Source organism: Mycobacteriales bacterium, from assembly GCA_035533475.1.
GTDB lineage: Bacteria > Actinomycetota > Actinomycetes > DATLTS01 > DATLTS01 > DATLTS01.
The window spans coordinates 1-57,671 of record DATLTS010000031.1 but is presented as its reverse complement, the minus strand read 5'-3'; the positions used below and the strand labels follow the sequence as shown (position 1 = coordinate 57,671).

At 70.9% G+C, this 57,671-nt stretch carries 54 protein-coding genes, 1 tRNA gene, 1 other RNA gene and 1 pseudogene (1 of these 57 running past the window's edge); 28 read left to right on the top strand and 29 right to left on the bottom strand.

Going from position 1 to position 57,671, the window contains the following annotated elements; translation table 11 throughout:
- The 3 genes in view from VNG13_06550 to glnA are tightly spaced (at most 5 nt apart) and all read right to left on the bottom strand, a layout consistent with a single transcriptional unit that may run on beyond the window.
- Positions 1 to 189 carry the 5' portion of a bifunctional [glutamine synthetase] adenylyltransferase/[glutamine synthetase]-adenylyl-L-tyrosine phosphorylase gene (locus tag VNG13_06550; protein HVA60179.1) on the bottom strand. It extends 2,808 nt beyond the left edge of the window, so only the first 189 of its 2,997 coding nucleotides appear in the window; the start codon lies at positions 187 to 189; the stop codon falls past the left edge of the window.
- A complete protein-coding gene (locus tag VNG13_06545; GenBank protein HVA60178.1) occupies positions 186 to 932 on the bottom strand; it encodes a type 1 glutamine amidotransferase in 747 nt (248 codons plus the stop codon). The genes VNG13_06550 and VNG13_06545 overlap by 4 nt, the downstream gene beginning before the upstream one ends.
- 5 nt (positions 933 to 937) lie before the next feature.
- Complete coding sequence (gene glnA / locus VNG13_06540; GenBank protein HVA60177.1) at positions 938 to 2,278, bottom strand: type I glutamate--ammonia ligase; 1,341 nt, start codon at positions 2,276 to 2,278, stop codon at positions 938 to 940.
- A gap of 77 nt (positions 2,279 to 2,355) precedes the next feature.
- Between glnA and VNG13_06535 the strand changes: the two genes are divergently transcribed.
- Entirely contained in the window at positions 2,356 to 4,137 is a 1,782-nt protein-coding gene (locus VNG13_06535) for an NAD+ synthase (GenBank protein ID HVA60176.1), read from the top strand.
- A gap of 79 nt (positions 4,138 to 4,216) precedes the next feature.
- Entirely contained in the window at positions 4,217 to 5,062 is an 846-nt protein-coding gene (gene panB, locus VNG13_06530; protein HVA60175.1) for a 3-methyl-2-oxobutanoate hydroxymethyltransferase, read from the top strand.
- On the opposite strand, the gene VNG13_06525 is transcribed toward panB, so the two are convergent.
- Entirely contained in the window at positions 5,053 to 5,838 is a 786-nt protein-coding gene (locus tag VNG13_06525) for a helical backbone metal receptor (GenBank protein ID HVA60174.1), read from the bottom strand. The two genes, panB and VNG13_06525, sit on opposite strands and share 10 nt — an antisense overlap.
- Entirely contained in the window at positions 5,835 to 6,515 is a 681-nt protein-coding gene (gene npdG, locus VNG13_06520; protein HVA60173.1) for an NADPH-dependent F420 reductase, read from the bottom strand. The genes VNG13_06525 and npdG overlap by 4 nt, the downstream gene beginning before the upstream one ends.
- A gap of 195 nt (positions 6,516 to 6,710) precedes the next feature.
- On the opposite strand from npdG, the gene VNG13_06515 reads away from it, so the two are divergent.
- The 4 genes from VNG13_06515 (at position 6,711) to VNG13_06500 (ending at position 9,232) form a co-directional block, all read left to right on the top strand.
- Complete coding sequence (locus VNG13_06515; GenBank protein ID HVA60172.1) at positions 6,711 to 7,694, top strand: hypothetical protein; 984 nt, start codon at positions 6,711 to 6,713, stop codon at positions 7,692 to 7,694.
- A gap of 273 nt (positions 7,695 to 7,967) precedes the next feature.
- A complete protein-coding gene (locus VNG13_06510; GenBank protein ID HVA60171.1) occupies positions 7,968 to 8,399 on the top strand; it encodes a histone H1-like repetitive region-containing protein in 432 nt (143 codons plus the stop codon).
- Between the two features lie 28 nt (positions 8,400 to 8,427).
- The gene (locus tag VNG13_06505) at positions 8,428 to 8,610 is read left to right on the top strand and encodes a hypothetical protein (protein HVA60170.1); all 183 of its coding nucleotides are present in this window, start codon (positions 8,428 to 8,430) and stop codon (positions 8,608 to 8,610) included.
- A 196-nt stretch (positions 8,611 to 8,806) separates the two neighbouring features.
- Positions 8,807 to 9,232, top strand: coding sequence for a CoA-binding protein (locus tag VNG13_06500; GenBank protein ID HVA60169.1), 426 nt, complete (start codon positions 8,807 to 8,809; stop codon positions 9,230 to 9,232).
- A 140-nt stretch (positions 9,233 to 9,372) separates the two neighbouring features.
- Here VNG13_06500 and VNG13_06495 read toward each other — a convergent pair whose 3' ends face one another.
- Complete coding sequence (locus VNG13_06495; GenBank protein ID HVA60168.1) at positions 9,373 to 10,110, bottom strand: SDR family oxidoreductase; 738 nt, start codon at positions 10,108 to 10,110, stop codon at positions 9,373 to 9,375.
- Positions 10,111 to 10,282: 172 nt separating this feature from the next.
- Here VNG13_06495 and VNG13_06490 point away from each other — a divergent pair, with 172 nt between their 5' ends.
- The gene (locus tag VNG13_06490) at positions 10,283 to 11,512 is read left to right on the top strand and encodes a hypothetical protein (protein ID HVA60167.1); all 1,230 of its coding nucleotides are present in this window, start codon (positions 10,283 to 10,285) and stop codon (positions 11,510 to 11,512) included.
- Between the two features lie 19 nt (positions 11,513 to 11,531).
- On the opposite strand, the gene VNG13_06485 is transcribed toward VNG13_06490, so the two are convergent.
- Positions 11,532 to 12,245: a hypothetical protein gene (locus VNG13_06485; protein ID HVA60166.1), complete on the bottom strand. Its 714-nt coding sequence runs from the start codon at positions 12,243 to 12,245 to the stop codon at positions 11,532 to 11,534.
- A gap of 26 nt (positions 12,246 to 12,271) precedes the next feature.
- Entirely contained in the window at positions 12,272 to 12,823 is a 552-nt protein-coding gene (locus tag VNG13_06480) for an RNA polymerase sigma factor (GenBank protein HVA60165.1), read from the bottom strand.
- 155 nt (positions 12,824 to 12,978) lie between these two features.
- On the opposite strand from VNG13_06480, the gene VNG13_06475 reads away from it, so the two are divergent.
- Together VNG13_06475 and mscL are read left to right on the top strand one after the other, a co-directional pair.
- Complete coding sequence (locus VNG13_06475) at positions 12,979 to 14,298, top strand: hypothetical protein (protein HVA60164.1); 1,320 nt, start codon at positions 12,979 to 12,981, stop codon at positions 14,296 to 14,298.
- A gap of 184 nt (positions 14,299 to 14,482) precedes the next feature.
- Positions 14,483 to 14,887 carry a large conductance mechanosensitive channel protein MscL gene (mscL, locus tag VNG13_06470; protein ID HVA60163.1) on the top strand — a complete coding sequence of 135 codons (405 nt, stop codon included), beginning with the start codon at positions 14,483 to 14,485 and terminating at the stop codon, positions 14,885 to 14,887.
- Positions 14,888 to 15,019: 132 nt separating this feature from the next.
- On the opposite strand, the gene VNG13_06465 is transcribed toward mscL, so the two are convergent.
- The 6 genes from VNG13_06465 to VNG13_06440 all read right to left on the bottom strand — a co-directional run bounded on the left by VNG13_06465 (position 15,020) and on the right by VNG13_06440 (position 22,358).
- Complete coding sequence (locus tag VNG13_06465; GenBank protein ID HVA60162.1) at positions 15,020 to 16,936, bottom strand: cytochrome b N-terminal domain-containing protein; 1,917 nt, start codon at positions 16,934 to 16,936, stop codon at positions 15,020 to 15,022.
- 1,691 nt (positions 16,937 to 18,627) lie between these two features.
- The gene (locus VNG13_06460) at positions 18,628 to 19,521 is read right to left on the bottom strand and encodes a carboxymuconolactone decarboxylase family protein (protein HVA60161.1); all 894 of its coding nucleotides are present in this window, start codon (positions 19,519 to 19,521) and stop codon (positions 18,628 to 18,630) included.
- Complete coding sequence (locus tag VNG13_06455; GenBank protein ID HVA60160.1) at positions 19,425 to 20,279, bottom strand: sulfite exporter TauE/SafE family protein; 855 nt, start codon at positions 20,277 to 20,279, stop codon at positions 19,425 to 19,427. The genes VNG13_06460 and VNG13_06455 overlap by 97 nt, the downstream gene beginning before the upstream one ends.
- The gene (locus tag VNG13_06450; protein HVA60159.1) at positions 20,276 to 20,638 is read right to left on the bottom strand and encodes a rhodanese-like domain-containing protein; all 363 of its coding nucleotides are present in this window, start codon (positions 20,636 to 20,638) and stop codon (positions 20,276 to 20,278) included. Before VNG13_06450 ends, VNG13_06455 begins: the two co-directional genes overlap by 4 nt.
- Positions 20,638 to 22,020, bottom strand: coding sequence for an MBL fold metallo-hydrolase (locus VNG13_06445; GenBank protein HVA60158.1), 1,383 nt, complete (start codon positions 22,018 to 22,020; stop codon positions 20,638 to 20,640). The genes VNG13_06450 and VNG13_06445 overlap by 1 nt, the downstream gene beginning before the upstream one ends.
- Entirely contained in the window at positions 22,017 to 22,358 is a 342-nt protein-coding gene (locus VNG13_06440; protein HVA60157.1) for a rhodanese-like domain-containing protein, read from the bottom strand. The genes VNG13_06445 and VNG13_06440 overlap by 4 nt, the downstream gene beginning before the upstream one ends.
- 183 nt (positions 22,359 to 22,541) lie before the next feature.
- On the opposite strand from VNG13_06440, the gene VNG13_06435 reads away from it, so the two are divergent.
- Positions 22,542 to 22,808 carry a metal-sensitive transcriptional regulator gene (locus VNG13_06435; GenBank protein HVA60156.1) on the top strand — a complete coding sequence of 89 codons (267 nt, stop codon included), beginning with the start codon at positions 22,542 to 22,544 and terminating at the stop codon, positions 22,806 to 22,808.
- A gap of 209 nt (positions 22,809 to 23,017) precedes the next feature.
- Here VNG13_06435 and rnpB read toward each other — a convergent pair.
- From rnpB to VNG13_06390, 9 genes are all read right to left on the bottom strand, one after another.
- Positions 23,018 to 23,419, bottom strand: an RNA gene (gene rnpB / locus VNG13_06430) — RNase P RNA component class A.
- 56 nt (positions 23,420 to 23,475) lie between these two features.
- Entirely contained in the window at positions 23,476 to 24,735 is a 1,260-nt protein-coding gene (locus VNG13_06425; protein HVA60155.1) for an SLC13 family permease, read from the bottom strand.
- Positions 24,729 to 25,850, bottom strand: coding sequence for a bifunctional RNase H/acid phosphatase (locus VNG13_06420; GenBank protein ID HVA60154.1), 1,122 nt, complete (start codon positions 25,848 to 25,850; stop codon positions 24,729 to 24,731). The genes VNG13_06425 and VNG13_06420 overlap by 7 nt, the downstream gene beginning before the upstream one ends.
- Before the next feature lie 18 nt (positions 25,851 to 25,868).
- Positions 25,869 to 26,612 carry a C4-type zinc ribbon domain-containing protein gene (locus VNG13_06415; protein ID HVA60153.1) on the bottom strand — a complete coding sequence of 248 codons (744 nt, stop codon included), beginning with the start codon at positions 26,610 to 26,612 and terminating at the stop codon, positions 25,869 to 25,871.
- Positions 26,609 to 27,799 (bottom strand): Nif3-like dinuclear metal center hexameric protein, encoded by a 1,191-nt coding sequence (locus tag VNG13_06410; GenBank protein ID HVA60152.1) that lies wholly within the window; start codon positions 27,797 to 27,799, stop codon positions 26,609 to 26,611. Before VNG13_06410 ends, VNG13_06415 begins: the two co-directional genes overlap by 4 nt.
- A gap of 59 nt (positions 27,800 to 27,858) precedes the next feature.
- A tRNA-Val gene (locus VNG13_06405) sits at positions 27,859 to 27,930 on the bottom strand.
- 37 nt (positions 27,931 to 27,967) lie between these two features.
- Positions 27,968 to 28,294 carry a hypothetical protein gene (locus VNG13_06400; GenBank protein HVA60151.1) on the bottom strand — a complete coding sequence of 109 codons (327 nt, stop codon included), beginning with the start codon at positions 28,292 to 28,294 and terminating at the stop codon, positions 27,968 to 27,970.
- Between the two features lie 22 nt (positions 28,295 to 28,316).
- A complete protein-coding gene (locus tag VNG13_06395) occupies positions 28,317 to 28,775 on the bottom strand; it encodes a peroxiredoxin (protein HVA60150.1) in 459 nt (152 codons plus the stop codon).
- A gap of 12 nt (positions 28,776 to 28,787) precedes the next feature.
- On the bottom strand, positions 28,788 to 29,186 hold the full coding sequence (locus VNG13_06390; protein HVA60149.1) for a DUF3052 domain-containing protein: 399 nt from the start codon (positions 29,184 to 29,186) through the stop codon (positions 28,788 to 28,790).
- A 441-nt stretch (positions 29,187 to 29,627) separates the two neighbouring features.
- Between VNG13_06390 and aceE the strand changes: the two genes are divergently transcribed.
- Positions 29,628 to 32,333 carry a pyruvate dehydrogenase (acetyl-transferring), homodimeric type gene (aceE, locus tag VNG13_06385; protein ID HVA60148.1) on the top strand — a complete coding sequence of 902 codons (2,706 nt, stop codon included), beginning with the start codon at positions 29,628 to 29,630 and terminating at the stop codon, positions 32,331 to 32,333.
- A 161-nt stretch (positions 32,334 to 32,494) separates the two neighbouring features.
- Positions 32,495 to 33,340 carry a hypothetical protein gene (locus VNG13_06380; protein HVA60147.1) on the top strand — a complete coding sequence of 282 codons (846 nt, stop codon included), beginning with the start codon at positions 32,495 to 32,497 and terminating at the stop codon, positions 33,338 to 33,340.
- On the opposite strand, the gene VNG13_06375 is transcribed toward VNG13_06380, so the two are convergent.
- The gene (locus tag VNG13_06375; GenBank protein ID HVA60146.1) at positions 33,320 to 34,366 is read right to left on the bottom strand and encodes a PHP domain-containing protein; all 1,047 of its coding nucleotides are present in this window, start codon (positions 34,364 to 34,366) and stop codon (positions 33,320 to 33,322) included. The two genes, VNG13_06380 and VNG13_06375, sit on opposite strands and share 21 nt — an antisense overlap.
- 49 nt (positions 34,367 to 34,415) lie before the next feature.
- Here VNG13_06375 and VNG13_06370 point away from each other — a divergent pair, with 49 nt between their 5' ends.
- The 6 genes and pseudogenes from VNG13_06370 to VNG13_06345 all read left to right on the top strand — a co-directional run bounded on the left by VNG13_06370 (position 34,416) and on the right by VNG13_06345 (position 40,695).
- Entirely contained in the window at positions 34,416 to 35,570 is a 1,155-nt protein-coding gene (locus VNG13_06370) for a helix-turn-helix domain-containing protein (GenBank protein ID HVA60145.1), read from the top strand.
- Positions 35,571 to 35,648: 78 nt separating this feature from the next.
- A pseudogene (locus tag VNG13_06365) lies at positions 35,649 to 36,539 on the top strand (ACP S-malonyltransferase).
- Between the two features lie 281 nt (positions 36,540 to 36,820).
- On the top strand, positions 36,821 to 37,777 hold the full coding sequence (locus VNG13_06360; protein ID HVA60144.1) for a beta-ketoacyl-ACP synthase III: 957 nt from the start codon (positions 36,821 to 36,823) through the stop codon (positions 37,775 to 37,777).
- Between the two features lie 22 nt (positions 37,778 to 37,799).
- Entirely contained in the window at positions 37,800 to 38,054 is a 255-nt protein-coding gene (locus VNG13_06355) for an acyl carrier protein (protein HVA60143.1), read from the top strand.
- Positions 38,051 to 39,283: a beta-ketoacyl-ACP synthase II gene (gene fabF / locus VNG13_06350; GenBank protein ID HVA60142.1), complete on the top strand. Its 1,233-nt coding sequence runs from the start codon at positions 38,051 to 38,053 to the stop codon at positions 39,281 to 39,283. The genes VNG13_06355 and fabF overlap by 4 nt, the downstream gene beginning before the upstream one ends.
- Before the next feature lie 8 nt (positions 39,284 to 39,291).
- Positions 39,292 to 40,695: a carboxyl transferase domain-containing protein gene (locus tag VNG13_06345; protein HVA60141.1), complete on the top strand. Its 1,404-nt coding sequence runs from the start codon at positions 39,292 to 39,294 to the stop codon at positions 40,693 to 40,695.
- A 28-nt stretch (positions 40,696 to 40,723) separates the two neighbouring features.
- On the opposite strand, the gene VNG13_06340 is transcribed toward VNG13_06345, so the two are convergent.
- Together VNG13_06340 and VNG13_06335 are read right to left on the bottom strand one after the other, a co-directional pair.
- The gene (locus VNG13_06340) at positions 40,724 to 41,215 is read right to left on the bottom strand and encodes a DUF3145 domain-containing protein (GenBank protein ID HVA60140.1); all 492 of its coding nucleotides are present in this window, start codon (positions 41,213 to 41,215) and stop codon (positions 40,724 to 40,726) included.
- An 848-nt stretch (positions 41,216 to 42,063) separates the two neighbouring features.
- Positions 42,064 to 42,810, bottom strand: coding sequence for a lysophospholipid acyltransferase family protein (locus tag VNG13_06335; protein HVA60139.1), 747 nt, complete (start codon positions 42,808 to 42,810; stop codon positions 42,064 to 42,066).
- A 92-nt stretch (positions 42,811 to 42,902) separates the two neighbouring features.
- Between VNG13_06335 and VNG13_06330 the strand changes: the two genes are divergently transcribed.
- Positions 42,903 to 43,316, top strand: coding sequence for an organic hydroperoxide resistance protein (locus VNG13_06330; protein HVA60138.1), 414 nt, complete (start codon positions 42,903 to 42,905; stop codon positions 43,314 to 43,316).
- Between the two features lie 52 nt (positions 43,317 to 43,368).
- Here the strand turns inward: VNG13_06330 and VNG13_06325 are convergent, their stop codons facing one another.
- Both VNG13_06325 and VNG13_06320 read right to left on the bottom strand, forming a co-directional pair.
- Positions 43,369 to 44,109, bottom strand: a complete 741-nt coding sequence (locus VNG13_06325) for a peptidase E (protein ID HVA60137.1) — start codon at positions 44,107 to 44,109, stop codon at positions 43,369 to 43,371.
- A gap of 258 nt (positions 44,110 to 44,367) precedes the next feature.
- Positions 44,368 to 45,702 (bottom strand): MFS transporter, encoded by a 1,335-nt coding sequence (locus tag VNG13_06320; protein HVA60136.1) that lies wholly within the window; start codon positions 45,700 to 45,702, stop codon positions 44,368 to 44,370.
- Positions 45,703 to 45,954: 252 nt separating this feature from the next.
- Between VNG13_06320 and VNG13_06315 the strand changes: the two genes are divergently transcribed.
- Positions 45,955 to 46,422 (top strand): hypothetical protein, encoded by a 468-nt coding sequence (locus tag VNG13_06315; protein HVA60135.1) that lies wholly within the window; start codon positions 45,955 to 45,957, stop codon positions 46,420 to 46,422.
- A gap of 33 nt (positions 46,423 to 46,455) precedes the next feature.
- Here VNG13_06315 and VNG13_06310 read toward each other — a convergent pair whose 3' ends face one another.
- Positions 46,456 to 46,911 (bottom strand): prepilin-type N-terminal cleavage/methylation domain-containing protein, encoded by a 456-nt coding sequence (locus VNG13_06310; GenBank protein ID HVA60134.1) that lies wholly within the window; start codon positions 46,909 to 46,911, stop codon positions 46,456 to 46,458.
- A gap of 229 nt (positions 46,912 to 47,140) precedes the next feature.
- Here VNG13_06310 and VNG13_06305 point away from each other — a divergent pair, with 229 nt between their 5' ends.
- The 8 genes from VNG13_06305 (at position 47,141) to VNG13_06270 (ending at position 57,525) form a co-directional block, all read left to right on the top strand.
- Positions 47,141 to 47,947, top strand: a complete 807-nt coding sequence (locus VNG13_06305) for a hypothetical protein (GenBank protein ID HVA60133.1) — start codon at positions 47,141 to 47,143, stop codon at positions 47,945 to 47,947.
- Between the two features lie 118 nt (positions 47,948 to 48,065).
- Positions 48,066 to 49,865 carry an ABC transporter permease gene (locus VNG13_06300; protein HVA60132.1) on the top strand — a complete coding sequence of 600 codons (1,800 nt, stop codon included), beginning with the start codon at positions 48,066 to 48,068 and terminating at the stop codon, positions 49,863 to 49,865.
- A 32-nt stretch (positions 49,866 to 49,897) separates the two neighbouring features.
- Positions 49,898 to 50,659 (top strand): ABC transporter ATP-binding protein, encoded by a 762-nt coding sequence (locus tag VNG13_06295; GenBank protein ID HVA60131.1) that lies wholly within the window; start codon positions 49,898 to 49,900, stop codon positions 50,657 to 50,659.
- A 78-nt stretch (positions 50,660 to 50,737) separates the two neighbouring features.
- The gene (locus tag VNG13_06290; protein ID HVA60130.1) at positions 50,738 to 52,624 is read left to right on the top strand and encodes an EAL domain-containing protein; all 1,887 of its coding nucleotides are present in this window, start codon (positions 50,738 to 50,740) and stop codon (positions 52,622 to 52,624) included.
- 317 nt (positions 52,625 to 52,941) lie between these two features.
- Complete coding sequence (locus VNG13_06285) at positions 52,942 to 54,867, top strand: EAL domain-containing protein (protein HVA60129.1); 1,926 nt, start codon at positions 52,942 to 52,944, stop codon at positions 54,865 to 54,867.
- Complete coding sequence (locus tag VNG13_06280) at positions 54,867 to 55,652, top strand: hypothetical protein (GenBank protein HVA60128.1); 786 nt, start codon at positions 54,867 to 54,869, stop codon at positions 55,650 to 55,652. Before VNG13_06285 ends, VNG13_06280 begins: the two co-directional genes overlap by 1 nt.
- 368 nt (positions 55,653 to 56,020) lie before the next feature.
- The gene (locus VNG13_06275; GenBank protein HVA60127.1) at positions 56,021 to 56,728 is read left to right on the top strand and encodes a GAF and ANTAR domain-containing protein; all 708 of its coding nucleotides are present in this window, start codon (positions 56,021 to 56,023) and stop codon (positions 56,726 to 56,728) included.
- Positions 56,729 to 56,733: 5 nt separating this feature from the next.
- Positions 56,734 to 57,525, top strand: a complete 792-nt coding sequence (locus VNG13_06270; GenBank protein HVA60126.1) for a GAF and ANTAR domain-containing protein — start codon at positions 56,734 to 56,736, stop codon at positions 57,523 to 57,525.
- Positions 57,526 to 57,671 lie beyond the last annotated feature (146 nt).

Here is a 57,671-nt window from a genome sequence, read left to right as displayed (position 1 = left end):
CCGGCCGAGCCCCGCCACCGCGCGATCCGGGTCGGCGCCGTCGGCCAGGGCGTCCAGGACCGCGGGCTCATCGAGCAGGCCGAGGCGGGTCAGGGTGGCGCCGACCCGGGTGGTGTCGGTGAAGCCGAGCCGGGACAGCCGGCCCTCCAGGCTGCTCGCCCGGTCGGCCGGGGGGCGGCCGGCGGTCACGGCGGCGACGGGCGGTCCGCCGCACGGTCCCGGACCAGGCCGGCGAACCGCTCGGCGACCGGCTGCCAGACCTCGCGGAGCCGCTGCTCGCCGGCCGCCACCCCGGCCGCGAGCGCCGCCGGATCGAACCCGGCGGCCCGGACCCCGTCGGCGTCGATCCGCGCCCAGTCCGCCACCGTCCGGGCGCTGGACTCGAGATGGAACTGAAGGCCCCAGGCCAGCCGCCCGACCCGGAACGCCTGGTTTGGGTACCTCGCCGACCCGGCGAGCAGCACCGAGCCCGGCGGCAGCTCGGCAACCTCGTCCCAGTGCCACTGCACCACCGGGACCGGGACCGGGCCGGTCGAGGACAGCAACCGGTCCTCGGCCGCCGCCGGGCTGGGCGCCACGGCGTCCAGCCCGAGCTCCGGACCCGCCGAGCCGCGCCGCACCGCCCCCCCGGCGGCGACCGCGAGCAGCTGGGCGCCGAGGCAGATGGCGAGGGTCGGCAGCCCGGTGGCCACCGCTTCGGTGAGGATCCGGCGGGTGTCCGGCAACCAGGGCGCGTCGGCGTCGTCGGTGGCTCCCATCGGGCCGCCCATGACGAGCAGGCCGGCGACGCTCCCGGCCGGCAGGCGAACCTGGTCTCCGGCGTAGGCGTGGCGGATGTCCAGTTCGACGCCGGCGGCCGGCAGCCACTCGGCCAGCCGGTCCGGACCCTCCTGCTCGGCGTGCTGGACGACGAGCGCCCGGGCCGTCGGCATCGGGCTCAGAGGACGGGGAGGTAGCGCTCGAGCTCGAACGGGGTGATGGTGCGCCGGTAGTCCTCCCACTCGGCGCGCTTGTTGCGCAGGAAGAAGTCGAAGACGTGCTCGCCGAGGGTTTCGGCGACCAGCTCGGAGCGCTCCATGACCGTGATCGCGTCGGCCAGCGAGCCGGGCAGCGCCGCGATCCCCAGCGCCCGCCGCTCGGCGTCGGTCAGCGACCAGACGTCGTCCTCCGCACCGTCCGGCAACTCGTAGCCCTGCTCGATTCCCTTGAGGCCGGCGGCCAGCAGGACGGCGAAGGTGAGGTAGGGGTTGCAGGCACTGTCCGGGGAGCGGACCTCGATCCGGGTGGCCTGGCCCTTCTGCGGCTTGTACATCGGCACCCGGACCAGCGCCGACCGGTTGTTGTGTCCCCAGGAGACGTAGGCCGGCGCCTCACCGCCGCCCCACAGCCGCTTGTAGGAGTTCACCCACTGGTTGGTCACCGCGGTGATCTCCGCGGCGTGCACGAGCAGCCCGGCGACGAACGCCCGACCGACCTTGGACAGGTGCAGCGGGTCGCTCGCGTCGTGGAAGGCGTTGCGGTCGCCCTCGAACAGCGACAGGTGGGTGTGCATCGCCGAACCGGGCTGGTCGGCGAACGGCTTGGGCATGAAGGAGGCGAACACCCCCTGGTCGAGGGCGACCTCCTTGACCACCAGCCGGAAGGTCATCAGGTTGTCCGCGGTGGTCAGCGCGTCGGCGTAGCGCAGGTCGATCTCCTGCTGCCCCGGTGCGCACTCGTGGTGCGAGTACTCGACGGAGATGCCCATCCGCTCGAGCATCGTGATCGCGGCCCGCCGGAAGTCGTGCCCGACGTCATGGGGCGTGTGGTCGAAATACCCACCATGGTCGACCGGCTGCGGGACGTAGCCCGCACCGTCGGGGCGTTCGCGGAACAGGAAGAACTCGACCTCGGGGTGGGTGTAGAAGGTGAAACCGAGCTCCGCGGCGCGGCCGAGCGCACGGCGCAGCACGTGCCGCGGATCGGCGTAGGACGGGGCCCCATCGGGCAGCAGGATGTCGCAGAACATCCGGGCGGTGGCCGGTGACTCCCCCCGCCACGGCAGGACCTGGAAGGTCGCCGGATCGGGCCGGACCAGCATGTCCGACTCGTGCACCCGCGCGAAGCCCTCGATGGCGGAACCGTCGAAACCGATCCCCTCACCGAACGCGCCCTCCAACTCGGCCGGGGCCACCGCGACCGACTTCAGGAAACCCAGCACGTCGGTGAACCAGAGCCGGATGAAGCGGATGTCCCGCTCCTCGAGGGTCCGTAGAACGAATTCCTGCTGCTTGTCCATCTGCCTATTCCGTCAGGTCGCGGGTGGGTTGTCCACCGCCGGACCACGGTACGGGCTGGGCGGGTGACAATGGCCGGATGGCGCAGCTACGGGTCGCCCTCGCGCAGATCGACCTGACGGTCGGCGATCTCACGGGTAACACGGACCTCGTCGTCCGCTGGACCCGGCACGCGGCCGGGCGTGGCGCGCATCTCGTGCTGTTTCCGGAGATGGCCCTGACCGGCTATCCGCCCGAGGACCTGGTGCTGCGCAGGTCCTTCGTGGAAGCCTCCCGCGCCGGCCTCGAGCGGCTCGCCGGCCGGCTGGTCGACGAGGGGGTCGGCGACGTCGCGGTCGTCGTCGGCTACCTCGACCGCAACCCCGACCCCACGCCGATGCTCGGCCGCCCGGCCGGGGAACCGCAGAACGCGTCTGCCTTCGTGCACGGCGGCCGGGTCGTCGCCAGCTACGCGAAGCATCACCTGCCGAACTACGGCGTGTTCGACGAGTTCCGTTACTTCGTGCCGGGCGACACCCTCCCGGTGATCCGGCTGCACGGCGTCGACATCGCGATGACCATCTGCGAGGACCTCTGGCAGGAGGGCGGGCCGATCGTCGCCGCCCGCGCGGCCGGAGCCGGTCTCGTCGTCTGCATCAACGGCTCGCCCTACGAGCGGGCCAAAGAGGATTTCCGGGTCGCGCTGGCCCGGCGCCGGGCCGCCCAGGCCGGAGCCACCCTTGCGTACGTCAACCTGGTCGGCGGTCAGGACGAGCTGGTCTTCGACGGCGGTTCGCTGGTCGTCGACGCCCGGGGCAGCGTGCTCGGTCGCGCACCGCAGTTCACCGAAGGCTGCCTTCTGGTCGATCTCGACCTGCCGCTGGCGGACCGGCGCGACGACGCGATCGCGGTGGACGTCGGTGACGGTACGACCATGACGGTGTCACGCCTGCTGGTCTCGGAATCCGCGCTTCCCCCGTATCCGCCCGAGGCCGCCGGGGTGGCCGCCCGGCTACCCGAGGACGCCGAGGTCTACACCGCCCTGGTCACCGGCACCCGGGACTACGCCCGCAAGAACGGCTTCACCACGGTCGTCGTCGGGCTTTCCGGAGGTATCGACTCGGCGCTCACGGCGACGATCGCGGCCGACGCGCTCGGCCCGGGCGCGGTCCACGTCGTCGGCCTGCCGAGCCGCTACTCCTCCGAGCACTCGCTGCTCGACGCGGAGGACCTGGCCAGACGCCAGGGTCTGCACTGGCAGCAGATGCCGATCGCCGGGATCGTCGACGGCTACGAGAAGGCGTTCGCGGACGCGGGTGGGCTGCACGGGCTAGCCGAGGAAAACCTCCAGGCGCGGATCCGCGGCACCATCCTCATGGCGCTGTCGAACGAGGCCGGCCACCTCGTCCTCACGACCGGCAACAAGAGCGAGCTGGCGACCGGCTTCTCCACCCTCTACGGCGACTCGGCCGGCGGGTTCGCCCCGCTCAAGGACGTGCCGAAGACGCTGGTCTGGCAGCTGGCCCGCTGGCGCAACGCGCACGCCGCGGAACAGGGGCTCCCCGCACCGATCCCGGAGAGCAGCATCACCAAGGCGCCCTCCGCCGAACTCGCGCCGGATCAGCTCGACGCCGACCGCCTACCCGACTACGCGGTGCTCGACGAGGTGCTCGAGCTCTACGTCTCCTACGACCGGGGACGCGGCGACCTGCTCGCCGCCGGGCACGACCCCGGCATCGTGGACCGCGTCATCCGGCTGGTCGACACCGCGGAGTACAAACGCCGCCAGTACCCCCCCGGGCCGAAGATCTCGCTCAAGGCGTTCGGCCGCGACCGGCGGCTGCCGATCACGAACAGCTGGCGGGAACCGGCCGGCCCCTGAACGCGCGGAAATCGGGCGGGCGTGGGACGATGAAACGGTCCGGGGACGCCGCGCGGCGCCTCGAGATGGGAGCGCTGCGATGAGCGGTTCACCGAATCCTGTCGAACCCCCCCTCTACGGCGGCCCGCCGGATCGCCGGGTCACGGTCCGCGACCTACTCGCCGCAAAGCGCCGCGGCGAGCGATGGCCGATGCTCACCGCGTACGACGCCCTCACCGCCGGTGTCTTCGACGAGGCCGGCATCCCCGTCCTGCTCGTCGGCGACAGCGCGGCCAACGTCGTCTACGGGCACACGACCACCCTTCCGGTCCGGGTCGAGGAGCTCGTCCCGCTGGTCGCCGCCGTCGCGCGCGGAACCCGCCGGGCGATGGTCGTCGCCGACCTGCCGTTCGGGTCCTACCAGGGCTCCCCCGAGCAGGCGCTCGAGACCGCCGCCCGGTTCCTCAAGGAGGGCGGCGCGCAGGCGGTCAAGCTCGAGGGCGGCGCCCGGGTGCTCCCGCAGGTCGAGGCCCTGGTCGGGGCCGGCGTGCCGGTCATGGCGCACCTGGGCCTCACGCCGCAGAGCGTCAACGTCTTCGGCGGCTACCGGGTCCAGGGCCGCGGCGAGGACGGCGAGCGGCTGATGGCCGACGCCAAATCCCTCCAGGCGGCCGGCGCGTTCGCCGTCGTCCTCGAGGTCGTGCCCGCCGAGCTCGCCACCCGGGTCACCGAATCGCTCGCCATCCCGACCATCGGGATCGGCGCCGGTCCGGACTGCGACGCGCAGGTCCTCGTCTGGCAGGACATGGCCGGGCTGACCGCCGGGGCGCCGAAGTTCGTCCGGCGTTACGCCGACGTGCGCGGGATCCTGGACGCCGCCGCGCGGGCCTATGCACAGGACGTGCGCTCCGGGCAGTATCCAGGCCCGGAGCACGGCTACACCTGAACCGGCGCCGGCGCCGCCCGCGCCAGCTGGCCGGCGAGCACCTCCCGGGCCTCCACCAGTGAGGGCCCGTACCAGGTGAGATGCCGGCCGGATACGAACGCGATCCGCACCGGCCAGCCGACGAACGCGTCGAGATCCGCGGCCGTGAACCGGTAGGGCTCGTCGGGCAACACGACGAGGTCGAGCGGCCGGCCCCGCAGCTCCCCCAGGCTCACCCGGGGGTAGCGGAGCGGATTGTCGTTATGAATATTGAGAACGCCCAATCGCCCCAACAGGTCTCCCGCGAACGTGCCGTGGCCGAGGGACATCCAGGGCCGGCGCCAGATCGGAACGAACGCGCGGCGGTTCGGGACCGGCGGCGGTCCCTGCCAGACGGTTACGGCGCTCCGCAGCCAAGCCGGCTCCGCCAGGCCGCAGGCGGACAGCATCCGGCGCAGCGACGCCAGCGCCTCCGGCACGGTCCGCGGCGCGGTCACCCAGACCGGCAGGCCGGCCGACCGGAGCTGTGCCAGGTCGGTCTCGCGGTTCTCCTCCTCGTTCGCGAGGACCAGGTCGGGCCGCAGGGCGACGACCGCCGCCACGTCCGGGTTCTTCGTCCCGCCAATCCGCCGGGCCGCCAAGCCGGCCGGGTGCGTGCAGTAGTCGGTGGCGCCGACGAGCAGGTGCGCCGCGGTGGCGGCCACGGATTCGGTGAGCGACGGGACGAGGGAGACGATCCGCTCGACCTGCGCGGGCAGCTGCACCGCCCGGCCGAGGTCGTCGACGGATCGGGTCACAGACCCGTGACCCGGATCCCGGCATGCGTCTTGTAGCGACGGTTGACCTCGATCAGGTTCGCGGTGAGGGTCTCCACCTGGCCGGCGTTGCGCAGCCGGCCGCCATAGACCCCGCGGATGCCCGGGATCTGCGCGGCGAGGGCCTGCACCGCGTCGGTGGCGTCGCGGTCGTCGCCGAGGACGAGCACGTCCGTGTCCACGTCGGCCAGCGCCGGGTCCAGGAGCAGCACGGCGGACACGTGGTGAAAGGCGGCGACCACCCGGCTGCCCGGCAGCAGGGCGGCCGCCTGTTCGGCCGCGCTGCCCTCGGCCACCTCGAGCCGGTGCGCGCCCCGCTCGTCGAAGCCGAGCGGGTTGACGCAGTCGACCACGATCTTGCCGGCCAGCTCGGAACCGAGCCCGGTCAGAAGCTCCGCATGACCCGCCCAAGGCACGGCGACGATGACGAGCTCGGAGTGCTCGGCCGCGCCGGCGTTCCCGAGACCGGTCACGTCGAGTCCGGGACGGACCGCGGCGAGCTCGGCGGCGCAGGACGCGGCCCGTTCGCCATCCCGCGAACCGATGGCGATCCGATGACCGGCGACGGCCAAGCGCAACGCCAGCCCCCGGCCCTGCGGTCCGGTGCCGCCGAGGACACCGATCCGCATGGCGCCGCTCGACCCGGGCTCGGTCGACATGGTCCCTCCCGCTGGTCGCTGCGCCGCCGGCCCGCATCGTCGCAGATCACCCACCGTGCCCCCGTCGATCGGGCGGCCCGGACCCGGCCGGATGACAGGCAGGAAGTCGCCGGTCCACGGCGAAGATGGACGGTGAGCCGGATGGGAGCTGGGTCGGACCTGCAGTGCGCCCGGCGAGCGAGGTAGGAGGTGACCATGTGGCATCGCCGCACGGTCTCCCCTGCCCGCTCAGACTCGGTGTATCCGGGGGACCGACCATCGGCGGCCGACCTCGACGAGTTCGTCCGCGACGTCCGGCAGCTGCGGCTCGCGCTGTGCTCCGATCTCACCGTCGCGGCAGCCGCCGTCGACGACGACCACCCCGACATCGCGGCGGACATCGTCGCCGCGGATCGTGCCGAGGTCGCCGACTTCAGCCGGCGCGCGCTCGGCCACCTCGGCGCCGCCGGCCCGTTCCCGTCGCTGTCCCCGTCGCTGGCCGCCGAGCCCGTCCGGCCGGTTGCGACATCGGGGCGCCCGCGTCGCCTACTCACGATGGCCCCCTTGACCACGGCCGCTGCCGCCGCCGCCGCCATCGCGATCGGCCTGATCCCGCTGCCGGCGACCAACCACCAGTCGGCGCCGGTGACCAACCAGCAACTAGTCGCCTCGTTCGACGCGTTCGCCCAGGCGATCGCTGACCGCGAGGGCGCGGCCGCAATTATCGCGGCCGCCAACCAGGTCAGCGTCTCTCTTCAGCCACTGCTCGCGGCCGCACCCCACGACCCCGCGGCAGCCGCGCAAGCGCTCGAGGTGCTCCAGGCGGAGCAGAGCGTTCTCGTCGCCGACCAGCCGCAGGGCGCGGCCGAGCTCCTGAGTCAGGTACAGGCGCTGGTGGCAGCGCTGCAGAACAGCGTCCGGGCCGACAGCCACGCGATCATCCTCGACCGGACAACGCATCTCGACCTGCTCGCTCCGACACCAACGCCGTCGCCGAACAGCCAGTCGAGTCCGTCGCCGTCGACCCGACCCAAGACGTCGCCGTCGCCGTCCCCGTCGGGCAAGCCCTCCCCCTCCCCCTCGACGAAACCATCGACGAAACCATCGACGACACCGTCCGGTTCGTCGTCTCCGTCGCCGAGTCCGTCCGGGATCCCGTTGCTGTTCGGCGCTGCCAGCAAACAGCTCGGCGGTCATTAGTCACTCGCAATCGGCGAAGTTTTCTGTTCCGCAATCCACGCGAATGAAGTCTGTTGCGACAGCTCGAGCATGGGCTATAACGCTTACTCCACAAGGGAAATCCGACGGCCGTCACGCGATGTGGAATGTGCATTCGCCGGACACGCCGCAACGGTGGTCAGAAAATTTCCCGCCGACACGGCCTTCGGTACTAGCGGTAGGGCGCTGATGATGCGACAGTCCGCGCAAAAGGTCCGGCGCGGCGTCGGACTCCAAGGCGGCCAAGGAGGCAGCGTGCCGGCAAAAGCTGTAGCTAAGAAGGCGACGAAGACCACTGCAAAGCGGCCGGCGGCGAAGAAGACCACCGCTGCCCGCAAGACCACAGCGAAGCGGCCCGCGGCGAAGAAGACCACCGCTGCCCGCAAGACCACAGCGAAGCGGCCCGCGGCCAAGAAGACCGCAGCCAAGAAGACCACCGCTGCCCGCAAGACCACAGCGAAGAAGACCGCTGCCCGCAAGACCACAGCGAAGCGGCCGGCGGCGAAGAAGACCGCAGCCAAGAAGACCACCGCTGCCCGCAAGACCACAGCGAAGCGGCCCGCGGCGAAGCGGCCGGCAGCGAGGAAGACCGCGGCCAAGAAGACCACGGCCGCCCGCACCACGACCGTACGCAAGACGACAGCTCGCAGGGCCCCGGCGCGGAAGCCCGCCGCCAAGAAGGGCTGATCCACTCGGTGCATGTCCACAGCCGCCGGTGAGCCGCCAGGCTCGCCGGCGGCTGTTTTCCATCCTGTTGTTCTTCGCCTCGATCGGGTGCATCGTCGTGGGTCTGCTCTTCGCCGGTCAGGGTTTCGCCGGGCCCGGCGCCATCGCGCTGGCGGCGGCCGGCGGCTGCCTCACCTTCGGCTACACGTTGTGGCGGCCACCGCCCGGTTAGCGCGTCCTCATCCCGCGAAGGCCGTGCCACAGCTCGAGCATCGTTCGGGAACGTCGCCCTCCGCGAACCGTCCACACGATGGGCAGACGCGGTTCGCCCAGCACGCTGGGTCGCCACCGAGCGGCTCGGGCTCGGCCGTTGCGTCGTGCTCGGCGCCGGTCATGGTGCTGATCAGGGTACGTGGCACCATCGTCGGGTGAACGACCTCGAGACCGAGCGGCGCATCCTCACCGATTACGACACGATTGCCGTCGTCGGTCTGTCCACGAACCCGAGCAAGGCCGCGCATGCGATCCCAGCCGCCCTGCAGGCGGTCGGTTATCGCGTGATCCCGGTGCATCCGACCGCGGAACGGATCCTCGGTGAGCCGGCCTACCGATCGCTGGCAGACATCCCCGTTCCAGTGCAGGTCGTCGAGGTGTTCCGCCCCGCCGACGAAGCGCCGGCAATCGTCCGGGACGCGGTCGCCATCGGCGCCAAAGCCGTCTGGCTGCAACTGCATCTGCGCTCTGCCGAAGCCGGCCGGATCGCTGCGGACGCCGGGCTGCTCTACGTCCAGGATCGCTGCATGGCCGTGCAGCGGGCCCTGCTGCGGATCACCAAGGCGGGGTCCGCGCCCTGACTCCGTCCGCGGATTGGACAGGGCGCGCCGGGCATGGACGCCGAACGGGGGGATTGGCGCCGGTCACCGGATCGGGTGGTGCCCAGCGCGCCCTGCCCCCACAACCAACCCCCTGCTGCTGAACGAAACCTGAAAGGTGCTCAGCGCAGATGCAGCCCGCCGTCGACCAGCCAAATCTCACCGGTCGTGTACCGGGCCCGGACCAGCGCCTCGACCACCCCGGCGACGTCGTCCGGGAGGCCCGAGCGGCGGGCTGGGGTGGTAGCGCGGACCATCTCGCGGACCTCGTCCCAGTCCGCCGTCCAGTCCGTGTCGACCAAGCCGGGGGCAACCGCGTTGACCCGGATCTCCGGTCCGAGAGTGGCCGCGAGCAGCCGGGTGAGGTGGTTGAGCGCGGCCTTGCTCACCGCGTAGGGGATCGAACTGCCGAGCGGTCGCACACCGGCGATCGACGAAATGTTGATCACGCAGCCGTCGCCATGCTCGCGGAGATGGGGAACCGCGGCGACGATGAGTTGCCATGGGCCGATGACGTTGACGGCGTAGAGCTCCCGCCACACCTCCGGCGTCGCGGCACCGAGATCGCCATGCGGTATCACCCGCGTGGCGCCGGCGTTATTGACGAGGAGATCGAGTCGCCCGTAGCGCACAACGGTCTCGGCGATCAGCCGCTCCGCCTCGGCGGCGTCGGCGACGTCGGCCTGGATGTAGGTGGCCGACGGAAGTTCGGCGGCGAGGGACCGACCCGCCTCGACCGAACGATGGGAGTTGACGACGACGGTCCAGTCCGAACTACCGAGGCGGCGCGCGATCGCAGCCCCGATCCCTGCCGACGAGCCCGTCACCAGGGCCACCCGGGTCGGCATGGCCTCGGTCATCAGCGAGGTCCCTTCATCCGCGTCGCTCGCTCATCCACATCGCTCGCTCTCGTCCGCCTGGTCCCGCGCGTGGTCAACATCGAGCGAAGCCCGCTCCGCCAGCCGCGGAATGCAGTGCCTCGACGCTAGACCACCCCACCCGGCACTGGACCGGCCGGTAACCTGGATCGTCGTGAGCGCTCGTATCCGCAGTCTGCTGACGGCGACCACACTGGCGATACCGGTGATCACGATTTTGCTCGTGACGCCGGTAGCGCGAGCGGCCGCCGCCCAAGCGGATCTGGACGTGGCGATTGGTGGCCCGGCTGTCTTCGAACCGGGAGGCACCGATTCCTACACGGTGACCGTCACCAATGACCCGGCCTACTCGGCCGTCAGCGCGGTCCGGCTCGACGTCACCCTCGATCCGAGCCTGAGCTTCCTCAGCTACTCCTCCAGTGACCTCTGGCAGTGCACCGCGCAGAGCCCCAACACCGTCGAATGCACGCTCCCAGGCCTCGCTGCGGGAGCGCAGAGCTCGGTCATCCTCAACGTAGGCGTCGCGCAGACTGCGGTCCCGGGCACGAACGCCACCAGCTCCGCAACCGTGACGGACCCGAGCGGATCGACGACCGACCCGGGGCCGCCGGACAACAGCGCCCAGGTGACGACACCGATCGGTACCTCACCGACCCCAACCGCACCTGCGACGGCATCGAGCACGCCGGCGCCGTTCGCGGACCGATCTCCCACCGCGACCGGGGACGCGTCTCCGTCACCGTCCGCGAGCGGGCCGCGGCGACGGTCCCGTTCGCCTGGCCCGTCACCGACGGCGCTGGGGCCGGTCTCGCTGCCGTCACTAGGCACCCCGGGGTTGCTGTCCGCGCCCGAGGTGCCGCTCGGCAGCTTCTCCGTAGCCATCGCGACCTTTCGGCTGACCTCGACGGCCAGTCATGCGGTGGCCGACAACGGTCGTCTCAGCCTGCGCATTCCGGCCGGCGCCCTCCCGGCAGGGACCACGCTCACCCTCTCCGCGGCCGATCCGGCGGTCATGGACGGCCTGCTGCCGGTATCCGAACGGTTCGTCGACGGGTACGCGGTCGGGTGGGTGGAGCCGGACGGGGCCAGCAGGAACGCGCACGAGCCGATCACGCTTACCGTCAGCGATCCCGACGCCACGGCTGCCGACGCGCTCTACCGGGTCGGGGTCGCCGGGATCGGCCCACAGACCGGCTCGACTTCGCCCGGCCAATGGACCGCGACGTTCACCGGGGACACCGGATTCGTGCTGGTCCGCCGCCTGGCGACGGGGGGTAGCTCGCGGGGGGCCTGGGCGTTGCTCAGCTTGACCGCAATCGTGGTGGGGGCCGTCTCCCTCGGCGCCATCCGGCGCCGGCAGGAAACGACCCCCACCACGGATTAGCTGTTCGGCTAGCTTCCGATCAGTGCCCTGAGGGGTTGGACCCGGCAGTCGACGGCTTCCCGGCGTCCGAGGGCTTCCCGGCAGTCGACGGCTTCCCGGCGTCCGAGGGCTTCCCGGCGTCCGAGGGCTGGCTGGCCGCGTGCTTGGCGATCACCGCGGTGCAGTAGGCCTGAAGGCCCGAGGCGCCGCCGGCCGCCGACGCAAGATTCCGGTACGCGATTGAGTGAGTCGACAACCCGCCCGCGGTGTAGGCCGTGCACAGCCCGAACGCTGCGGGCCCGGTCGCGTCCGGTCCAACCGGACTCGCCGTCACGGACGGCTGGGGCTGCGCCGAAGCGAGGTCCCCGGTGGGCTTGGCGCCATGGGCGGCATGACCCGGGTGCGTCGCGGTGGGCGCCGGAGCGCCGAGCGTGTCGTGCGCGACGGTCTGGAGGGACGCCGGGAGCACGCCGGCAAAGCCAGCGGCGGCGAGGCCACCGGTGGCAGCCGCGGCCGCCACCCCGGTGAGGGCCAGCTTGCCGGCCAATGAGGCGGTCAGGGACGAGATCATGCGGCGCATCCTTTGCGGTCGACTGCTGCCCGGGCGGTGCGCCGCGAACATCGCGATCGCGGCTTCGGCGCCGGCGAGCTCGGCCGCGGTCCCCGCGCCGCGGGCAGCGGCGAGCAGGTCACGGAGCGGAGCGGAGTCCGGAGTCGGCTGCCCGGGGAGCGGCTCATCGGGTGGATTGTTCATCTCACCCGGATAACCGTTGGAGGCGCTCACAGCGTTACAGCCGACGCCGGCTCGAGCTGGGCCGCCAACCGGCGCAGGCCGCGATGGGCAGCGACCCGGACCGCCCCGGCGCTGCGCCCGGTGATCTTCGCGACTGACGCGACGTCGAGCCCGGCGACGACACGGAGCATGACCGCTTCGGCCTGCTCGCTGGGAAGACTCGCGATCAGCTGGATCGCCCGATCTGTGGACCAGTGCTCCATCGCCTCGGCGGCGGCGTCCGGTGCGGTCGCCCCAGTCAGGGGCTCCGGAAGCTCGCTTACCGGGATTTCCGGGCGGCGGCTGCCGGCACGCATCGCGTCCACGGCCCGGCATCGGCCGATCGTGCACACCCAGGCTCGGAATGCGGCCTCTCCGCCGCGGAACCGGGACAGCCCCCGGACAACCTGGAGCCAGGTTTCCGAGGCGACGTCCTCGCCCTCGGTGGTGAGGGTGCGAAGGTAACGGAGCAGGATCGGCTGGGTCTCCCGCCAGAGCACCCCGAAGGCCCCTGCGTCGCCCGACTGGGCGCTCTCGAGAACCTCGGCAAAACTGGTCACCGACCTATTGTCGGCTCGCGAGGCCGCCACGTGAAGCCGGCCACGCCGCCCCCTTCCGCTGGGGCGCGCCGGCCGGCGAGAAGCCTCGCGGAAGCGGCCCGATCGGGTGCTCGCGGGCTAAACTCAGCGCAGCCGGGCTCGCGGAGAGGCTCACCATGGCTCGTCCACGCTCAACGTGCGCTGCGGTCGGGGCGCTGGTCATCTCCGCCTCCCTGCTAGGGGTGTTCGCCCTGTCCGGACCGGCCCTAGCCGGCGGCCGCTCCAACGTGTACCCGGACGACGCGCGGGCCGCGCTCTACACCGGCGGCATCCAGAGCTGCCCGCCCGGCGACGCGCTGCTCGCGAACGGTGCGCGCACTCTGGACAACGCCGACGTGACGGTCGTCGTCCACTCTGACGACACGCACATCGACGTCACCGCGAAAAGCGGGCACCCGATCGAGCGCGCCTACGTGGATGGCGGCGGCGGATACAACGCCTACCCCGGCTCGATCGGCAACCCGATGAGCAACCTCGAACCTCCCGCGGCCGGCGCCCGGCGCACACCGGCGGCGCTGAACAACTACGTGATCTGCGGTGGGACGCCTCCGGCCGACCCGCGGGCAGCCGTGTCCGAAAGCTGCGCCACCGGGCTCGACGCCACCCTGTGGAACACCGGCGGTCAGCCCGTGCGGTTCACCGTGACGGCGCCCGACGGCAAGCATCAGTTCACCGTGCCGGGGCGGACTGCGCGGAGCACCGGCGACGCGTACGCGTACCGGGCTACCACTGGGCAGCAGATCTCGGTCAGCGCACCGAACTTCAGCCCCTTGACCGGGACCTTCGACAGCACCTGCACGAGCGCGGACGCCTCACTGGTCCTCGACAAGTCGGTCGACTCCACGGTTGCGGGTTACGGGGACCGACTGACCTACACCCTCGTCGCCTCCGCGCGCGGCACGCGGGCTCAGACGGATGTCCTGGTCACGGACCGGGCGCCCGCGCACACCAGCTACGTACCCGACTCGGCCAGCTGTGTCTCGCCATGCACCGCGAGCTACGTGGCCTCGAGCGGATTGATCAGCTGGCGGGTGGGAAACCTCGAGCAGGGCCCGGCAAGCCCCCGTTTGACCTTCGCGGTGACCGTGATCAGGCCGAAGGCAAATGCGGACGGCGGGCTGCCGGCGTTCAACATCCCGAACGCCGGTCTCGTGTCGTCCACGCAAACGCCGACGACGTCGTCGAACACTGTGATCACATCGGTGGTCGCCGTGCTGGGCGAGAAGGTCACCCGGAGCACCCCCGCCGTCACGGTTCCCGGTAACCGGTCCACCCCTGCGAGCTCCGCGCTCGGCGAGCGCGCCACGCTGCCTTTCACCGGTCCCCCGGTGGCGCCGGGCGAGGCCCTCGGGATCGCGGCCGGTCTCGTCTGCTGCGGGGCGCTCACGATCGCGGCGGCCGGGCCCCGACGCCGTGCGAGGCCGCACCGGCCGTAACCGCTGCGGAACCGCCCGGCCGCGCCGCCTCCCCCTCCCGGCGAGGCGTCAGGCTGCGTCTGGACGGCTCGGCCGACGTTGGACGATGATCGGTCCCGCGTTCCGGGCCAAGCGAGGCGGCCGCAACTGCGGCCTGGGCTCGGGACGAGTCTCATCCCCTGATGCATCCGGGAAAGGAGCAACCGTGGGTGGATTCAAGAAGTTCCTGCTGCGTGGCAACCTCGTCGATCTCGCCGTGGCGGTCGTCATCGGAACGGCGTTCGGCGCGCTAGTGGTGTCCCTCACCAAGGACTTCATCACTCCCCTGCTCGCGGCGATCGGCGGGAAGGCGGATTTCAGCAAGCTGAGTTTCACCGTCAACAAGTCCAGGTTCGTCTACGGCGACTTCCTGAACGCGTTGATCGCATTCGTGATCCTGGCTGCGGTCATCTACTTCTTCGTAGTCATGCCGTTCAGCCGACTTCTCCAGCGGTTCAAACCAACCACCGAAGAGCCTCGGCCGGTGCAGGACTGCCCGCACTGCCTGTCCTCCGTGCCGGTGGCCGCAACCGCCTGCGCCTTTTGCACTCGGGAGCTCGCGCCTGGTTGAGATCTCCGGAGCACAGCCCGGCTGCGGCCGGACGGCGGCCGGCGCAAGCCGCATACAGGTTATCGATAGCCGCGTTGGCGCCAGGCTCGATTCAGCGCTCGAGTGACGCATCGGGGGGGATTTGCCGATGCCTCAGTCGGCGCCCGCTCGACCGTTGGCGTCGGTGCCGCTGGACTCCGGGGAGTTCCGGCCCGGGGGGGAACTCCCGGAAGCGGTGCCTGTCCGACCCTCAGCCTCCCGGTAGTACGGGCGCCAGATCAGGCGGTAGACCCGCAGCCAGCGCGGTAGCGACCGCAGCCCGGGAACGAACGGGACGAGGAGGAGGAGCAGGGTAGCGAGGCCGATCAGGTAGACGGCGATCAGGTCCACGTTGGTGGAGGTTCGGAAGCCGGGCAGGTGGTACCAGAGTTGATAGAGCCAGAGCCAGGGCTGGCCGGGATAACTCCCGGTCTCGTTCATCACCCCCCACTGGTTGCCTTGCAGATGCTCGGCCTCCGCACGCGCCCCGAAATACGTTCCGTCTTCGAGGAAGAGCAGCGGTTTGGTGAGGTTCGTGCCGTAAAACGGTTGCTTGGCCAGAAGGCTGGCATCCAGGCCACCCGCCTGGGCCAGCGTGAGCTCGGCGGAGATCATCGTGGCGATCGGCCCGAAGCCGCTGCCGGGCACCGTTACCTGACCGGACACAACGCTCGCCTTGGCCAGGGCGGTCGAGTAGCTGCTCAGCCAGGCCGTGCGCTGGGCGGTCGGTGCTGACCGGTACGCCGTCAGCGCGTCGACCAGGGCCGGGTTCTCCCCGGCCGCGGCCGCCAGCGGGCCGAGCACGAATGCTTGCGCCGGATCGATCCGTTCCCGCACCCCGGCAAGGCTCTGCCAGGACACGCCGATCCGCTGCACGAATGCACTGCCGTGGTTGTAGGGCGGTCCATACGTGGCAGTCTCCGAGGTGCCGGCAAGCTCGGCAGCCACGGTGGCGAGGAAATCCCCGGGGTCCGCGGTTGCCCAAGTGCGGATCGTGACCGGCGCGACATCCGGAGATGACAGCAACCCCGCCAGCGCCACCGTGGCGGCCAGCACGACCGCGGTGGCCGCGGCGGCTTCCCTGACCAGGTCGTACCGGCGCTTCGGTCCGCGCCACTCGGCGGCATCGGCGGCTCTAGCCGACCCCCGGCGCGGCTGTCCCCCGGGTGGCTGGGCCCCGCCGCCATCCTCGACCAGCAACCTGCCGATCGGGTCCCGACCGCCGCGGGCCGGGAAGGGGTGCACCACGCCCCGGTAACGGACGAACAGCACGTGGATCCCGACCACGGCAACCAGCACCAGCGGCAGCAGAACCACATGCCAGAGCAGCATCTGTCCGGAGCTCAACACGTTGAAGAAGCCGCCGATGCCAGTCGCGTTGAACGCGTCTTTGCCGTTGACGGCGATCCACTGCGAGTCGAAGTTGGTCTGGGAAAGGTAGCCGGTGAAAGCCTCCCCGATCGAGGCGAGGAACGCCAGCACCCCGGTGATCCAGGTCCGCGCACGGCCACCCCGCCAGGCGGCCATGAAGAATTTGGCCCACAAATGAATCACCATGAAGGCAAAGAACAGTTCCACGCTCCACAGGTGGCAGCTATTGAAGAAATGCCCCAGCGGATTGGTGTGCCACCAATCCACACCCCCGAGCGCGATCGCGAAGCCCGAGGCGATCGCCACGCCCAGTGCGGCCAGACTCGCCACCCCGAACACGTAGATCCACGAGGCGACGTAGCTGGGCTGGGCCTCGGGAAGCAGTCGCTCCGGGGGTAACCAGCGCAGGCCCGCGGCACGAACCCGGCCGGTCCAAGATCGCCCGGTCGCGACCGGTGACGTCGACACCTCTGCCACCGGTTCGGCTGGGAGCAGCGCCTCGGTGGCCGCTGGCCCACTGCCTGGAAAAGGCAGCAACAGCGCGATGAAGAAGATCAGCAGCATCCCGACGATGACCGCGAGGTTGGCCTCGGAAATGGTGAAGATGCTCCAGTGCAGGTAGGTGCCGGGACCGTTGATGTTCACCACCCCGGAGCTCACGACTGTCAAGACCTACACCCTCCGCACTTCTGCTGGGGACTCGCGCATCTGCGACCCGGCGCGGTTCCGGTGCGCCTCCAGTCGATGACCGGCTCGCCCTGCCGATCGTCGAAATGGGTCAGCGCGGGGCGGCAGGCCCTGATCCCCCACGGGGCCCCGGGGCCGTCCCGGCGGTCCGGGACAGCCAGCGCAGTTCTCAGCGGTGCCGACCCGGACATAGGCGTCCCTTCAGCCAAGACGGGCGTCGGGCACGGCCGGGGGTCCGGACCGGAGCGACCCCGAAAGCATGCCTGATCGGCGAACGGATGACCATCGCCATTCGGCGTTGCGGAGAATTCGGCGGCGACATCGCCGGCGTTGGGATTAGCTCGCGCTGGATCCGGCGGTTCCTTCGCTGAGGATGCGGGAGGGGAGGGCCGGCGCCTAAATTAGGTTCGGGACCGCGTTCAGCGGATCGATCGGCGGACAGTGACCGGCTGCGGTGCCCCAAGGATCGACGCACCCCGCGAACGGATTTCTTTTGTTGCCGTTTCGTGCAAGACTCAACTACAGCGTGCCTGGACCGGTCCGGACCATGTGCTCCCTCGCCGCCGTATCATCTAGCCGAAGGCGGCGAGACCGATGAGGCAATCCGTGGCGAGCGCCGTCACCACTGCGACCGTATTGCGTTCGGCCGATCGACCGGATCCGGAAGCCGAAGTCGTGGCCCGGGTGCCCTGCGCCTACTGCAAAGAACCGATACAGGCTGACTCCTTTGTCTACTGGTCCCCCGCCAAACGACTGCTGTCCGCATCGTGTTCCACGTGCGGGCGGCGGACCACGTTGGCGTCATCGACCTGGCGGCGCTGGTGCACGCGGGCGGGACCGGTGACCCGGTGAGCCCGTCCACGGCGCACCTCGAAACTGCGACGCAGACGTGCTGCCCGTGCGGGCACGAGCTTGAAAAGCATGATCACATCGCCACCCGTTACTGCGCGGCCACACTGGCCGGCCAGCTGCCACGCGGATGCATTTGCGCCCCTGTGCTCGCCGCGGCGGCAGCCCGGGGTCGAGGGTGATTCCCTAACCGAAAGGGCCGCCCCATACCGGGTGTCCGGCCCGCCCTTCCGGTCTGGCCGGACGGATCAGCGTTCGCGGAGACGCCGATCCGGGGGTGCCGAGAGCGGGTGGCCGTTCGTCGCGATCTCCTACCCGGCTCAGCCAGGAGGGGCTGCTCCGCCATGATGGGGTCGTGAAGCTGCGCGGATTCGCCGGGCAATAGCAGCGGCGCGGCGCAAACGGCCGGGACCTCGATCGGCTCCGGTACGCCCGAGCGCGTTCCCACCGATCAGGGACGGCGGTACCGGTCCGGACCGACATGACCCGGCTGCCGTTTTCGGATGCCTCGTTCGACACGAGTCCTCTCCACGTTCACGTTCTGCGAAGTCAATGACCCGGGAGTTCTGCTCCGGGAAGTCCACCGCGTTCTGCGGCCCGGCGGGAGGCTGCTCATGGTCGAGCACGTGGCCGCGCGCTGGCGGCCGCTCCGCATGGCTCAGGCGTTGCTCGAATCAGTGACCGCGCCGACCTGCGGTGAACACTTCACCCGACGCCCCCTCGCCGCCAGCGGGTTCACCGTGACCGAGCATCGCGAGCGCCTCGGCGGGGTCATCCAGCGCATTGACGCCATCCGCTCACCGTCCGCGACGCCGTCAGCGACGAAATGGGCCAGCGGCCGCAAGCCGCCGGCCCAGCGTGCATGCCGCGAGTAGGGGGGCGCAGGAGACCAGCAGAAGCGTGATCGCGAGCTCGTCGAGCACGCGACTGCCGGGGACCGGCCGGCCACGTGCCCGGCTGCTCAGGGCGGCCACCGCGTTACCTGCCGCGTTGATCACCGACACGCGCCGAGCCAGTAGCTCCACGGCGTGCCGAGTCGGTAGGTCGTACCGCGCGGCAAGGGCTGCATCGAGCTCATCCGCCTCAGGAGCGGAGAAGCCGGTGACAGCCTGCCGCCGGGCCCAGGCCACGGCCACCCACAGATCCTCGTCCAGCTCCTCGCCATCCAGTCCCTCAAGTTGCGCCAGCTGGGCTGGAGTTAAGCCAGCGTTCAGCGCGAACCGGTGATGGGCGTAGCTGCAGGCGCTGCATTCATTAGCCCGCGACACCCCGACCGCCACCGCCTCGCGCAACACCGGCGGAAGTGCTGCATGCACGTCACCGGCACGTTTCAAGGCACGTCTTCGCCCCCATAGCGCGGACAGCTGGCGGAGCAGCGCAGCAAAGCCGACTAAGCGACGTCGGGAAGCGGGAACAGCTCGCAGACGCCACTCGGCGCGTGCCGATGCTTCCTGCCGGTCCGGTGCTCGCGATTCGTGGATGGACGTTCCGTTCCGGGCCCACCGGGGCCACGCTCGCGCCGGCCGAACTGCCCGTCCGACGGAAGCCAGACTATTTGGTGACCCCTCGGCAGCCGACCACAGCGGCACCGTGGGCCGGACCGAGTAGACGGTCAGGCGAGCCCGGCGATGCTCCGGGCCGCCACGTAACCGGCCACCGCGAGCAGCAACCCGACGAACGCACGCGTGAGCATGGTGGCGGACAGCCATTCGGAGATCCGCTTCCCGCCAACCGAACCGGCGACGGCGGCGAGGGTGAACGGCACGATCACCGCCCAGTTGAAGGTGACATGGCCGACCCGGGCAAGTAGCGCGGCTGCCGAATTGATCGCGATCACGAGCAACGAGGTGGCGACCGCCTCTGGCATCCGGTAGCCCAACGAGAAGATCAGACCGGGCACGATGACGAAGCCGCCCCCCACGCCGAAAAAGCCGGTGAGGAACCCGACCACCAGGCCCGCCCCCACGACCCTTGCGATTGTTGCGGCCGTACTGGGCCGGGCGTGCGTCCGGCGGTCCTGGCGAACTCCGCCGTCCGCACGCACCGGAACCCGACCTGTCGGACCGGCCGCGCCCGGCTCGGCACCTGCTACCGCCGCGGGCGAGCTTGCCCGACCCGAACGGCGCAGCATGCCCGCGGCCGCGACGAGCATGAGACCGGCGAACGCGAGCAGCAGCACGTTGGGGTTCACGGCTCGGTTGGCCCACGCGCCGGCGAAGCTGGCAGCTACGCCCGCGACGCCGAATCCGGTGCCGGCCCGCCAGCGGACCCGGCCGGCGCGGGCATGTCCCGCTGTCCCCGCGATGGCTGCGATGCCCACAATGACGAGGCTGCCGGCGGTGGCGGCGCGTGCAGACTGGCCGAGGGCGTAAACCAGTGCCGGAACCGTGAGGATCGAGCCGCCGCCCCCGAGGGCGCCCAGGGCCACGCCGATGGCCAGTCCGAACGCGATCGCAAGCGCGATCATGCGATGGTTCCGGACCGACCTTTGCCGTCGACCACCGGAAGGCCGGCGGCAGCCCAGGCCGTCATACCGCCGCGCAGGTTCACCACGTGCACGGCCTGCCCGGAGAGGTACTTCGCGGCTCGGCTCGAACGTGCCCCGCTCCGGCAGACGGTAACCACCCGACGGTCCGCGGGAACCGCAGCCTTCCCGGCGAGGAGCTGACCCAGCGGAACGTGCACAGCTTCAGGCGCATGTCCGGCGGCCCATTCGGCAGGTTCACGAACGTCGAGAAGGACCGCCCCTTGGGCGAGCAGCCGCTTCGCCTCGTGCGGGCCGATCGAGGCAGCTCCGCTTCGACGCAGTTTGCCGAAGAGTCTCATCAGGCGACCGGCACCGACTGCGGGCGAACGATCCGGCAACCGGCCGGCTCGGCGTTGGCAAAGTCGTCGTCAACCGCCACGACCGTGTGCCGCCCGGTCCGGTCGAGGATCGACGCGGCGATCGACGCCCGAAAACCGCTGCCGCAGTGCACCCACAGTTCCCCGTCAGGCACCTCGTCCAACCGCCCCGGCAACTCGTGAAGGGGAATGTGCGTGGCCCCGGCCAGGTGCGACGTGCGCCACTCAAGGGTTCTCCGCACGTCGAGCACCGAAGTCCGCGGGTGGGTACCGACCTGCGTGGCGAGGTCGGTGAACCTGACTCGCCGGTAGCTGCGCAGCTCGGACCCGTCTACCCAGTCCTCGACCCGCCCGGCAGCCATCCCCCGCGGCCGGTCCACCCCGATCAGGGCCAACTCCCGCTGCACGCGCGCGACCTGTTCGACCGATTCACCGAGCAGCGTGAGCGCGGCCCCGGCGGGCATCAGCCAACCCAGGTAGGTGACCGCGTTCTCCGCCCCGTCGAAGTTGTAGGTACCCGCGAGATGGGCGGCCGCGAAGAGCTCCCGGTTGCGGAGGTCCACCACCCACTCCCCGGCGGAGATCCGCCGGTGAATCTCGGCCCGGCCGACCGCGGGGGGTCGGGAGAGGTCGACCGGATCCGGACCGGCGGCGTTCGCCGGAGCCATCCGTGCGTAATAGGCCGGATAGGCGTCCAACCCGGCGAGCAGTTCGGCGACGAAACTGCCCTCGCTTTGGGTGAGCGCCGGGTTGACCCGCCGCTCGTCGTCGATCCTGGAGGAGTCCCCGGAGGTGGGGGTAGCCGAGCAGAACGACCCGAATCCGTGCATCGGCAGCACGTGCGCCTCGGCAGGAAGCTGCTCGGCAAGCGTACGCACGCTGACGTACTGGGCATGGGCCAGTGCCTCGGTGTGCTCCGCACCGTTGAGGTCCGGGCGGCCCACCGCGCCATGCAACATCGAGCCCCCGGTGAACACCCCGACCGTCTGGTCATTCTCAAGGAGCTCGTAGCTGATGTGACCCGGCGTGTGACCCGGAGAGTGGCGCGCCCGAAGCTCGAGCGCCCCGACGGTCAACCGGGTTCCATCCATCACCAGGGTTTCGCGATGAGCGCCGCCGATCTCCGCCGGCGCGGCATAGCGCGCCCCGACGAGACGGGCGAGCTCCGGGCCGCCGGTAAGCCAGTCCCCATGGCCGTGGGTATCCACGACGAGGTCGATGCGCACAGAGTGGACGGCGGCCAGCTCGATCATCCGATCGACGTCCCGTGGCACGTCCACTGCCACCGCGAGGGCGCCGTCGTGCGCGAGGTACGAGCGATTGCCCAAGTTCTTGCTGTCCAACGGGACGATCTGCACACTCATCGCGGGGCTCCCCCGGCAGTTCCGTCATCCGAAGGCTCGACCACAACCGGATGACCCGCCCGCATCCACGCCGTCGTGCCACCGGAAACGCTGACCGCATCCACTCCGGCCTGGACGAGGAACTCCGCGGCCTGGTAGCTGCGCCCCCCGGAGGCGCAGACGACGAACACGCGTTCGTCTCTCGGAAATTCCGACAAGCGCGTCGGCACCGCGGCCAGCGGGATGTTCTCCGCACCTGGGACGTGGCCGGCCCCGAATTCGGCGGGCTCGCGAACGTCCACCACGCGGAGACCGTGCGCATGCGCTAAGGCGAGTGCGGCGGTGTCTACCTCGACCACCATCCATGGCTCCTTCGATACGAGGGGGGGTATTTCGGTACCATAGCCAGTGGCCGCCGCTGAGTATTCCGGGAGGAGGCTCGTGGCCATCCTCGGCCGCGGTGTCCGGGCATACGCCGAGGGGTACCCGCGTTGGCATGAGTCGATGCCCATAGGCCACGCGACGGCTAATAGGAGACGAACTTGTCCGTCCACGACGAGGCGCTCAGCGACGTGCTCAATCGACTGCGCCGCGCCCATGGCCAGCTCGGCGGGGTCATTCGGATGGTCGAGGGTGGCGATGACTGCAGGACCGTGCTGACCCAGCTGGCGGCCTGTTCGCACGCGCTCGACCGCGCCGGATTCAAGATCATCGCCAGCAGTATGCGGCACTGCACGGCGGATGATGACTCAGCCGGAGCCGAGATGACGACCGCCGAGCTGGAAAAGCTGTTCCTCTCCCTGGCGTGAGCGGGCTCCGAGGGCTGCTTCGTGCGCCTCGCGGGATCCTTTCCAGCCCTGGGCCTGACCTGGGCGCGCTGATGGAAACCACGGCCGATGAGGCCCTCGAGTTGGATGCCGGATCAACCCTCCCGACACCGCCGCAGAACGGGCCGGTCTGTCGGTAGCTCCCGTCAAGACTGACTCATCGGAGCCAGCGTTCAGTTTTACCGGGGCGACGGACGAGCCGGCCTGTAAGCCGGGTTCTGTGCCCCGGGCGCCTTGCGGCTCCCGGGCGGCGACCATCTCTCTCCGATTGCCGTTGCCGGCAACCTCCAGCAGTCCACCCGCAGACTCGGGCGGGCCGCCCTCGAACGCCTGCGCAGCCGCCGGCCGAAACCGGCTGCCTTTCGACCTTGCTCCAGGTGGGGTTTACCGAGCCGCCCCGGTCACCCGGGGCGCTGGTGGTCTCTTACACCACCCTTTCACCCTTACCGGAACACCTGGCTCCGGCGGTTTGCTTTCTGTGGCACTGTCCCGCGGGTCACCCCGGGTGGGCGTTACCCACCACCTTGCCCTGTGGAGCCCGGACTTTCCTCGGCGGGATCTCGCGACCCCGACGCGGCCGCCCGGCCGGCTCGTCCGCCGCGATCAGCGTACGCGACCGACCGCCGACCCGCTGGGGCGAACCGCCAGGTCAACTACCGATCACCCGCAGCCCACCCCAGAGCGCCAGGACGGAAGCAACCAGGGCGGGTGGCACGGTGCGGATCCCGAGCCGGGTGAATGTGCTCGCGGACACCGACTCGCCGTGATCCGCGAGCACCCGCCGCCATAGCAGCGTGGCAAGCGAACCGATGTAGGTGAGGTTGGGGCCGATGTTGACGCCGACGAGAAGCGCCAGAACCGGTCCAGGCCCGGCGAGTGCTGCCACCGGGGCCAGGAGCAGCACGGCCGGCAGGTTGTTCACGATGTTGGCGAGGGCCGCCCCGAGGCCGGCGATCGCGAGGAGGGCGGCTAGACCGGTTCCGCCGGGAACAAGATGGCGAACGGCTCTACCCAACCCGTCATCCGACACCGCCCGCACGATCAGGCCCAACGCGAGCACGAACAGGCAGAACGGGATGGACGCCGCGCCCGCGATGTCCGCAACGGTCGCCTGGCGTCGCGCGAGAGCCCGCACGGCGAGCACCGCGGCCCCGACGCCCGCCGCCCATGCCGGGTTGACGCCGACGGCGGAGGTCAGAACGAAACCGCCGAGGGTGAGCAGGACGACGGCCAGGCAGAACCGGGGTACGGGGACGGTGCCGATGTGCGCATCCGCCACCGGAGCCGCCCCCAGGTCGGTGGCGAAGAACCGGCGAAACACGAGGAACTCCACGCCGATCGCGGCCAGCCACGGCAACGTCATGAGCAGAGCGAAGCGGGTGAAGGACAGCCCGCTCGCCGAGTAGACCAGCAGGTTGGTGAGGTTCGACACCGGCAGAAGCAGCGATCCGGTGTTGGCGAGATGGGCGCACGCGTACATCGGCGGCCGAGGGGAGATGCGGACCCGACCCGCGGTGACCAGGACGACGGGAGTCAGCAGGACGACCGTGGTGTCGAGACTGAGCACAGCCGTAGTGACCGAAGCGAGAACGAACACACCCGCCAACAACGACCGTGATCGGCCATGGGTCCGAGCGGCGAGCAGCGCGCCGGCGGCAGTGAACAGCCCGTCCTCGTCGCAGAGCCTGGCCAGGACGAGGACCGCGACGAGGAAGCCGATCACCGGGCCGATGCGGCGCAGCTCTGCCCCGATATGCCCGGCCGAGATCGCGCCGGCGAGGATGACCACACCGGCCGCCGGCACCGCGACCACGGCCTCCGACAGGCCGCGCGGGCGCCGGCTCGCGGCGACCAGGGTGACCAGCAGCGCCGCGACGGACAGCGCCTCCGCGGGTGTCGAGCTCAGCACCCGGCCAGGTGCCCGGTGTCGTTGAACAGCCGGAGGACGGCCGGTCCGTCGGCGTGCAAGTCCAGGACAGTCAGCGACGCCACGTCGAGGTGCAGCCGGAACAGGGCCCGCGGGGGTGCCTCCAGGGCCTGCTGAACGAGCGTTTTGATCGGTGTCACATGGCTGACGAGGAGAACCCGGCCACCCGGGTAGGCCGCGACGAGCCGCTCGCGGACCCGGGCCACCCGCCGGGCGGTCTCGGCGAAACTCTCCCCACCCGGCGGCGAGACCTCCGGATCGGCCAGCCAGCGCTCGAGATCGGCTGGCCAATGCTCGCGCACCTCGGTGAAGGTCCGGCCCTCCCAGTCGCCGAAATCGGTCTCGCGGGCGTCGTCGTCCAGGCTGACCGTCAGCCCGGTCAGGCCCGAGACGAGGTCGGCCGACGCGCGGGCCCTCGGCAACGGCGAACTGACGATCGCCTGGACGGACTCACCGGCCAGCCGGGAAGCCGCTCGGCGGATCTGCTCCTCGCCGAGCGGGCTCAAGGGAATGTCACCGATGCCACTGAAACGCATCTGTCCGGAGTGGGCGGTGGCGCCATGGCGGAGGAGCAGGACCGCGGTCGGCGGCGCCGATGCGGCCATCCAGCCGGAGAGCCGGTTGGGCGGCTGTGGCAACGTCGGCTCGGCCCCGGGAGACGCCTGGTCTCCGACCCGCCACGTCTCCCCGCGTGCGGCCGCGTCCATCGCCTCGTTGGCCAGTCGGTCGGCGTGAGAGTTCTGTTCACGCGGCACGTGGACGAAGCGCACGCTGGCAAAACCACGTACCAGGCCCGCGGCCTCGGCGGCGAGGGCCCGCATGTCCACGTGCTTGACCCGCCAGCGGCCGGCCATCTGCTCGACCACCAGCTTGGAGTCGAGCCGCGCCTCCACCTCGGCGTGCGGGTCGATCTCCCGGGCCCCGGCCAGGCCGGCGATGAGACCCCGGTATTCCGCGACGTTGTTGGTCGCCCGCCCGATCGCACCGGCCAGCTCGCGGAGCACCTCGCCGGTATCGGCGTCGCGCACGACCGCGCCGTAGCCGGCCGGCCCTGGGTTGCCACGGGAGCCGCCGTCGGCCTCGACCCTGAGCCGCACCACGGGCGCCGGGCGCTCCTACAGCCCGGAGTCGGCGGTGCGAACGAGGATCCGTCGGCACTCTTCGCAGCGCAACACCGCTTCCGGAGCGGCGGCGCGAAGCGCATTGAGCTCCACCGTGTTGAGCTGGAGGTGGCAGCCTTCGCAACGTCCCCGGTGCAGCGCAGCCGCCCCGACTCCCCCGGCCGACGCCCGGATCTTCTCGTAGAGCGCGGTCAGTTCCGCCGGGAGCCCGCCGGCCAACTCCTTGCGGCGCTGGCTGGCCTGCCCGGCCTCGTGGTCGATCTCGGCGAGCGTCGCGTCCCGGCGTTCCTCCGCGGCAGTCTGCTCGGCGACGACACCGTCGCGCGCCAGCCGGATCTCGCCGAGCCGGGCCTGCACCGCCTCCCGGCGCTCCATCACATCGAGAACCTGATCCTCGAGATCGGATTGACGACGGCCCAACGAGGCCAGCTCCGACTGCAGGTTCTCGAGTTCCTTCGGCGAGCTCACCTGGCCGTTGTCGAGCCGGGCCTGATCCCGGGTGACCCGGGTGCGCACCTGGTCGATGTCGGCTTCGATCTTCAGCTGCTGCCGGCCCAGGTCGCGATCGTCGGTCTCGACGTTCACCAACTCGCCGTCGATGCCGCTCAGCTGTGCGTCGAGCTCGTCGATCCGGGCGAGCTCGGGCAGGTTGCGACGCCGGTGGGCCAGCCGATCGAGCGCGGAGTCCAGGGCCTGGAGGTCGAGCAGGCTGAGTTGGACCTCGGAGTCGGCGTTCACGTTTCCTCGTCGCGTCGATCGGCACGGGCCGGTCGGTCGGAACCGGCGTGAATGGTCCACGGGTCGGTGCGGCGGTACGACACGGCGGTATCCACCGTAGACCCGACCGGCAGTTCAGCCCTCACCCGCGCGGCGGCGTCTGCGAGCCAGGGCCACTCACTCGCCCAATGCGGGACGTCGACAAGACCGACGCCGCGGTCCTCGACCGTGTCCGACGCCATGTGGTGGCGCAAATCGGCGGTGACGAGCACGTCCGCGCCGGCCGATGCGGCAGCCCCGGCCAGTTCACCGCCGGAACCACCGCACACGGCCACCCGGCGCACCGGGGTGGCCCGGTCACCGGTCGCGCGGACCCCGCCGGCGGTGCTCGGCAACGCCCGGGCGACCCGGTGGACGAAGTCGCCGAGCGGCTCGGGCACCGCGAGCTCCCCGACCCGACCGAGACCGAGACCGAGACCGGCAGCCCCGGACATCCGGGCCGGCTCGTAGACGTCGAACGCCGGCTCCTCGTACGGATGCGCCGCGCGCAGGGCCGCGAGAACCTGGTTGCGCAGGTGCCGCGGAACCGGGATCTCGACCCGGACCTCCTCGACCTTCTCGACCCGGCCCGGCCGGCCGATCGCGGGGTTCGCCGCCGCACCCGGCCGGAACGTGCCGGTACCGGGACCCCAGAACGCGCACCTGGTGTAGTCCCCGATGCCGCCGGCACCGGCCGCGGTGAGCGCGTCGACGACTCGGTCTACGTCCGCCGGCGGCACGAATGCGACGAGCTTGTCCGAGCCCTCGGCGAGGGGTCGCAACGGCTCGGTCCGCTCGAGTCCGAGCGCCCCGGCCAGGGCGTCGGAGACGCCGGGGCGGGCGACGTCGGCGTTTGTGTGGGCCACGAACAACCCGAGCCCGGACTCGATCAACCGATGCACGAGCCGGCCCCGGGCATCGGTGGCGGCCACCGTGTGGACCGGCTCGAGGAACAGCGGATGGTGGGTGACGAGCAGGCCGGCGCCACTCGCGATGGCCTCCTCCACGACCGCGCCGACCGGATCGACGGCGAACAGCACCTTCGACACCTCGGCCGCCGGGTCCCCGCAGACCAGGCCCACCGCATCCCACGGCTCGGCCCAGGCCGGGTCGTAGAGCGCGTCGAGGACCGCGACGATGTCGCGCAGCAAAGCGGTGTCGCGCGCCACGCCGGTGTCTCCCATTGCGGAGCAGGCTATCCGGGCCACGACGCGCCGCTGCCGATGCGTGGGCGCGGTAGGAGTCGAACCTACGGCCGCTCGCTTGTAAGGCGAGAGCTCTGCCGCTGAGCTACGCGCCCGGCCGGCCACGGTACCGCGCCCCGGCGGGGCCAACCGTCACGCCGGTGGCGCCCGGAGCACCCGTTCCAGCGCCCGCGCGACCTCGTCGGAAAGCGCCGCCGGCCCGCCGGCCGCATCGTCGGAGGGCGGCGCGGACGGCACCTCGACGACCGCGGCGCAGCCCCGGCACGTGGTCTGGCCGAGCGCCCGGACCAGCATCGTCGACCCGCACTGCGGGCAACGGTCGAGGTCGGCGGTCCAGTCCCGGCCCTGCTGGCAGTCCGGGCAGACGAGCACCTGGCCCCCGAGATGGACGCCGCGCTTCCACGGGCTGGCCCCCCGAACCGGGTCGGTTTGCCGGGCCCCGCACCGGTAGCAGGGCATCAGGGCGCCAGGCCCGACCGGGTCACAGCGCCGCCAGCGCCGTCTTGTACTCGGCGACGTCGCGCGGGTCGGGGATCGCGTTCACGACCTGCCAACGCAGCAGCCCCTCCCGGTCGATGATGAAGGTGCCGCGCACCGCCGCGCCGATCGTTTCGTTGAACACCCCGTAGGCGCGCGCCGCCGCACCGTGTGGCCAGAAGTCAGACAGCAACGGGTAGCTCAGCGACTGCGACGACGCGAAAGCGCGCAGGGTCGCCGGCGGGTCGCAGGAGACCGCGAGAACCTGGACCCGATCGTTCTCCAGGCTGGCCAGGTCGTCCCGGATCGCGCAGAGCTCCCCCGTGCACGTCGGGGTGAACGCGAACGGGTAGAAGACCAGAACGACCGCCCGCCGATCGCGGAAGTCGGTCAGCCGGACTTCGGCGAGGTTGCTGTCCCGCAGGCTGAACTCCGGGGCGGGCGCGCCGATGTCCGTCGTCATCCGGTAACCGGGCTAGCGACGGCTCGATCGGGAGGTCCGGGGCGACACCAACCGGGCTCCGGACCAGTCGCGGCCGGCGCTGAGGCTGGTCGTCTGGGTCAACCCCGCGGTCGGGGCGGCCTCGTTGATGTCGCTCGGCTCGACGTGCCCCGGGCGCCCGGACTTCGGGGTGAAGAGCCAGATGACGCCGTTCTCGGCCAGCGGGCCGAGCGCGTCGACCAGGACGTCGACCAGATCCCCGTCGTCGTCGCGCCACCACAACAGCACGGTGTCGACGACATCGTCATAGTCGTCCCCAACGAGCGGCGACCCGCACCGCTCCTGCACGGCTCGGCGAAGGTCCTCGTCGACGTCGTCGTCGTAGCCGATCTCCTGCACGATCGAGCCGGGTGTCACGAGCTTGTCGGCCAAGCTCCGGTGACCTTCCGCGGGGTCCGCGGTGGCGCTCACGGCTGCTGCCTCCCTCGAGGATCGGCGATGGGGCGCCGACCGCCCCGGCGCGGGGCGGTGCCGGTAGTCCACCCGGTCCGAGGCGGTCGCGCAAGTCCTCGGCCGATTCCATCCACCCGCTCGGCCCGAAACGGCACCCCGAAAGCCCGCCGCCAGCGAGACCCGCACGATGCGGCGCGGGTTGTCGGCGAGGAGATCGGGACCACAGTCGACTGCCAGGCACCGATGAGGGGGAGGGCCTCGTTGAAGGGAAGACAAAGGGTGGGTGGCAGGAACGCCGACCTGCTCCCGACCGGTCCCGCGGGAGCCCCACCAGGTGACGGCGGGGCTTCGAAGTACCACGATGGGAGGCGGACCGGCCCTGGAACGGGCCAGCGACCGGCCGAAAGCGCGAGGAGCAGCGTGGCGTCGAGCCGGGACCGGTACACCGTAATCACCGACGGAATGCCGAGCCAGATCCCCGACGTCGACCCGCAGGAGACCGCGGAGTGGATCGAGTCTCTCGACGGGGTGATCGACGACGCGGGTCCGCGGCGGGCCCGTTTCCTCATGCTCAAGCTGCTCGAGCGGGCCCGGGAACGTCAGGTCGGGGTGCCGGCCCTGCGCAGCACCGACTACGTCAACACGATCCCCGCGGAGGACGAGCCGTGGTTCCCCGGCGACGAGCATGCGGAGCGGCGGATCCGCGCCTACATCCGCTGGAACGCCGCGGTGATGGTGACCCGGGCCAACGCCCGGACCAACGTCGGCGGCCACATCGCGACCTACGCCTCGGCCGCCTCGCTCTACGAGGTCGGGTTCAACCACTTCTTCCGTGGCAAGGAGGGCGGGGAGTCCGGCGACCAGGTGTACTTCCAGGGCCACGCCTCACCGGGGATCTATGCCCGGGCGTTCCTCGAAGGCCGACTCTCCGAGACCGAGCTCGACGGGTTCCGCCAGGAGCTCTCGCACCCGGGCGGCGGCCTGCCGTCCTATCCGCACCCGCGGCTGATGCCGAAGTTCTGGGAATTCCCGACCGTCTCGATGGGGCTCTCGCCGCTCCAGGCGATCTATCAGGCAAGGTTCAACCGCTACCTGCTGGCCCGACAGATCAAGGACACCTCGCGGTCGCATGTCTGGGCGTTCCTCGGCGACGGCGAGATGGACGAGCCCGAGTCGCTCGGCGCGCTCGGCGTCGCCGCCCGCGAGGAGCTCGACAACCTGACGTTCGTCGTCAACTGCAACCTCCAGCGCCTCGACGGTCCGGTCCGGGGCAACGGCAAAATCATCCAGGAGTTGGAGAGCATCTTCCGCGGCGCCGGCTGGCACGTCATCAAGGTGGTCTGGGGCCGGGAGTGGGACGACCTGCTGGCGCGCGACGCGGATGGCGTGCTGGTCAACGCGATGAACACGACGCCGGACGGCCAGTTCCAGACCTACTCGGTGAGCGACGGCGCGTTCATCCGCGAGGACTTCTTCGGCCGCGACCCTCGACTGCGCAAGATGGTCGATCGGCTCTCCGACGAGCAGATCACCCGACTCTCCCGGGGCGGTCACGACTATCGCAAGGTGTATGCCGCGTTCAAGGCCTCGCGCGAGCACGTCGGTCAGCCGACGGTCATCCTCGCCCAGACCATCAAGGGTTGGACGCTCGGTCCGGACTTCGAGGCGCGGAACGCGACGCACCAGATGAAGAAACTGACGAAGGCGGAGCTCAAGACCTTCCGGGACCGGCTCTACCTCGACATCTCCGACGAGGACCTCGCCGCGGAGTTGCCGCCGTACTACCACCCGGGGAAGGACTCCGAGGAGATCGCCTACATGCTCGAGCGCCGGCAGGCGCTGGGCGGTTTCCTGCCGGAACGCCGGGTCCGCGCCAAGCCGCTCGCGCTACCCGCGGAGAAGGCATACGAGCGGCTGCGCAAGGGATCCGGCGATCAGCCGATGGCGACGACGATGGCGTTCGTCCGGCTGCTCAAGGACCTGATGAAGGACAAGGCCATCGGCCCGCGTTTCGTGCCGGTCATCCCGGACGAGGCCCGCACGTTCGGGATGGACTCGCTCTTCCCGACCGCGAAGATCTACTCGCCGCACGGTCAGCAGTACGACCCGGTGGACAAGGAGCTCCTGCTTTCCTACCGGGAGGACCGCCAGGGCCAGATCCTGCACGAAGGGATCAGCGAGGCCGGCTCGATGGCGTCGACGATTGCCGCCGGGACGACGTACGCAACGCACGGCGAGCACATGATCCCGGTGTTCATCTTCTACTCGATGTTCGGCTTCCAGCGGGTCGGAGACCTGATCTGGGCGTTCGCCGACCAGATGGGGCACGGCTTCCTGCTCGGTGCGACGGCCGGGCGCACCACCTTGAACGGCGAGGGCCTGCAACACGAGGACGGGCATTCGCACCTGCTCGCGTCGACCAATCCGGCCTGCGTGTCCTACGACCCCGCCTGGGCATACGAGATCTCGTTCATCGTGGAAGACGCGTTGAAGCGGATGTATGGGAAGGATCCGGAGCCGGTCTTCTACTACCTGACGGTCTACAACGAGCCCGGTCCGCAGCCGGCCGTGCCGGAGGCGGACGGCATCCGGGAGGGCGTGCTCCGCGGCCTGTACCGGTACCGGACCGCACCGCCGATCGACATCTCCAACGAGCCTCCCCCGCGCGCCCAACTGCTCGCGTCCGGCACCGCGATCAGCTGGGCCCTCGACGCGCAACGGCGGTTGGCCGACGAATGGGGGGTGGCCGCGGACGTCTGGTCGGCGACGTCGTGGACCGAGCTGCGCCGCGACGCGCTGGCCTGCGAGGACTACAACCGCAGGCACCGGGTCGGCGAGGTCAAGGTGCCCTACGTGACGAAGGCCCTCGACGGCGCCCCCGGTCCGGTGGTCGCGGTCTCCGACTGGATGCGGGCCGTCCCCGACCAGATCGCCCCCTGGGTTCCCGGGGACTGGACGTCGTTGGGGACGGATGGATTCGGCCGCTCCGACACCCGGCCCGCGCTGCGCCGGCACTTCGGTGTCGACGCCGAGTCGCTCACCGTCATCGTCCTGTCCCAGCTCGCCCGCCGCGGTGAGGTCAAGGCGGAACTACCGGCCCGGGCCGCGGCTTCCTACGGGCTCTGACGGGCTCCTCCCCGGAGCGATTGCCCAGCCGCGCGGCGCCGGACATGGCCCGGTCGGGGGATGCCGGGTGGCCCGACCGGGCGGTTTTCGGGCGAGTCGGGACAAGTTGCCGTCAGCGGGCTCCGGCATCTCCCACGATGGTCTCCGGCACAGGAGGCACGATGGCAGTTCGGCGACGCTCCGCCCCCAGCTCGCTCGAGGAACACCCCAACCTCGCGGAGATCCTCGGCGTGCTCGCCCAGTTGCCGCACGTCACCGACGCCGAGCTTCCGGCGCTGGCCGCGGGGTGGCACAACACGGTCTATCTCGCCGACGCCCGCAGCCGGGCCCTGGACGCCGACAGCCCGCTCGTCCTCGAGGTCCTCGCCGCTTTCGAGGCGGTCCAGGCGTTGTTCGCCGACGACCTCGCCGGCGAGGAGCACTACATCAGTGTCGACCCGCAGGTCACGACCGTCGCCCTCAAGGCGGTTCGCGACGCGATCGCCGGTGCCTACGCCCGGCCGATCCTCAGCCGGGGTGAGTACCTCGCCCTGATGCGGGCCTGGCGTTCGGTCTACCCGGTGAGCGCGGTCGACGAGCCGGACCTGGGCCCGAACGCGGCCCAGGTGAAATCGGTGCTCGCGACGCTTCCGCTGCTTGCCACCCGCTGCCACGACGCCGCGGCCGCGGAACTGTTCAGCACCCTCAAGGAGCGAGCCGGGCGCTTCGACGACCGGGTCCGGGAGGCGGCCCGGGACGAGACCTGGCAGGCCGCCTGCCTGACGTCTCGCCGGCGGTTGTGGATGCTGGTCCGACGCAGCGGGGCACAGGGCATCGGCCGGATCTGCCTGACCTGCCCACCCGCCGGTCGGGTGCGCCAGGACCCCGACGCCGAGCAACAGGTGCTTGCCCTGTGCCTCGACGCGGCCTGCGCCCTCCTCGTCGCCGATACGGTCGACGACAACCTCACCGATGCCCTCGTGCTCCCGCTCCGTGAGCTCATCCCGTCACCCCGGAGCAGCTCCTGAGTCGGACGCCCGCGCCGTCCAGGCGAGCAGCCGGTCGGCCGGCCACGAGTTGACCACGAGGTCCGCCGGCACCCCGCAGGCAGCCGCCCGCTCGCAGCCGTAGGGCTGCCAGTCGAGCTGGCCGGGCGCGTGCGCGTCGGTGTCGATGGCGACCAGGCAGCCGGCCTCGACCGCCAACCGCAGCAGCCGCTTCGGCGGGTCGAGACGCTCCGGGCGGCTGTTCACCTCCACCGCGACGCCGAATCGGCGGCAGGCCTCGAAGACGAGCTCAGCGTCGAACGCCGACTCGGGGCGACCGCGCCCGACGATCAGCCGGCCGGTGCAGTGCCCGAGCACGTCGACCCGCGGGTTGGCGATCGCGACGACCATCCGCCGGGTCATCTCGGCGGCCGGCATCCGTAGCTTCGAGTGCACGCTGGCCACGACGACGTCGAGCCGGTCGAGCAGTTCCGGCTCCTGGTCCAGCCCGCCGTCGTCGAGTATGTCGACCTCGATCCCGGTGAGAATCCGGAACGGGGCAAGCTTTTCGTTCAACCCGGCGACGACCCGCAGTTGCTCGCGGAGCCGCTGCGGAGACAACCCGCGGGCCACCGTCAGCCGGGGCGAGTGGTCGGTCAGGGCGAGGTAGCCGTGCCCCAGATCGCGGGCGGCCCCGGCCATCTCGGCGATCGGGCTGCCGCCGTCGGACCAGTCGGAGTGCGTATGGAGGTCGCCGCGCAACGCCTGCCGGAGCTCGGCTCCCCCCTCGGCGACCGGGCGTCCCCCGGTGGCCTCGAGGCGGCGGAGGTAGACCGGGACCTCGCCGGCGGCGGATTCCTGCACGCACCGGGCGGTGACCTCGCCGATTCCGGGCAACTCGGTTAGCGACCCCAGCCCCAGCCGGCTGTCCAGCTCGTCCGCCCCCAGTCCGGCGACCGCCGCCGCGGCCCGGCGGAAGGCCCGTACCCGGTAGGTCGGTTCCTGCGCCCGCTCGAGCAGGAAGGCGATCCGCCGCAGGTCGGCCACCGGGTCCCGGCGTGGGGTCATCCTCAGATCGTGATGCACTACGGGCGCAGCCACGCCAGGGAGGGGGCCGATGACCGCCGCCGGCACCGCCCGTCGAATCGAGCGGGCCGCCGGGAAGATCGCGACCCAGGCGGTCACCCGGATGGACGCGACGCTGCCGTGGTTTCGGGCCATGCCCGCCGACCAGCGGGCCTGGGTCGGCCTCGTCGTGCAGGCCGGGATCGCCAGCTTCGTCGTCTGGTTGCGCCGACCCTCCCCAGGGACCGGCCTGCCGGGCGATGTATTCGGCACCGCCCCCCGCGCGTTGGCGAGATCGGTGACGTTGCAGCAGACCGTCGAACTGGTCCGGGCCGCGATCGACACGATCGAGGAGCACGTCGCCACCCTGGCGGCGCCGGGCGACGAGGCCCTGCTCCGCGTCGCCGTGCTCCGCTACTCCCGGGAGATCGCCTTCGCCACCGCCCTCGTTTACGCCCGGACCGCCGAAGAGCGCGGCGCCTGGGACGCCCGGCTCGAGGCCCTGGTGGTCGACGCGGTGCTCCGGGGCGAGGCCGACGCCGGCCTGCTCTCCCGGGCCGCGGCCCTCGGCTGGAGCGCCGGGACCCCGGTGGCGGTGCTCGCCGGGCACGCCCCGGCCGGCGAGCCGGAAGCCGTCCTCGACGCGATCGCGCGGGCGGCCCGCCGGGCCGGGGCCTACGCCCTCGGCGGGTTCCAGGGAGATCGGCTGGTGGTGATCGTCGGCGCCGCCGACCCGGTCGGAGCGGCCGACCTGCTGGCCGGCGAGTTCGGCGACGGACCGGTGGTTCTCGGACCCACGGTGAGCGACCTGGCCACGGCCGAGACCTCGGCCGCCGCGGCGATCGGCGGGCTCCGGGCGGCCGCCGCCTGGCCCGGGGCCCCCCGTCCCGTTCCCGCGACCGAGTTGCTCGCCGAGCGGGCGTTGGCCGGGGACCCGGGGGCGGTCACGGCGCTCCTGGAGGAGGTCTACACCCCGTTGGCCGACGCCGGCGGCCACCTCTTAGACACCGTGGCGGCCTATCTGGAATCCGCCGGCTCCCTCGAGGCCACCGCCCGCCTGCTGTTCGTGCATCCGAATACCGTGCGTTACCGGCTCCGCCGGTCGGCCGAGATCACCGGGCACTCCCCCTCGGACCCTCGTTCCGCATTCGTCCTGCGGCTGGCCCTGGCCTTCGGCCGGCTGGCGGGCGAGAAGCCAGTTTTGTAGGAAACCTCCAAAGAGCCTCGCTCGACTTCGTGGGTGTCGAGGTTGCCCCGGCACGCCAGGTCCGATGGGCTGGACCCTGTGCTCGCCATCGTCTGCCCGGGGCAAGGCGCCCAGACCCCGGGCTTCCTCGACCCGTGGCTCGAACTCCCCGGGGTCGCCACCCGACTGGACTGGGCGAGCGCGCTCACCGGCGTAGACCTGCGCCGGGCCGGAACGGTGGCCGGCGACGAGGAGATCCGCGACACCTCGGTGGCCCAGCCGTTGCTCGTGGCCAGCGCCCTCGCGGTCGCCGCGGAGCTCGGTGCACCGGACTGGCCGGAAGGTCTCGGTGCCGTTTCCGGGCACAGCGTCGGCGAGCTGACGGCGGCCGCCCTGTCCGGTGCACTCAGCGACGACACCGCGCTGGGGCTGGTCGCAGCCCGCGGCCGGGCGATGGCCGCCGCCGCCGCGCTGACGCCCACCGGGATGACCGCGATCCTCGGTGGAGACCCCGACGAGGTGGCCGGGGCCCTCGCCCGGCTCGGCCTGATCGCGGCCAATGTCAACGGCGCCGGACAGGTCGTCGCCGCCGGCCCGGTCACCGCTCTCGACGAGCTTGCCGCCGACCCGCCGGCCCGGGCCCGGCTCCGCCGGCTCGCCGTAGCCGGGGCCTTCCACACCGCGGCTATGGAGCCCGCCCGGCGGACCCTCGAGCACCTGGCGGGCGCGCTGCCGGTCGCCGATCCACGGATCCCCGTCGTGTCGAACGCCGACGGCGCGGTGGTCACCTCCGGGCCCGAGCTCCTCGGGCGGCTGATCGCGCAGGTCAGCGCCCCGGTCCGTTGGGACGCCTGCATGGCCACCCTCGGCGCCCTCGGGGTCACCGCGGTGCTCGAGCTCCCGCCGGCCGGGACCCTCACCGGGCTGATCCGCCGAGCACTCCCCGATGTCGTGACCCTCGCCATCCGGACCCCGGAGGACCTGGCGGCCGCCGACGGTCTGATCGAATCCCACCGCGGCGTGCGCGGGGAGCCCGGTCCGGCCTGGCGGGTCGTCGTCGCCCCGCTCGGCGGCACCTTCCGCCCCGATCCGCTCGTCCCCGGGACCCGGCTCGACGTCGGGTCGGTCGTCGGGTCGGTCGAGGCCCGGCGGGAAACCGTGCCGGTCGCAAGCGCGCACGGCGGGGTTCTCCTCGAATGGCTCGCCGAGGACGGCGACCCGGTGGGCCCCGGCCAACCGCTCGCCCGGCTGCACCCCGAGCCGGTCGGGCTGTGAGGGTCAGCGCCGGGGCGCCGCACACCCGGCTGCTCGGTCTCGGCGACTATCGGCCGACCCGGGTTGTCACCAACCTCGAGCTCGCCGGTCGCCTCGACACCAGCGACGGGTGGATCCGCAGCCGCACCGGGATCAGCTCACGGCGGATCGCCGGCCCGGGCGAGAGCGTGGTGGCGATGGCCGCCGCGGCGGCTGGGAAGGCGATCGCCGAGTCCGGGCTCGCGCCGGCGGACGTCGACCTCCTCGTGCTCGCGACCTGCACCATGGCGACGCCGATCCCCGGCGGCGCACCGCAGGTGGCTCACCTGCTGGGCGTCAACGGGATCGCCGCCTTCGACATCAACGCGGCTTGTGGCGGCTTCTGCTACGCGCTGTCGGTCGCCGCCGACGCGGTGCGCGGTGGCTCCGCCCGGCACGCTGTCGTGATCGGGTCCGAACGCATGTCCGACTGGGTCGACTGGGAAGACCGGTCCACGGCCATTCTGTTCGGCGACGGGGCTGCGGCCGCGGTCGTCGGGCCGGCAGAGCAGCCCGGGATCGGGCCGGTGGCCTGGGGCAGCGACGGCGGACGGGCGGGCCTGATCGGCGTCCCCGCCGACGGGCGATTCCTGCAGATGGACGGCCAGCCGGTTTACCGCTGGGCGACGTCCGCGCTCGCGCCGGTGGCCCGCCAGGCCTGCGAACTCGCCGGGATCGCCCCCGGCGACCTTTCGGCGATCGTCCCGCACCAGGCCAACCTGCGGGTCATCGAAGCCCTGGCGCGGGCCCTCGACGCGCCGCGCGCGGTCGTTGCCCGGGACATCGTCGAGGCCGGGAACACCTCCGCGGCCTCGGTGCCCCTCGCGCTCTGCCGGCTGCTCGCCGACGGTCAGCTGCCGGCCGGCAGCCTCGCGCTTCTGCTGGCCTTCGGGGCCGGCCTCAGTTACGCCGGACAGGTCGTCCGCGTTCCCTGACCGCAACACCCAACAGGAAGGCATCGAAATGTCGCAACAGGAGATCCTCACCGGGCTCGCCGAGATCGTGCACGAGATCACCGGAGTCCCCGCCGACCGGGTCGTCGTGGAGGCGGCGTTCAGCGACGACCTCGACATCGACTCGCTGTCCATGGTCGAGATCGTGGTCGCGGCCGAAGAGCGCTTCGACGTCCGGATCCCGGACGACGACGTCAAGGACCTGCGCACCGTCGGGGACGCCGTGTCCTACATCAGCCGTTCCAGCGTCTCGGCGTGACCCGCGCGGTCGCCGTCACCGGCCTCGGCGCATTCACGCCGATCGGCCCGGACGCCCCCTCCACCTGGGCCGCCCTGCTCGCCGGCGCGTCCGGCGTCCGGGCCCTGGACACCGACTGGGTCGCTGACCTGCCGGTCCGGATCGCCGCACCGGTCGCGGTCGAGCCGCTCGAACGGCTCGACCGGGTGGAAGCACGCACGCTCGACCGGTCCCAGCAGCTGGCGCTGCTCGCGGCCCGGGAGGCCTGGACCGACGCCGGGAGCCCGGAGGCGGAACCGGAACGACTCGCGGTTGTGATCGCCTCCGGCATCGGCGGGGTGCTGACACTGCTCGCCCAGTACGATGTGCTCCGCGAGCTCGGGCCCCGCCGGGTCTCCCCGCACACGGTGCCGATGCTCATGCCCAACGGCCCCGCGGCCACCGTCGGTTTGGCGCTCGGGGCCCGGGCCGGGGTGCACGCCCCGGTGTCCGCCTGCGCGTCCGGCGCCGAGGCGATCGCGCTCGGGCTCGACCTGATCCGGGCCGGCCGGGCGGACGTGGTCGTCGCGGGGGGCACCGAAGCGGCGATCCATGCGCTGCCGATCGCCGGTTTCGCGGCGATGCGGGCGCTGTCGATCCGCAACGACGAGCCGGACCGTGCCTCCCGGCCCTACGACAAGGCCCGCGACGGCTTCGTCCTCGGTGAGGGGGCCGGGGTTCTCGTCCTCGAATCCGCCGAGCACGCCGCTGCCCGGGGGCAGCCGGTCTACGCCGAGCTCGCCGGGGCGGGCATCACCGCGGATGCCCACCACGTCGCCGCGCCGGAGCCCACGGGCCGCGGTGCGGCCCGGGCGATGAGCCTGGCCCTGGCCGACGCCGAGGCGGCGCCCGGCGACGTCGGGCACGTCAACGCGCACGCGACATCGACGCCGATCGGCGACGTCGCGGAAGCCCGGGCGATCCGCTCCGCGCTGGGCGCCGGCGCCGACCGCGCGGTCGTCAGCGCCACGAAATCCATGACCGGTCACCTGCTCGGCGCGGCCGGGGCGGTGGAGGCCATCGCGACGATCCTCGCGCTCCGCGATGGGCGGGCACCGGCGATCCGCAACCTCGACGACCCGGACGACGAGATCGACCTCGACCTCGTGCGGGTCGACCCGCGATCGTTACCGCCGGGGGCGGCCGCCCTGTCGAACTCGTTCGGCTTCGGGGGGCACAACGTCAGCCTGCTGTTCCGGCCGGCCGGGTGACGGCCACCCTGCCGGGGGCCGCGCTGCTCGGTCGCGGCGCCGACCCACGCTCCGCGCACAGCCGTCTCGCCGCCGCCTGCGACGAGGGATCGCTCCGGCCGATCTGGGACACGCCGGGCAGCGGCGTGGTCGCCGGCCTCGGCCGAATGGACGGCGTCGACGCGGTCGTGTTCGCCGCCGAGCCGTCGATCCAGGGCGGCGCCCTGGGGCGGGAGGGATGCGCGACCGTCTGCGCGGCCTACGACCTCGCGCTCGCCCAGGGCGCGCCGATCGTCGGGCTCTGGCACTCCGGGGGGGCACGGCTGGCCGAAGGTGTCGCGTCCCTCGACGGGGTCGGCCGCGTCTTCGCGGCGATGACCCGGGCCTCCGGGCGGATCCCGCAGATCTCCGTGGTGCTCGGGCCGGCCGCCGGCGGGGCGGCCTACGGACCCGCCCTCACCGACGTCGTCATCCTCGGCCCGGCGGGGCGGATCTTCGTCACCGGCCCGGACGTGGTGCGCAGCGTCACCGGCGAGGATGTCGACATGCTGCGACTAGGCGGCCCGGAACCCCACGGCCGGCGCAGCGGAGTCGTCCACCTGGTGTCGGACACCGACGACGCGGCCTGCGCGTCGGCCCGCCGGCTCGTCGGCCTGCTCGGCCGGCCGGGTGCGCTCGGGGTGGTCGACGACCGCCGATTTCGCGGACTGCTGCCCGCATCAGCGCGCCGCGCCTACGACGTGCATCCGGTCGTCGACACCGTGCTCGACGCCCCCGGCGTAGAACTGCACCCCAGGTGGGGGGCGAACCTCGTCACGACCCTCGGTCGGTTCGGCGGCCGGGCCGTCGGTGTGATCGCCAACAACCCGCTCCGGCTCGGTGGCTGCCTCGACGCCACCGCGGCCGAGAAGGGCGCGCGCTTCGTCCGGATGTGCGACAGCCTCGGGCTGCCGCTCGTCGTTCTGGTCGACGTGCCGGGCTACCTGCCCGGGGTCGGGCAGGAATGGGACGGGGTGGTCCGGCGCGGCGCGAAGCTGCTGCACGCGTTCGCCGAGGCGGTCGTGCCGCGGGTAACCGTCGTCACCCGCAAGGCCTATGGCGGCGCGTACATCGCGATGAACTCGCGCTCGCTCGGTGCGACGAAGGTACTGGCCTGGCCGGGCGCCGAGGTCGCCGTGATGGGCGCGGTCGCCGCCGTCCGGATCCTGCACCGGCGGCGGCTGGCCGAGCTTGCCGAGGGGGAGCGGGCCGGCCTCGAAGCCGAGCTCGCGGTCGAGCACGAACAGCTCGCCGGTGGCACCACCCGGGCGATGGAGCTCGGCGTCCTCGACGCCATCATCGACCCGGACCGAACCCGCAGCGAGCTGGCCGCGGCGCTGCGCACGGGGGACCCCAGGGCGCCGCGGGGGCGGCACGGGAACATCCCGCTGTAGCCGCGGCGGCTGGGTCAGCCGGCCTGGGTCAGCCGGCCTGGGTCAGCCAGCGCACCGGTGATCCGGCCCCGGCGTGCCGGAACACCTCCAGCTCGTCATCCCACGGGCGGCCGAGCAACCGGTGCAGGCCGGCGACGAGGTCCACCGCCGTGCCGCCGATCCCCAGCAGCGACCGCAACCGTTCCTCGTGCACGAGCACGTCACCGCTGGCGCTCATGGCGCTGCGGTAGACACCGAGATCGGGCGTGACCGCATACCGCTCCCCATCGCCGCCCTCGGACGGCTCCTCGGTGATCTCGAAACGCAGCAACGTCCAGCCCCGCAACGCGGCGGCGATACGTCCCGCCGTGCCGGCCCGACCGCGCCAGCCGGCCTCTCCGCGCAGTTCTCCGGGGGCAGCCGGCTGCGGGGTCCAGGCGAGCTCGACGGGCACGCCGAGCACGCCGGCCACCGCCCATTCCACATGTGGGCACAGCACCGGAGGGCAGGAGTGCACGTAGAGGACGCCACGAGCGGGCACCACAACCTCCTGAGAACGAGGGACGCCTTCCCCGACGGCCTCGTTCCAGCCCGTAGCCCCACCATTGTGCACCAGATCGGCGCTGCCATGCTGGATTGGTGGATGTCGAGATCCTGCTTGGTCGGCGGCTACCTGGTCACGATCGGTCAGTCCGGTCGCGTGACGGAGCACGCGGTGCAGACCCCGGCGCCTGCCGGTCGACCTCGTCCTCGAGGTCACTGCCGATGCGCGGCTGGTCAGGGCGTCGTTCGAGTTCCTGCTGGCCCGCGAGCCGGCGACGTCGATCCTGCGCGCCTTCCGGCTCGACGAGATCGAGCGCTACTTCCCCGGATACCGCGGGGACCCGGCTCAGCGGCTAGCCGGGTCCTCGTGTTCGGTTGGCTCGGCGGCTCGGCCGCTGGGCCGCTCGGCCGCTCGGCGGGAGATCTGGTTCTCCAGGACGGTCAGTACCGGCGCCCGGTCCGCCCGGCTCCGACTCGGTCGGCCCGGGGGTAAGCCGTCGCGCCGACGGGCGAGCGGCTTGCTCGTTCGGTGGCCGGGCGCCCGGGGTTCGCGGCGGGGGCCACTCCCCCGGCCGGCTCGTCGCCTGGCCGGCGACCACGGAACGCCTCAGTTGGATCGCGAAACCACCCAGGGAGACACCGCTCGCGGCAACCCGCCAGCCGGTCCGCAGGACGAGCGTGGGCAGCCGGGCCGCGAAGCCGAGCACAGTGGACACGCCCAGCCTTTTCCCCGACGGACGGGTCCTGACACCGCCCCGCTCCCCCGCGAGTGTGCAATTTCCGCCGACGCCCACGCTGGGGCCGGGTCGAAAACCGTCGGAAATTGCACACTCGGTGGTCCAGGGCCTACCCGGGAGGAGGGGTCCGCCGGGACGCGCCGTCCAGCGCGGCCGCCTCTTCCGGAGTCGGCGCGGTGCCGCCGAGGTGGACCGGCATCCACCACGAGTCCTCGCCGGGGACCGCCCGGTCCGGATGCGCGTGCTGGGCGTCCACCAGCAGCGCCTGCATGCGCTCCCGGAGCTCGACCATGACCGCAGCCGGATCGGGCGATCCGGGAGGGATGGGCGCGCCCACCCGGACCACGACAGTGCGCCCGCGGGTGAAGTCGCGTGGGCGCCCCTTCGTCAGCAGCCGCTGGCCGCCCCAGGTGACCATTGGAATCAACGGGACGTTCGCCTCCGAAGCCATCCGGGCGGCCCCACTGCGGAACTCCTTGAGAGTGAACGACCGGCTGATCGTGGCCTCGGGGAAGACCCCCACGATCTCCCCGGCGCGCAGCGCGCAGACGGCGGCCAGGTAGGAACCCGCACCCGCCGAGCGGTCAACCGCAATGTGGTGCATCCCGCGCATCAACGGCCCGGCGATCCGGTGGCGGAACACCTCGTCTTTGGCCATGAAGCGAACCAGCCGCCGGGAGGGGCGCGCCGCGAACCCGCAAAACAGGAAGTCCAGGTAGCTCACGTGGTTGCTCGCCAGGACCGCCCCGCCGGTGCTCGGGATTTGCTCGCAGCCGCCGAGGTCGAAGTGCAGGCCGAGCGCCCGGAAGGCGCCGCGCGCAGCCGCGATCACCGGAGGGTAGACGAGCTCGGCCACGGGCTAGAGCCTCGCACACGGCCGGGTGCCGCGATCGTGCGAGGCTTACCGTTCAGCCGAGGTATCCGGAGGATGACGTGACCACTTCCCTGATCAAGCCGCTGTACACCGCGCGAGCCACCGTCGTAGGCGGCCGGGACGGCCGCGCCATAACCGACGACGGTTCGCTCGACGTCGCGATCAAGCCACCTAAGGAACTTGGCGGCCCCGGCGAGGGCACCAACCCCGAGCAACTGTTCGCGGCCGGGTACGGCTCGTGCTTCCAGAGCGCGCTGTCCACGGTCGCGCGGCGGCAGAAGGTTGAGACCGGTGACTCGACGGTTGAGTGCTCCGTCACGCTCGGCACCATCGAGGGCGGCGCCTTCGGCCTCGCCGTGAACCTGCGGGTCACCATCCCGGGCCTCGACGCCGACACAGCCCGCACCCTCGTCGAGGCGGCGCACGCGGTCTGCCCGTACTCCAATGCGACGCGCGGGAATGTCGAGGTCACGCTGGAAGTCGGGTGACCGTCCGGGCGCGGACCGTCGGGTGACCGTCCGGGCGCGGGCTGTCGCGGGCCTAGTCGCCCGGCAGCAGGCGAGGCGTGATCGCCTCCTCCTTCGCCCGACCATCGCGATCCCGGTACACGTGGTAGGCCGCGACGTTCGGGCGGTCCGCGACCACCTCGGCGAGGGTCTCCTCGACGTAGACAAGGCCGACGCCGTCGTCGGTGGCGTAGCCGGACGGCAGCGTCCCGTCGGCGACCAGCTGGTGGTAGAGCGGGCGCCGCTGCTCCTCGCTGTCGTAGTGCACGCCATTCGAGGTCGGGAGGAAGGCGAGGCCGTTAGTCACCGGACGCAACTCCGGTCCGAAGGAGTCCGTTGTCCCTCCGACGTGCCAGCACAGCGATCCAGCCGACACCCCACCTAGGACGACACCGGACTGCCACGCCTCGCGCAGCACCTCGTCGAGGCCGTGTGTTCGCCACACCGCGAGCAGGTTGGCCACACTTCCACCGCCGACCCAGATGACGTCCTGAGCGAGCAGGTACGAACGGACGTCCTCGACGTTGGGCATTGCGAACAGCGTGAGGTGCGAAACCCGAACGTCGCTGCCAGCGAACGCTCCGTAGACGGCGCTGATGTAGAGCGGGTTGTCGCCAGTCGCAGTGCCGAGAAAGCACAGTCGCGGCCGGTCCGGCCGCCCGGCGAGATCGAAGGTCAGGTCGAAAATCGGGCCGGGGCGCCAATCCCACGGATTGCGCTCCCGTGAGAAGAATCCGATGCTCGTCGCGACGATCGTCGGGGCTCCGGCAGCCACGGATCAGCCCGCTTCGGCCACCGACGGGCAAGTGGCCGCCGGCACGAGGTTGGGCGTCTCCTGATTCCGGGCATCGCGCCCGACCGAACCCGGCCCGGCCCGCTGCCCGTCACTGTGCATCCGGTCGCCCTCTCTCTCACTCGGCGCACCAACCGGCCACGACCTTCAGCCTCGGGAGCGCGTTGGCGGATCCTCTCAGACGATCGGTTCCAGCCGGACGGCAATTCGTCCGCGCAGGTCGACCGCGGACCTCCACCGTCAGTCAGCGGCGGCGACCTCGTCGCCCGACGATGGCCCGTCCTGGCGGGCACCGGGCTCCTCGGGCCGGGGCCAGAGCGGGTTGGCCCGAGCCGCATGTGGGGTCACCGTCGCGATCGGGGGTGACCAGCGCAGACCGGTGACCGCCGGAACCGCCAGAACGCCAAGGGTGGTCGCGACCAGCCAGCCGGTTGCCAACCACAAGGTGGTGGACACCCCGAGTGTCGCCGCGATGGGGCCGGCCAGCGCGTAGCCGACCGGCAGCAGGGCGAGTGATCCGAGCCAGTCGTAGGAGCTGACCCGGGACAGCATCTCGCGCGGGATCTCCCGCTGCAGGGTCGTGTCCCACAGCGTGCCGAACATGGCGAAACCAGCGCCGCCGAGCAGGGCCCCCGCGGCGATCACCGGGACCGGGGCGACGGCCGCCAAGAGCGCCGGCGTCGGAGCGAACCCCAACGTGCACAACGTCGCGACGAGCAGCGGGCGGCGCGGGCGCACGTGCAGCGCCACCACGCCGCCGAGCACCGAGCCGATCCCGAAGACGGCGAGGATCGTGCCCCACGCAGCCGCCCCTCCCAGATGCTCCTTGGCGACAACCGCGCCGAGCACGATGACCGGGGCGTAGACGAGCATGTGCCACAACGAGAACTGCAGGACGATGACCCAGAGCCAGGTCTTCGAGCGGAAGAGCCGCCAACCGTCCCGCAAGTCGCCGAGCGCGGTGGACCTCCCGTTCCGGGCGGTCCGCGCAGGCAGCCGGAGCCGGAACAGCGTGCCGGCACTGACCAGAAAGGTAGCCGCGTCTACCGCAACCGCGGCGCCGGCTCCGGTGGTCGCGACCAGCAGGCCGGCCAGACCCGGCCCCGCGACCGCACCGATCGACCAGGACAGGTTCTGCAGGGCGTTGGCCTGCTGGAGCCGGTGCTGACTGACCACCTCGGGCACCAGGCCGGTCATGGCCGGGAAGAAGAACGCCGCCGCCGCGCCCCAGACCACTTGTAGCGCGACGAGCTGCCACAGGTGCCAGTGCCCGTCGATGAGCAGCGCAGCGGTCAGCGACTGGGCCAGGAATCGCAGGACGTCGGAGCTCAACATGACCAGCCGGCGGGGGATCCGATCGGCGATGATTCCGCCGCCGAGCAAAAAGACGATCATGGCGACGGTGGACGCGCCCAGCACCACGCCGACCTGGCGGGCATTGCCGGACCGGTCGAGAATGGCGAAGCTCAGCGCCACCGGCGTCATGTTGTCGCCGACGACCGAGGCGACCTGACCGAAGAACAGCAGCCGGTAGTTCCGCTCCCGGAGCGCCGCCAAGCTTTTCGGGAGGCCCACCTGGCCACCGTAGGCACCGGGTGTCGCCGCCGCTACCGGGTTTCGCGGTAGCTCGTCCCGACAGCCCACGCCCGCCGCCCGCGATCAGCCACCTCCGGCCCGTACGCTCCCGGCATGTCCTTTGGCGACGACCCGCGGCCACCCGACCCCCAGCCGGCGCCGGGTCCCGCCGGTTCGGGCCTTCAACCCTGGTCCGGGCCGACGTGGGACTCCTCCCCCCGCGAGCGGAGCGGGCACGCGTCGCCTGGACCAGTGCCGACCGCCGTGTCGGTCGCGTCGCTGCTTCTCGTCGTCAACCTGCTATTGAGCGTGTCGGTGACGGTTCTCGCACTCGCCGACTTCGACCAACTCGCGCGGGTGGCTCTCCGGCACCTCGCCGCCGGAACGGACTTGCGGCTGGCGCGGCAGACGTTTCGTACCGCCCTGTACGTGCGCGTGGTGGCCAACGTCGCGGTGGGTGTGCTCTACGTCTTCCTCATCGTTCGGCTCCGCCAGGGTCGCTGGCGGGTCTGGCGCCGGATGGTGTGGCTGTCCGGGGCAGGGGCGCTAGGCATGCTGTTTCTGTTGACCAGGCCCTATCCGGCTGTCTTCCACGCCGAGCAGGCCGTGCAGCTCGTTGTGCTGCTGGGCATCCTCGCCTGTCTGCTGACTCCCACGACCCGGGCGTTCATCGAGCCGAATCCGCGTCGGGTCCCGATCGGCGCGAGCACGCGCAGATGAACGGCCGGGGTATGACGGACCGCCCGTCGGCCGCTAGCCCAAGCTGGTCGGTGGGGCGGCTGCGCAGGCTCCGCCGGCCGTGGCCGGTGGTGACAGGCTCGGCGTGGCTACCGACTGGAGGCCACCGGCCTCGCTGTCCCACCAGTAGTAACTGCCGTCCGGGGCCAGGGCGGCCGCGCAGTACCCGGTGTTCGCGACTACGCCGACACCGAGCTTGATGCCGACCGTCTGCCTGAAGCCCTCCGCGGCCAGCTCGGCGGCCCCGCCGCTGATGTACTGGTCGTGGTCGCCGAGGTAGAACTCCTCGGCGGAGGCCAGGTTGCGCAGGTCGCTCTTGGCCTGGCCGGCATAGGCATTCTCGCGGGTCTTGAGGAACGCCGCGATGGCGATACTGGCCAGGATGCCGATGATGACTACGACGACCAGCACCTCCACCAAGGTGAACCCGGACTCGTCCGAGGACAGCTCGCGGCGCCGCGAGGTGATCACGTTGTTTCCTCTCCCCGGAGTGGGCGCCGGAACAGTTACGTTTTAGGCTGACAGGCCAAACTGTGGCGCACCGGGCACCCCGAGGGCCAGCCCTGCCCGCGAGAATGACTAGAAGAGATCACCTCTCGGGCTTGGCAGCTACGCCGGTTGGCGTAATCGCAGCCCGATCGGTGCCGGCGAGCCCGGGGCCATCGTCGAGAACCGCGGCGACGCCACCTAGCCTGAGCGAGTGCCGCGCCGGGGACGAACGAGGCTCCTCCTCGCCTCCGCTGTCGCGGTGGCGGCAGCCATAGCGGGCGTGCTCGTGCTGGATAACCGTGGCCCCCACGAAGCCCCGTTCTGCCGGGTCACGACCGGGTCGGCGGGCTATCTGCTCGACCAGGAGCAAGCGAGATACGCGACGACGATTGCGGCGATCGGCAAGAGCCGGGGGTTACCGGACCACGCGGTGACCGTGGCACTCGCCGCGGCGCTGCAGGAATCCGGCTTGCACGATCTAGGAAGTGGCGACCGGGATTCGGTGGGCCTGTTCCAACAGCGTCCCTCGCAGGGCTGGGGCAGCAAGCCGGAGTTGCTCAACCCGGTCTATGCGGCCTCCGCGTTCTACCAACATCTCGCGCTGGTCACCGGTTGGGAGACCCTACCCGTCACCGAGGCCGCCCAACTGGTGCAGCACAGCGCCACCCCGGACGCCTACGCCGTCTGGGAAGCCGAGGCCCGCACCCTCGCCGAAGCGCTGACCGGGGAGGTCCCGGCGGCGTTCAGCTGTTCGATCCCGCCCACGAGCCCGCCCCCCGGTGCTGCAACCGCGCTCGCGACCGCAATGTCCGACGAGTTGGGCTCGGCCACCCTGGGGACGCCCCTCCCAGCCGCCCGCGGGTGGACGGTGGCCAGCTGGCTCGTCGGACACGCTGCGGAATTCGGCTTGAGCCAGGTGGATTTCGCCGGGCGTCGATGGGCCGCCGGCCAGGACCGGTGGGTGGCGGCCGGATCGCGATCGACCAATGTCACTTTCCGTTGGAACCTCCGACGTTGACCGGGCGCGAATCGGCGTCCGTCGCCTGATCGACCGACCCTGCCGGCTGAATTCAGGTTCGGCTCAGGAATCCGCTGTACGAACACCTCTGGTGCCCTTTCGGAGGACCGGAGTACACGTGCGCCGCTTCAGCTACGCCATGAATGAACTTCGCCGTCGCAGATCCCGGACGATTCTCACCGCGCTCGGCCTCGCGTCCGGGGTCGGCCTCGTGATGGGCATCGTCGGGGTCTCGCAGGGGCTCGATCAGGCGCAGCACAAGGTGCTGTCGCCCCTGGCATCGGTTGGGACCGACATCCTGGTGACCCGAACGGTCGCACCAACCGCGAGCGGCGCAACGCCAAGCACTCCGGCCTCGCCCGCGCCGAACCAGGCGGGTGGCGGCGGATTCTTCGCCCAGGGCGGTGGCCCGGGAGGCGGGCGTGCCGGCGGGGGGGCCCTCGCCTCGCTCAATGCCGCGGACACCGCGGCGCTGCTCAGCGAGAACAGCTCGGTCATCACGGACTTGTCGAAGCTCGGTAAACCGGGCACCCGGTTCACCCGCGACTTCTTCCTACCCGGGACCTTGCTGACGTTCCCGTCGGCCGCGATCGCAGAGGTCGCTTCGGTGCCCGGCGTAACCTCAGCCGTCGGCGGGCTGACCTTGTTGGCACAGCACGAGACGGGCACCGTGCCTAAAATCGTCGCCAGCATCCGCACCGGTGGTGAGACGCTCACCGCCACCGCTCGCCCCGCGCCGCTCACCGACGCCGAACGGGCCGCGCTGCGAAGCTGCATCGAGGCGAGCGGCGGTTTCGGCGGGGGAACCGGCGGCGGGGGGGCTGGCCCGGCGCCTGCCGGGGGCGGTCGGAAAGGGGGCGGCGGCCTCGGCGGCTTCGGTGCCGGGGCGTTCGAAAAGTGCCTGCCGGCGCGTTTCCAGCAGTACAACGCCACCGTCACGGCGCCGCTTCGTACTATCCAGCAGATCGTCAACCCCCCCTCAACCGACACGGCCAGTCAGAGCTACACCGCCGCCGGCATCGACCCGGCCTCACCGGACGCGGGTCTGGTGACCCGAGCGCAGCTCGCGGCGGGCTCGTGGTTGTCGGTTTCCGCACCCGACGAGGTTCTAGTCAACACGGCCTACGCGACCAAAAAGGCCCTCGCCGTCGGGGCTGATCTGCCGATCAACGGGCAGTCCTACCGGGTCGTGGGTCTGGTTAACCCCACCCTCACCGGGAACACCGCCGATCTGTATTTCCCGCTGTCGACCCTACAGTCGCTGTCGAGCAAATCCGGGCGGGTCAACGAGGTGCTCGTGAAGGTGGCAAGCGCCTCCGACGTCGACCGGGTCGCTGCCCGCCTTGCCGCCCTCTTGCCCGGTGCCCAGGTGGTGACCGCCAAGAGCCTCGCCGATGGCGTCACCGGCAGCCTGCACAACGCGCAGCAGCTCGCCTCCCGCCTCGGCGGCGCGCTTGCGCTCATCGTCCTTGCCGCTGCCTTCGTCATCGCGGTGCTACTTACGCTCTCCTCGGTGGCCAAACGGGTACGCGAGATCGGCACTCTCCGCGCACTCGGGTGGTCGCGCGGGCGAGTCGTTCGGCAGGTGCTTGCCGAGACGGTCGGTATCGGGGTGCTCGGGGGGGCGATCGGCGTCGCTGCTGGCTTTGTCGTGGCCGCCGCGGTGCATGCCTTCTCGCCGGCTTTGACGGCGTCGAGCACCGGCGTCGCGGCGGGCGCGTCCTCGGTGTCGGCGCTGTTCCACCAGGCACCGCCCACGGCCGTGACGACAATCATTCACCTAACGGCACCGATCTCGTTGGCCACGATCGCGCTCGGGATGGGGTGTGCGGTGATGGGCGGACTCCTCGCCGGCTCGGTCGGCGGCTGGCGGGCCGCCCGGCTCTCGCCGGTGGTCGCTCTGCGGGACCTCGGATGAGTAGCGATCGATCCCGCGATGGGGAGCCAACGGTGACCGACGGTCCGCTCTACGTGCTGGAGGGGGTCGAACGTCGATACGACCGAGGTGGGGCCACCGTGCACGCGCTTCGCAAGGTGGACCTGACGATCGACCGGGGCGAGCTCCTCGCGGTCGAAGGGCCGAGCGGCTCAGGTAAGAGCACGCTGCTGCAGCTTTTGGGTGCGCTGGACACCCCGACATCGGGAAGGGTCGGATTCGACGGACACGAGCTCGCTGACGCCGGCGACCGGACCCTCACCCGGCTGCGCAGCGAGGCGATCGGTTTCGTCTTCCAGCAGTTCAACCTGATCCCGACGCTCACCGCCGCGGAGAACGTCGAGGTGCCGATGTTGCCGCGTGGGGGTTCCCGGGAGGAGCGGGCGGCCCGCGTCAGTGAGTTGCTCGATCAGGTCGGACTTGCCGACCGTCGCGGCCACCTGCCGTCCCGGCTCTCCGGCGGGGAACAACAACGCGTCGCGATCGCACGCGCCCTAGCGAACCGGCCCCGGGTCGTGCTCGCCGACGAACCAACCGGCAATCTGGACTCGGCGACCGCAGGGGAAATCGTCGATCTTCTGGTCCGCCTGTCCGAGGACCAGGGGGTCACCGTCGTCCTCGTCACCCACGACGAGGAGGTCGCCTGCCGGGCGCGGCGGCGGGTACGTCTACGCAGCGGCGAGGTGGCCGCCGACACCCGCGGGCCGCAGGTCGGACGGGACCGGCCCGGGGCGCCTCGTGCGGAAAGCGTCACTCGGGCACAACTCGACACGTAGGAGTACACTTTTCGTCGTAACTGTCGATTGTCGTCGCCTGGTCCCAGCGGCGCGCGTCTCGCGTGCCGGAGGGGGCCGATGGAAGCTAGGCGACAACTTTCCGACGTGCTCAGCGAGTTCGCCCGGACCTTGGTGACGGACTTCCCAATCCAGGCCATCCTCGATCACCTGGTCGCTCGGATCGTCGAGATACTGCCGATCAGCGCGGCGGGGGTGACGTTGATCTCGCCCGGCGCGGATCCCCGGTATGTGGCCGCTTCGGACGACTCAGCACTGCGCTTCGAGCGACTCCAAACCGAGCTGGGCGAGGGGCCGTGCCTTGCAGCCTACGGATCGGGGGAGGCAGTCGCAGTTCCCGATCTGAACGAGGATGACCGGTTTCCGGTGTTCGCGTCTCGCGCACTCGAGGAAGGCCTCGTGGCGGTCTTCACCTTTCCACTCCGCCATGGCGACCAGCCGCTCGGAGCCCTCGACCTGTACCGGACGAGCGCCGGGTCGTTGACCGCCGAGGAAATGGCGGCGGCCCAAACGTTGGCCGATGTAGCCACCGCATACCTTTTGAACGCTAGGGCGCGCAACGACCTTCGGGAAGCGTCCGAACGCGCTAAGCAAAGCTCCCTCCACGACGCATTGACCGGATTGCCGAACCGGGCGCTTCTCCTTCAGAGACTCGACCACGCGATTCTGCGCGGCCGCCGTTCCGAAAAGACGCTGGCGGTCCTGTTCGCCGATCTCGACAAGTTCAAGTTGATCAATGATGCCTATGGGCACCATGTGGGTGATGAGCTGCTCATCGCCGTCGCCGAGCGGCTGACCGGGCTGCTAAGGCCCGGCGACACCCTGGCGCGCCTGGCCGGTGACGAGTTCGTCATTCTGTGCGAGGACCTCGACGGGCCAGCGCAGGTCGAACCCCTCGCCGCCCGGATCGATCGGGCGTTGGCCCGGAGTTTCGTGTTGTCCGGTATCCAGGTCCAGGTAAGCGCCAGCGTCGGCATCGCCTTCAGCGACCGGGATGACGATTTCCCGGAACGAGTGCTTCAAGACGCGGACATGGCGATGTACCAGGTCAAGCGCAAGGGTGGCGCCTGCCACGCCACCATCGACCTACGCGACGACCGCGCCGCGAACGAGAGAGCTAGCCTGCGCCACGATCTACACGGCGCATTGGCCCGCGGAGAGCTGCGCACGGAGTACCGGCCGATCGTGGCGACGGCGGCGGGCCGAATCATCGGTGTCGAAGCCCTCCTCCGCTGGCATCATCCGGTTCTCGGTATCCTGCCGCCCGAAACGGTTGTCCCCCTCGCGGAGCGATCCGGCCTCATCGCCGAGATCGGGCGCTGGGTACTGGACCGCGCCTGCCGGGACCGGAGCCGTTGGCAGGGTCGGGACCCCCAAAAGCTTGGAATCTGGGTCAACGTCTCCGCCCACCAACTCATGGCCCCTGGGCTAGCTGCCGCGATTAGCACGCTGCTCGCCGACACGCGCACCGAGCCCGGCTTGGTGACGCTCGAGGTGACCGAGAGCGTCTTCATCCAGGACAGCGCCCGAGCACTCGTCGTGCTCGACCAACTCAAACGTCTCGGCCTGCGGCTGGCGCTCGACGACTTCGGCGCCGGATACTCGTCACTCGGCTATCTCAGAAAGTTCCCGTTCGACGTCGTCAAGATCGATCGGTCGATAACCGCGGACCTCGACCGCGACCCAACAACTCGCCTCATGGTCACGGCGATCGTCGGGCTGGCCCACGGCCTGGACATGACCATCGTGGCCGCAGGTGTCGAGACCAGCAGCCAGTACCAAACGATCTTGGCGCTCGGGTGTGACGCCTACCAAGGCTTCCACTTCTCCCAACCCAGGTCCGCCGCCGGGCTCGCCCCATTGATGTCGGACCAGACGGATGGGCCACGGCAGATCTACCCGGATTCCGAGCAACTCCTCGCACCGGGCCGCATGCTGTACACCTGATTCCGAGTGCGGCCCGCCGCCCGGGGGGGCCAGGAAGGCACGTCGCCGACGGCGGTGCCGGCCGGCATGCGGCAGCAGCGGTCTTCACGCCACCGGCGAGCCAAGCCGCTGCGGTGGAAGCCGAGCGGACATGCCCAGAAGTAGTCATTTTGAGCGGTTATGCCACCGGTTGCTTCAGCGGGGACTCCGAGGGACCGACCCAGCTGGAAGAGCCCTCGACGGCTTGGAACCGGCGCGGCCGGGGAGGCGATGCATTGAACCGGCAGACCAGCTCGCCCGCCGAGCATGCCGTCGCGCAGTCGGAGGACCGCGGCGGCATGCCGGTTCCCGCGCGCTTCTGGCCGCCGCACCGGCCACACTTCTTACCGGAGGGTCGCCGGCTGTCGGACGAAGTGTGGCAGCAACGCCACCGCGGCCTGACCTGGCTCCTCTGGGGCCACCTTCCAGCGCTGTACCTCTTCGCACTGATCCGTGGCTACGGCCCGCTCGGCGCAGCGGTGCAGGTGGCCGTCCTGATTCTACCGGCGTCGGTGGCCATGGTGCCCCGGCTCAGCCGCAATATCCGGTCCGCCAGCACTTCGATCGGCCTCGTGATCGCAGCATCGGTATTGGTCCACCTATCCGGTGGGTCGATCGAGGCCCATTTCCAGTTCTTTGTCATCCTTGCCTTCCTAACCCTGTACCAGGCATGGCTGCCGTTCCTACTCGCCCTCGCCTACGTCGTGGTCGAACACGGGGTGGTCGGCGCGCTGGACCCCCGTGCGGTCTACAACAACGCAGCGGACATCGCCCACCCGTGGAAATGGGCCGCCATCCACGGCGGGTTCGTCCTCGCCGCCAGCATCGCGAATGTCCTGAGCTGGCGTCTCACCGAGCAGGAAGCGTTACACGACGGCTTGACCGGGCTACCGAACCGGGTGTGTCTGCTGGACGCACTCGACAAGCTCCTCGATGGGCGTGCGCGCGGAACGACCGCGGTGCTCTTCGTCGACCTCGACAATTTCAAAGACGCCAATGATGGGTTCGGTCACCACGTCGGAGATCTACTGCTCCAAGCCCTGTCACAGCGCCTGCGAAGCCAGTTGCGCGTGGGGGATCTGCTGGCCCGCCTCGGCGGAGATGAGTTCGCGGTCGTCCTGACCGGCGTGAGCTGTCGCCAAGCCGCGACGGACACCGCCCGACGGATCCTGGATGCATTCCAGGAACCGGTAGGAATCGGAGAGATCACGCTGGCCTCCTTCGCCAGCATCGGACTGGCGTTTGCTGAGCCGGATACCAGCTCCGCCGCGGACCTGCTGCGCAATGCCGATCTGGCGATGTACGAAGCAAAGCGCAGCGGAGGCGGCCAAGTCGCTGAATACAAGCCGATGCTGCACTCCGCGGCCCTTCGTCGCACCGAGCTGGAAGCGGAACTGCGCATTGCCCTCGACGAGCAGCAGTTCGAGCTGCATTACCAGCCGATCTTCGACCTCCCGACCCAACGGCTGGTCGGCACCGAAGCGCTGCTCCGGTGGGCCCATCCCACCCGGGGACTCCTCCCACCGGCAGAATTCATCACGGCGGCGGAACAATCCGGCCTGATCATGCCCCTCGGGGCGTGGGTGATTAGGGCCGCGTGCCGACAGACCGCCGCCTGGCACGCCCTGGCTCCGGACCGGACACCGCTGACCATCGCGGTGAATCTCTCCCCACGCCAGCTCGTAGATCGCACCCTGGTCGACACAGTGGCTGAGGCGCTGCAAGAGAGCGGCCTCCATCCGTGGTCCTTGTGCCTGGAGATCACCGAAGGGTCCGTGATTCGGGACTTCGACGCCACCATGCCCACACTCAACGCGCTGCGCGTCCTGGGGGTCTCCCTCGCCCTCGACGATTTCGGCACCGGGTACTCCTCGTTGAGCTATCTCAGGCAGCTTCCGGTTACGTCGGTCAAGATCGACCGGTCGTTCGTCGGCGACCTGGACACCGACAGTCCGAACGCCCAGATCGTGCTAGCGATCATCGAACTGGCCCACGCCCTTGGCATGTCCGTCACCGCGGAAGGAGCGGAGACAACGACCCAACTCAGCGTGCTCAAAGCGATGCACAGCGACCAGGTGCAAGGCTACCTGCTGGGCCGCCCCATGCCTGGTGGCGAGATCGGTCACATCCTCGACGCACTCCCAGCTGCGACGGTTCAGCCGCCCATGCCACGGCCCGGCACACACGACCGGGCTCACGCCGAACTTCGCCAAACTAGTAGTTAGTGACTGATGTGTTCGGCTCCGCAACCGCCGTCGTCGTCATCGCGGCATCCGCGCGCCTCCCGCTCGCTAGTCATCTCTGGCATCTGCTCGAAGGAGCCGGGTTCCTCGTCACCGCTCTGATCGGAATCGCGGCCGGCGAGCATGTCGAGCGCAGACATCGGCGAGCCTCAAAGGCGGCAACGACCGCCGCCGGGCAGCTAAACCTTCACACCCGCGCTACGAACGGCCCTGAAGGCGAGATGTCGCCGTCGAACCGGCAGAGGCCCCCAACGGTCGTGACGCCTGGGGAAACTGGGGGCGGAGTCGAGTGGGGAGCCATCCTGCTCACGTTGATGGCGGTGGCTAGTGCCGCGGCTGCGGGAGTGCACTACGTGGTCATGCCAGCCCACTTCCGCGAGGCGACCCTCTACGGCGTCTTCTTCGCTCTCGCCGCCACTGTCCAGCTGGGCTACGCCGGGCTGTTAATCACTCGGGCGTCCCGCCCACTGATCGTCGTAGGTGTGGCTGGCAATCTGACGATCGTGTTGCTCTGGCTGCTCACGAGGACGGTCGCGATTCCGCTCGGCCCAGCAGCGGGCAGCACCGAAGGCTTCGGTGGGTTAGACATTTTGGCCAGCACGTTCGAGGCCGTAGCGGCCGCGGCCGGCATGCTGATCCTGTTGCGTCATTCGCTCAGCTCGCGGCCGGCGGTCCGCCGGGCAGCCCTCTCCCCGGTGTGCGCCGTGATCGCCGGCGTGGCCGCCCTCGCGCTCGCCACCACGGCCACCTTCGCGCCGCCCAGTTAGACCTCTCCGACTGCCTCCGGACGGAGGGCTGCGGCGCAATCGACGCTTCGGGCGTCCGGGCGAGGGTTACGGGCGGTTCGGACTGCCACCGGGATCCTCGCGCGTTGGGTGCCGGGATTGCTCTTGAGCGGTCGGCCGGACTCAGGGTCGGGCGGGGCCGGGGTATGGTGGGGTTTCCCGCACGCGGAGAGCGTTCGCTTCGAGGTGCGGTCGGTCGCACCGACCCAGACCCTGTGGGGCCGCCGGAGCCCACGACACTACCGTCAGGACGGTGGCGAACCCGGTGACCCTCCCAAGCTCCGCCCGGCTCCGGATCCGGTGCCGTCCTCGGCCGACCCGGCATCCGGCCCGGGCCGAACGGGGGTCTGGTGAGCGCCACGCTAGGTGACCTGGAAGAACCGCCCGATGATGACGCGTGGGCCTTGTCGGGGCCAGAACTCGTCTGCCGCGCGGCAGTGCGCACGCTTGGGATGAGCGGCGCGGGCATCTCGGTTATGACGCCGGCGGGACACCGTGGCACGGTCTGCGCGAGTGACCAGGTTGCGTCGCAGGTGGAGGAATTGCAGTTCACCCTTGGGGAGGGTCCCTGCATCGATGCGTTCAACAGCGGCGGCCCGGTTTTGATCTCTGATCTCGCCAGGAGTTCGGAAAACGCATCCAGGTGGCCGGTGTTCAGTCGCGCCGCGGTGGTCGCCGGGGTACGGGCGCTGTTCGCGTTCCCGATCCAGATAGGTGCGATCCGGATCGGCGCTCTCGATCTCTACCGGGTCGAGCCGACCGCCCTGACTCCGGCCCAGCTATCCGCCGCACTGAAGCTCTCCGACGTGGTGGCTGTCTCGCTGTTGGACCTCCGCTCCGGAAACACGACGGCCCGTGGTGACGGCGGACCGGTCGGAGCCTCCTACCGACTGGAGGTGCACCAGGCCACCGGGATGGTGATGGCCCAGCTGGGGGTGGGGATTGATGAGGCCTTTGTCCGGCTGCGGGGGTATGCCTTCGCCCGTGACATTTCGGTGGCCGACCTGGCGCGCGACATCGTCGCCGGTATGATTCAGTTCCATCTCGAGGACGGATAGGCACGATGAGCGACGATTCCCACGCTCGTCAAGTGACCGAGGCAGCGGACATTCCCCGGGAACGGCAGCTCGCCGAGGCCTTCGTGAGCCTGGCCGACACGTTGGTCGCGGATTTCGATGTCCTGGAGGTCCTCGACCTGCTGGTCCGCTCCTGTGTCGATGTGCTGAATTCCACCGCCGCCGGGCTGCTGCTCGGTGACCAACGCGGAAACTTGCGCGTCATGGCATCCTCGAGCGAGCAGACACACCTGCTCGAGGTCTTCCAGCTGCAAAGCGATGAAGGACCTTGCCTGGAGTGCTACCGGAGTGGGATGCCGGTCACGGTTGAAGATCTCAATGCTGAGGCTTCGCGCTGGCCCAGGTTCGTCCCCGAAGCGCTGGCAATGGGATTCCGCACCGTACATGCCCTGCCGATGAGACTACGCTCGCACACGATCGGCGCGCTAAACCTCTTCCATGCGGAAGGCCAACGCATCCCGGAAGCCGATCTGCCGGTGGCGCAAGCGCTGGCCGACGTGACGACGATAGGTATCTTGCAGCAACGAGCCATCGTCGCCGGGAACGTGTTGGGTGAGCAGCTCCAGACCGCGCTGAACAGCCGCGTCGTCATCGAGCAGGCCAAGGGATTGCTTGCCGCTCACGGTCAGCTGGACATGGATGCGGCGTTCACCAAGCTGCGGAGCTACGCCCGCAATCACAATCTCCGGCTCAGTGACGTTGCGCGTGACCTAACGCTCGGTGCTCTGGCGCCCGACGAAGTTCTGTCCTCTCGCCCCGCCAGGCATCCCACCCGCTAAGCCTCGATCCACGTGCGCCGTGAGGCGCTGCTGTTTGAGTAGGAGGTGAGAGACCTTCGCCGCTGGCCCTGTCGCAGCAGGGCGGTGAAGCTGAGGGCAGCCTGCTTCGGGAGGTGCCGGGGTGGGTGGGAGCAGCCCTGACAAAG

Excerpts from the sequence above, each read along its gene's own strand:
- VNG13_06475 (HVA60164.1), top strand. The coding sequence starts at position 12,979 with ATGGCTCGTCCACGCTCAACGTGCGCTGCGGTCGGGGCGCTGGTCATC.
- VNG13_06380 (HVA60147.1), top strand. The coding sequence starts at position 32,495 with ATGGCAGTTCGGCGACGCTCCGCCCCCAGCTCGCTCGAGGAACACCCC.
- VNG13_06375 (HVA60146.1), bottom strand. The coding sequence starts at position 34,366 with ATGACCCCACGCCGGGACCCGGTGGCCGACCTGCGGCGGATCGCCTTC.
- npdG (HVA60173.1), bottom strand. The coding sequence starts at position 6,515 with ATGTCGACCGAGCCCGGGTCGAGCGGCGCCATGCGGATCGGTGTCCTC.
- VNG13_06460 (HVA60161.1), bottom strand. The coding sequence starts at position 19,521 with ATGGCTGTCCGCCACCATGCTCACGCGTGCGTTCGTCGGGTTGCTGCT.
- VNG13_06290 (HVA60130.1), top strand. The coding sequence starts at position 50,738 with ATGGAAGCTAGGCGACAACTTTCCGACGTGCTCAGCGAGTTCGCCCGG.
- VNG13_06400 (HVA60151.1), bottom strand. The coding sequence starts at position 28,294 with ATGCCCTGCTACCGGTGCGGGGCCCGGCAAACCGACCCGGTTCGGGGG.
- VNG13_06485 (HVA60166.1), bottom strand. The coding sequence starts at position 12,245 with ATGAACAATCCACCCGATGAGCCGCTCCCCGGGCAGCCGACTCCGGAC.
- VNG13_06495 (HVA60168.1), bottom strand. The coding sequence starts at position 10,110 with ATGACCGAGGCCATGCCGACCCGGGTGGCCCTGGTGACGGGCTCGTCG.
- VNG13_06270 (HVA60126.1), top strand. The coding sequence starts at position 56,734 with ATGAGCGACGATTCCCACGCTCGTCAAGTGACCGAGGCAGCGGACATT.
- VNG13_06370 (HVA60145.1), top strand. The coding sequence starts at position 34,416 with ATGACCGCCGCCGGCACCGCCCGTCGAATCGAGCGGGCCGCCGGGAAG.
- glnA (HVA60177.1), bottom strand. The coding sequence starts at position 2,278 with ATGGACAAGCAGCAGGAATTCGTTCTACGGACCCTCGAGGAGCGGGAC.
- VNG13_06545 (HVA60178.1), bottom strand. The coding sequence starts at position 932 with ATGCCGACGGCCCGGGCGCTCGTCGTCCAGCACGCCGAGCAGGAGGGT.
- VNG13_06515 (HVA60172.1), top strand. The coding sequence starts at position 6,711 with ATGTGGCATCGCCGCACGGTCTCCCCTGCCCGCTCAGACTCGGTGTAT.
- VNG13_06285 (HVA60129.1), top strand. The coding sequence starts at position 52,942 with ATGCCGGTTCCCGCGCGCTTCTGGCCGCCGCACCGGCCACACTTCTTA.
- VNG13_06395 (HVA60150.1), bottom strand. The coding sequence starts at position 28,775 with ATGACGACGGACATCGGCGCGCCCGCCCCGGAGTTCAGCCTGCGGGAC.
- VNG13_06445 (HVA60158.1), bottom strand. The coding sequence starts at position 22,020 with ATGAGTGTGCAGATCGTCCCGTTGGACAGCAAGAACTTGGGCAATCGC.
- VNG13_06455 (HVA60160.1), bottom strand. The coding sequence starts at position 20,279 with ATGATCGCGCTTGCGATCGCGTTCGGACTGGCCATCGGCGTGGCCCTG.
- VNG13_06535 (HVA60176.1), top strand. The coding sequence starts at position 2,356 with ATGGCGCAGCTACGGGTCGCCCTCGCGCAGATCGACCTGACGGTCGGC.
- VNG13_06450 (HVA60159.1), bottom strand. The coding sequence starts at position 20,638 with ATGAGACTCTTCGGCAAACTGCGTCGAAGCGGAGCTGCCTCGATCGGC.
- panB (HVA60175.1), top strand. The coding sequence starts at position 4,217 with ATGAGCGGTTCACCGAATCCTGTCGAACCCCCCCTCTACGGCGGCCCG.